The following is a 55,081-nucleotide window of genomic DNA, read 5'->3' as shown; positions in this document are numbered from 1 at the left end:
CCCCGCCGACCGTCCAGCCGGCCGCGGTGAGCTTGGCCAGCAGCTTCTCGAGTTGCCGGCCGCGCCGGTCGTCGTCGATCGCGGTCCGGACCCGGGCCAGCCGCTCCGAGTTCGCGTCGTAGAACCCGGCCGCGACCCGGACGCCGGGCGCCCCGAGCTGGACGTACCAGCCGGTCGCCGGAGCGACGTCGATGAACGCGCCCTGATGCGTCTTGTACGGCGTCTTGTCCTTCGCGAACCGGACGTCCCGGTACGGCCGGAACAGCTTCGCCGGACCGAAGTCCGGTTCGAGCTCCGCGAGCAATGCTGCCATCGGGGCCTTCACCGACTCCTCGTAGACGTGCTTGTGCGCCGTCCAGAAGCTCTTGGTGTTGTCCATCTCGAGGTCGTCGTAGAAGTCCAGCGCCGCCGCCGGAAACCCGGTGAAGCTCATCCACGTCCTCGCTTCGCTCCGGGCGCGGATGAGGCACGAACCACGCTGTGTTTGATGGTGAACTCGCTTCGCTCCTTCACACGGCCACGATAGTTCCGCGCATAGGCCTCGCCCCAGCGGGTACAGGAGTCCCTTCCGGACAGGTGCGTCGGCCAGGACCAGGCGCAGGCCGGCGCACCACCTGGCTCAGGACTCCGTGGTCCGCAGGGCCGCGAAGAACGCACGGATATCGGTGACGAGCACGTCCGGTTGTTCGAGTGCGGCGAAGTGGCCGCCGTCCGGGTGGCTGGTCCAGCGGACGATGTTGTCGGTCCGATCGACCTTGTGCCGGAGCGGGATGAAGTTGTCGTGGGCCAGGTCGAGCAGGGCGGTCGGCGTCGTCGACGGCTCGGCCGGCTGTCCCCAGTACGACGCGTGCGCGCGCTCGTAGTAGATCGCGCCGGACGATCCCCCGGTGCGCGTGAGCCAGAAGAGCATCACGTTGGTGAGGAGATGGTCGCGGTCGATCGCGGACGCGGGATCGGACCAGGTCGCGAACTTCTCGGCGATCCAGGCCAGCTGCCCGACCGGTGAGTCGGTGAGGGCGTACGCCAGGGTCTGCGGCCGGGTCGACTGCAGATCGGCGTACCCCTGCTTGTCCTTCAACCACTCCTGGAATCGCCGCCAGGAGGCCCAGGTGCGGTCCCGCTCGGCCTGGTCGAGCGGCTCGAGCTCCGCGGGCGTCGGCTCGGACGTGGCGCCGGAGTTGGGGATGAGATTGAGGTGTACGCCGATCACGTGCTCGGCGTCGATCCGCCCGAGTTCACGGGAGATGCCGCCACCCCAGTCGCCGCCCTGAGCGCCGTACCGGTCGTATCCGAGTCGCGCCATCAGGACGGACCACGCGTTGGCCACCCGCAGGAACTCCCAGCCGCGCTCCAGGGTCGGTCCGGACAGGCCGAAGCCGGGGATGCTCGGGAGGACCAGGTGGAACGCGTTGGCCGGGTCGGCGCCGTACGCGCGGGGATCGGTCAGCGGGCCGACGATCTCGCTGAACTCGACGAACGAGCCCGGCCAGCCGTGGGTGACGATCAGCGGGGTCGCGTCCGGTTCGGGTGAGCGGATGTCGGCGAAGTGCACGTTCGCGCCGTCGATGGTGGTGGTGAACTGCGGCCACTCGTTCAGCCGCGCCTCGGCCGCCCGCCAGTCGTACCCGGTACGCCAGTACTCGACCAGGTCCTGGAGGTACGCCAGCGGCACGCCCCGGGACCAGCCGGCCCCGGGGAGTTCGGCCGGCCAGCGGACGCGGTCGAGCCGCTCGTGCAGGTCCTTCAGGTCCGTCTCCGGCACATCCAGCCGGAACTGTTCGATCGTCACTGCGGCAGCGTCTCGCAGCGGCGGCCGTCCCGCACCTGAATTCAGGCGGTGACCTTGTCCCGAACCACCTTGACGGCGACGGCGGCGATCAGGCAGAGCACACCGGCGCTGATCACGATCGTGACCAGGGTGCCGGCGCTGTTCAGCGCGTTGTCGCACGCCATCGGCGTGATCCCCGCGGCCGGCTGGAACGCCGAACCACAGTCGGTGCCACCGGCCGAGACCGACCGGAAGCCGAGCAGTACCCCGCCGAGCAGCAGAGCCACGCCGGCGATGCCGAGAATCTTGTTCAGCGTCGTCACGGCGAGACCGGCTCCGCTGAGGGTGGGCATGCCGACGGCATACCCCGTGAGCCCCGTTGCACTTCGTTCACTCCTGACGTCGACGGACCACCCGCAACCGAACTTACGGTCCGGCGCCGGATGATCCCCAACCGTGCGGGCCGTCAGGACTGATTCTTCACACAGTCCTTACTCAGGACATGACCCGCTGTGACCGCGGTCTCAAACGTTAACCGGGTGGGCTCAGCCGAGGCGTTCTTCCAGGTGGACGGTGATCTCGTCGCCGGGCTCCTTGCCGATCAGGTCGCGGAGGTCGCCCTTCACCGGGAGTTTGTGGGTGCCGTCGCCGAGGGCCATGAACGAGCTCTCGAACGGGTGGCCGTCCATGGTGCCGCGGACCTTCACCAGGCCGCGCGTGCCGAAGTACTCGGCGGAGTCCGGCATCTTCACGTAGGTCCAGCCGCCCTTGGCGTCGCTCTTCAGCAGTGGTGCGGTGAACGTCTTGTCCAGCTTTCCGGTCTTGCTGCTCACGGTGAGCTCCTCTCTACACCCCTAGGTAGAGACTGGCGGACGGGTTTCGACACTCCCGGCCAAACTATTCTGGGGACGTGCAGATCAACATCCGCCGCGCGGGGCGGGACGACGTACCGGCGGTGCTGGCACTGCTCGACGGGGCGACCGAGTGGCTGGTCGCGCGCGGGCAGACCGATCAGTGGGGCACCGAGCCGCACTCGACCAACCCGCGACGGGTCGAGCAGATCACCTCGTTCGCTGACGACGGGCTGTGGGTGGCCGAAGCCGGCGGCCGGGTCGTGGGTGCGCTCGCGGTCGGGGACGCGATGCCATACGTGCCGGCGGCCACCGAACCGGAGCTGTACGTACGGTTGCTGGTCACCGAGCGCGGATCCGCGGGCCACAACCTCGGCGGCGAGCTGCTCGATCACGCCCGCGAGCTGGCTCGTGCGGCGGGAGTCGGGGTGCTTCGGGTGGACTGCTTCGCGGGCGGCGACGGTGCGCTGGTCCGCTACTACGAGAAACAAGGATTCACCCGGGACGTGGAGTTCGCCGTACCTCGGGTCAATGGTTCGGACTGGCCGGGTCAGGTGCTCGTGCAGCGGCTGTGATCGAGCGATGCACGGTGCCGTGGGCGTCGCTGCAGTGGGCCGCGGGGTCGTCGCCGGTGGCGTGGTCGACCTGGAGGGTGGAGTGCGTCAGCTGATGCCGGTCCGCGAGTAGCGCCTCGATCTTGATCCGGATCTGATGGCAGTCGAGTCCCTCGGCGACCAGGATGTGCGCGGACGCGGCCGACTCGCCGGAGGTGATCTCCCAGACGTGCAGGTCGTGCACCTCGACCACACCCTCGACCGCGCACAGCTCGGCGCCGAGCGCCTGCGGGTCGATCCCGGTCGGCGCCGCCTCGAGGAAGATCCGGCCGGAGTCGCGGACCAGCGAGATACCGGCCTTGAGCATCAGCGCCGCGACCACCAGCGCGGCGATCGCATCGGCCCGGGCGAAGCCGGTGAGGAGTATGACGAGACCGGCGATCGCGGTCGCGATGAACGCGAAGAGGTCGTTCAGGATGTGCTGGAACGCGCCCTCGACATTGAGACTCGAGCGATTCGCCTTGCTGATCAGCCAGGTGGCGAGCAGGTTCACCACGATGCCGACCAGACCGGTGATCAGGACCAGCCCGCCCTTCACGTCGGGCGGGTGGATCATCCGGTTGATCGCCTCGAAGACGAAGTACGCCGCGAGCAGCAGGAGCGTGATGCCGTTGGCCTGCGCGGACAGGATCTCGACGCGCTTGAAGCCGTAGGTGTAGCCGCCGGCCGGCGGGCGGGCGGCGAGCCGGATCGCGATCAGGGCGAGCAGGATCGCGATCGCGTCGGTGAGCATGTGCGCGGCGTCGGTGATCAGGGCCAGCGATCCGGCCGCGATGCCGACGATGATCTCCGCCGCCATGAAGCCGACGATCAGGGCGAGCGCACCGCTCAGCAGCTTCCGATCCGCCTCGGAGCTCACACCGTGCCCGTGACCGTGTCCCTCGCCCATTACGACTCCGACCTCTCCGGGTGGATGGCGTCGGTGTGTTCGGTGTGGGCGACCGCGAGATCTACGAGCATGCGGACGTGGGCGTCGTCCAGGCGGTAGTACGCCATCCGGCCGTCCCGCCGTACGGCGACTACGCGGTGCGCGCGCAGCAGCCGGAGCGCGTGCGAGGTCGCAGACTCGCTCAGCCCGGTGACCGCGGCGAGATCGCAGACGCACAGCTCACCGTCGAGCAGCGCGACCAGCAGCTTGAGCCGCCGCGGGTCGCCGAGCAGGCCGAACACGTCGGCCGTGTCGACGATGTCGTCCGCGCCAGGCATCCTGGCGTTGACGCTCGCCACCCGCTCCGGATCCACCAGCCGGACCGAGCACGCGTCGACCTGCACATCTGCAGAACTCTTCATATGTCCACGGTAGTGCATCCCGCGGCCGAACGCGACGGTCGCGCGCGGAGAGCGACTGGATGCCCTCCAGATGTGTGCCGCCGCTCAGGTGAGGCCGAGGCGGTAGGCGTAGGCGACGGCTTGGGCTCGGTCGCGGAGGTTGGCTTTGGCGAAGAGGTGGTTGATGTGGGTCTTGACCGTGGCTTCGCTGACGACCAGGTGGCGGGCGATCTCGGTGTTGGACAGGCCGTCGGCGATAAGGCGCAGTACCTCGATCTCGCGTGGGGTGAGGCCGGTGTCCGCGGGGTCGGCGGGTTTGGGAGCGGCGGCGCCTTCGATCAGCCTGCGCTGGACGTCGGCGTCGACGATCGACTGACCGGCTGCCGCGGCCTGCAGCGCGCGGCCGATGGACTCGGCGTCGGCGTCCTTCGTCAGGAAGCCGCGCGCGCCGGCCCGCAGCGCGGACAGGACCGAGTCGTCGTCGCTGTAGGTCGTGAGTACGACGACCTCCGTGCCGGGGTGGTCCGTACGGACCCGGCGAGTCGCCTCCACGCCGTCGCACTTCGGCATCCGCAGATCCACCAGCAGCACATCCGGGTTGTGCTCGGCAACCAACCGCACGGCCTCGTCCCCGTCCGACGCGGCCGCAACCACATCGATCCCCGGCAACAACTTCAGCAACGTCACCAGCCCGTCCCGCACGACCGTCTGATCGTCCGCAACCACCACCCGCACCGCACTCATACCGGCACCCTCAGTTCCACGCGCCAGCCGTCGGAGGTCGGACCGGCGTCCAGTGAGCCGCCGATGAGGTCGGCTCGTTCTCGCATTCCGAGGAGACCATAGCCTCCGGGCGCGGGCCGGCTCGGGCGCCGTCCCGGGCGGTCCTCGATCGCCAGGCGGACGTCGGCGGCGTAGGACAGCTTCACGTCGACCGGGGCGCCGGGCGCGTGCTTGCGGGTGTTCGCCAGCGCCTCCTGCAGCGTGCGATACAGCGTGCTCATCACCTCCGCCGGGAGCATCCGCACCTCACCCTCCACCTCGAAGTCCGCCGTCGCCCCACTCTCCAGCCGGTACGCCGTGACCAGATCGCCCAGCGCCCGTACGTCGGGAACGGCATCCTCACGCAAGGCCGCAACCGCTCGCCGAGCCTCGGCCAGCCCTTCGGCCGCCAGTCCCTGCGCTCGCGTCACCTGCTCGATCGCCTCCGGCGACGCACCGTCCCGAACCAGCATCAGCCGCGCCCCTTGCAGACTCAACGACAGTCCGGCCAAGGAGTGCGCGAGTACGTCGTGGACGTCGCGAGCGATCCGGGCTCGCTCGGCCAGCGCGGCGGCGCGACTGTGTTCCTCGATGGCGGCCTGCTTCCGGGCGAGCGAGACCTCCATCCCTTCGATCTGCTCCTCACGTCGCTGCCGGTTGACCGATGCCAGGACCAGCGCGGTGACACCCAACGCCGTTCCGAGGGCCCCGGGCAGGGAGCGCGTGCTGATGTAGACCGGCACGCTCGCGCCGAGCACGCCCAGTGCCACCACGACAACCTCGGTCCGACCGGCCTGGTGATAGCGCACCGCGACCCTCGCGGCCCAGAACGGCAGCACGATCAGGGCGCTCTCCGGGAGCGCGTACCAGAGGAGCGATCCGGCAGTGACGAAGACCAGCAACGCGATCGACGTCCGCCGCGCCAGGGGTTCGCCGTACCGGGGCGAGAGCAGGAACACGTTGCTCAGGACAACCACCGCGCCGAGGGCCACGACGACCGGCACCGGGAGGCGATGCCGGTGGCTGGAAACTGTCAGCACCGAGAAGATCACCAGCAGGCCCGGCAGGGTGCCCAGCAGCAGACCCGGGACCGGCGATCCCTTCACCAGGTCCCAGGTCGTCCGGCTCATACCGTCATCATGCCCGGTCGACGGCGAACGGGATGTCCAGGCTCAGTGCCCGGCGGTAGATCATCGCGTTCTGGGCGGCGATGGTAAGCCCGATGGTCAGCGCCAGCGCCGCGTGGCCGAGTTTGCCGTCCGGCCAGATCGCGGCCGATCCGAACGCGGCACCGACGCGGAACGCGATGGTCAGCACCCATAGTCCGAGCGTAGCGGCGGTCCCCTTCTGGAACAGGCCGTCGTCGCGACGGTCCAGCCGGATGCTGGCGCCGCGGGCGAACCCGAGCCCGATCAGTACGACGCAGTCCAGCCCGAGGAACGCGATCTCCCCGGCGGAGGCACCGTGGATCGTCGACGAGAGCGAGAGCACGCCGAGGACCACCAGGATCGCCGGCATCAGCATCAACTGCCGCTGGGTGACCAGCGATCCGGTGATCTGCCGGCCGACGACGCGCAGCAGCACCCACAGTCCGACCAAGATCCCTACGACGAGTTGCGCGGACATCTCTGGTTGTCCTTTCCGAGGAGTTTCGTTGTCGGTGACAACACTCCCCGGAAACGGCGGCGGGAACGTCAGCCCGCAGTTCGCATCCGGGTGGAACCCGGACCTCAACCCGTGGGTTGAGGCCCGGGATCACGCCAGCGAGACCAGGTCCAGGTAGTCGCCGGACCAGAGGTCCTCGGTGGCGTCCGGGAGGATCAGCACGCGGTCGGGGCGGAGCGCCTCGATGGCACCCTCGTCGTGGGTCACCATGACGATCGCGCCCGGGTAGCTGCCGACCGCGCCGAGGACCTCACCGCGGGAGGCCGGGTCCAGGTTGTTGGTCGGCTCGTCCAGGAGCAGCACGTTGGCGCCGGAATGCACCAGTCCAGCCAGCGCCAGGCGGGTCTTCTCCCCACCCGACAGCACGTGGGCCGGCTTGTCCGCGTCGTCACCGCTGAACAGGAACGACCCGAGCACGTTCCGGACCTCGCCGTCGGTCAGACCGGGCGCGACGGACGCCAGGTTCTGCCGGACGGTGCCGGCCAGATCCAGCGTGTCGTGCTCCTGGGCGAAGTACCCGAGCCGCAGCCCGTGACCGGCGACGACCTCGCCGGCATCCGGTTCCTCACGACCGGCGAGCAGCCGGAGCAGGGTGGTCTTGCCCGCGCCGTTCAGCCCGAGGATGACGACCCGGCTGCCCCGGTCGACGGCCAGGTCGACCCCGTCCAGCACCTGGAGTCCGCCGTACGCCTTCTTGAGTCCGTAGGTGGACAGCGGGGTCTTCCCGGACGGCGCCGGCTCGGGCAGGCGGATCCGGGCCACCCGGGCGGCCCGGCGTACCGGCTCGAGGTCGGAGAGCATCTTGTCCGCTCGCCGCGCCATGTTCTTGGCGGCGACGGCCGTGTTGGCGCCGGCCTGCATCTTCGCCGCCTGGGCGTGCAGGACCGCCGCCTTCCGCTCGGCCGTATGACGCTCCCGGGTCCGGCGGCGCTCGTCGGTCTCCAGCTGTTCGAGGTACTTCGTCCAGCCGGTGTTGTGGATTTCGATCGTGGTGCGCTGCGGGTCCAGGTGGAAGACCCGGTTGACCGTTGCCTTGAGCAACTCACGGTCGTGGCTGATCACGATCAGGCCGCCGGGGTACCCGAGCAGGAAGGACCGCAGCCAGAGCACCGAGTCGGCGTCGAGGTGGTTGGTCGGCTCGTCGAGCAGCAGCGTGTCGTGCTGCGCGAACAGGATCCGGGCCAGCTCGACCCGGCGACGCTGGCCGCCGGACAGCTCGCCGACAGGCTGCTCGAGCGCTCGGTTGGGCAGGCCGACACCGGCCGCCAGCCGGGCCGCCTCCGCCTCGGCGGCGTACCCACCGCCGGCCTGGAACTGCGCTTCGGCCTTCGCGTACGCCGCCATCGCCTTGTCCTGCGCATTACCGGTGGCGGTGCTCATCGCAGCCTCCGCCTGACGGAGCTTGCGTACGGCGACATCGAGACCGCGCGCGGACAGGATGCGGGCCGTGACGGTGACGGCCGGGTCGGCGGCGCGAGGGTCCTGCGGCAGGTAGCCGACGGAACCCGAGACGGTGATGGCACCCGCGGCCGGGCGCTCTTCGCCGGCCAGGGTCTTCATCAGGGTGGTCTTGCCGGCGCCGTTACGGCCGACGAGCCCGACGCGGTCGCCCGGGCTGACGTGGAACGACAGGTCGGACAGCAGTAGGTGGGCGCCGACGCGAATATCTACACCGCGAACGGTGATCATGGTTACTCTCCGTGGTAGCTAAAGGACACACTTCTGGCGCGGAAGCGGGTCCACAGCTAGACACAGAGGCAAGTAGCCATGCCTCCACGGTAGCCGGAGGCTCAAGAACCGTCAGCTGATTTTCGCGGGGAGCTCGACGGTGAAGCGGGCGCCGCCGCCGGGGCGCTCAGTGACCTGGATGGTGCCGGCGTGCCATTGGACGTGGCGGGCGACGATGGCCAGGCCCAGGCCTACGCCGCGGCCGCGGCCGGAGGTTTCGCCGCGGCCGAAGCGTTCGAAGATCCGAGTGCGGTCCTCGACCGCGATCCCGGGGCCGGCATCGTCGACGGTGATGATGACGCCGAGACCACCGGCCTCCACGCCGACGCCCTTGCAACCACCCGCGTGGTCCTCGGCGTTCTCGACCAGGTTCGCGATCACGCGCTCGAGCCGGCGCTTGTCGGCCTGCAGCGTGAGCCCCTCGGCCTCGGGCTCGACCGTGGTCACCTCACGGCCGGCGGTGCCGTCGGCGGCGGCCCGGACCAGGTCCGCGATCCGGACGATCTCCCGGCTGCCCTGATCGCCGCCGTCGTCGCGGGAGATCTCCAGCAGGTCGATCACCAGCCGCCGGAAGCGATCCAGGTCGTACCCGAGCAACTCGACCGGTTCCCGCACCGCCTCGGGCAGTTCGGCGCGATGGTTCTGGATCAGCTGCATCGAGTTCAGCATCGTCATCAGCGGCGTACGCAACTCATGGCTGACGTCCCCGGCGAACCGCGCATCCACGGCCACCCGCCGTTCCAGGTCAGCCGCGGTCTGGTTGAACGAGCGCGCCAGCCCACCCAGGTCCCGGTCGTTCTCGGCCTGCAGCCGCGCGTCCAGCTTCCCGCGCGCCACCGCGTCCGCCACCCGGGTCAGCTCGGCCAGCGGCCGCAGCGCCAGCGTGCTCGCAAGCCGGCCGACTGCCAGGCCGATCATCGCGGTCACGAGCGCCGCCGCCACCAGCGTGATCTTCAGGGTCCGCAGCGTGCTGTCCAGGTTGTCCAGTGGATGCCACTCGAAGAACGCCTCCCCCGGCCGCGTCATCGGTACGCCGACGGCGAGCACCTGTTGCCCGTTCACGCTGATCCGGCGGTGCTGGGTGCTGCCGGCCCGGACATTCGCGATCAGGTCGGACGGGAGATCTTCCGGCTTCCCGGTCAGGGAGTACCACTGATCGTTGTAGAACACCATTGAGGCCGCGGAGTCCGTGGACGGCAACGTGTTCAACAGATCCATCACACTGACGTTCGGGTTCGGCGTCGGGCTGCCGCACTCGGCGCGTTCGCGGGCCGGGTGGCAGGGCTGGGGTGCGCCGAACAGCCCGTAGTGCAAGGCGGCCGCGTTGTCGGCGGTCTCCACGATCGCGGACGACTCACGCTGCTGGGTCAGGTAGTCCGAGACGACGCTCCAGGTGACGAGCGCCAGCGCCGAGGAGAGTCCGAGCGCAAGCAGGCCGTACGCCAGCATGACGCGGCCGCGCAGGGAAAACCGTCCCAGCAAGGTCAGCTCACCAATCGGTAGCCCAGACCGCGGGCGGTGACGAGGTGCTTCGGGCTGGCCGGGTCATGCTCGATCTTCAGCCGGAGGCGGCGGACGTGGACGTCGACGATCCGGCTGTCGCCGAAGTAGCCGTAGCCCCACACCTTCGACAGCAACTGCTCCCGGCTGAGCACCTTGCCCTCGGCGCCGGCCAGCTCGGCGAGCAGCTTGAACTCCGTCCGGGTCAGCGGCAGGACGGCGCCGTCGCGGGTCACCTCGGCGCCCGGGACGTCGATCCGCAGGTCACCGACCATCAGCAGGTCCGACTGCCGCGCGTTGGTCGGCTCGACCCGCCGCAGCAGCGCCCGGATCCGGGCCGACAGCTCCTTGGCCACCAGCGGCTTGGTCACGTAGTCGTCCGCGCCCGCCTCCAGCCCGGCGACCACGTCGTGGCTGTCGGTCCGCGCGGTCACCATGATGACCGGCACGTCGCTGGTACGGCGGATCTCGCGGCAGACCGTGAATCCGTCCCGGTCCGGCAGCATCAGGTCCAGCAGCACCACGTCCGGTGTTTCCCGGCGCAGGGCGGCCAGAGCGTCGTACCCGTTGGCCGCCTCGGCGACCTGGTACCCCTCGTCCTCCAGGGCGAGCCGCAGCACCCGCCGGATGCGCGGCTCGTCGTCGACCAACAGCAGGCTGTGTGCCACGCACCCAGTGTCGCTCACCGCCGGCTCGGGCAGCGATTACGGCTGTCATGAATCCGACATGTTCGTGCGGCCGGCGGTTGACAACCTCTTGACGCTTCTGTGACCGCGGTCAGCGGCGGGCCGCCGGGTCCTAACTTCGGCGCTATCGAGTCCCGGAGGAGGACCAATGGCCAGAAGACGGCTGGCGGCAGTATCCCTTGCCGCCGTGGCGAGCCTCGCGCTCGCCGCTTGCAGCAATGGCGGCGGATCGGTGTCCGGATCCGGAGGCACCGCGGCCACGCCGGTATCCGGCGGCACCCTGAACATGCTCGGGGCCGGCGATGTCGACTACATGGATCCGAACATCAGCTACTACTCGGTCGGCTACCTGAACCTGCGGATGTGGAGCAGGCAGCTGTTCACCTACCCGGCGGATCCCGGCAGCGACAACACCAAGCCGGTGGCGGATCTGGCCACCGACATCCCGACCGCCGCCAACGGCGGAGTCAGCGCCGACGGCAAGACCTACACGATCAAGATCCGGCCCGGCGCCCAATGGAACACCACGCCCGCCCGCCAGGTGACCGCCGAGGACATGGTCCGCGGCCTGAAGCGGACCGCGAACCCGGTCCAGCCGTTCGGCGGCATCCCCGACTTCGCCAACCTCATCGTCGGGTACAAGACGTTCGCGGACGGTTTCGCCAAGGTGGCGAAGACCCCGGCCGCGATCCAGGCGTACATCGACAAGACGCCGCTGCCCGGGGTGGTGGCCAAGGACCCGACCACGGTCGAGTTCCACCTGACCCAGCCGGCCACGTACTTCGTCGACATGCTGACGCTGCCGGCCTTCTCGCCGGCCCCGGTCGAGGCGCTCAAGTACCTGCCGGCCAGCACCGAACTGGGCAACAACTACCCGTCCGACGGCCCGTACAAGGTCGACAAGTGGGTGCCGACCAAGTCGATCGCGTACTCGCGCAACCCGGCCTGGAACGCGTCCACCGACCCGGTCCGGAAGGCGTACGTCGACAAGATCCTGGTGAACGAGACGATCAGCCAGGACTCGGTCCAGCAGCAACTGCAGACTGGTACGCCGACCGCCGACCTCGAGTTCGACGTCCAGCCGCCACCGTCACAGCTGCCGGCCCTGATCGCCAAGAAGGACCCGAACCTGAACCTCGGCATGACCGCGTCCAGCAACCCGTACGTCGTCTACAACACCGCGTCGCCGAACAACAACAAGGCGCTGACGAACGTCAAGGTGCGGCAGGCGCTCAGCTACGCGATCAACCGCGACCACATCCTGCAGGTCCTCGGCGGACCGACGATCAACCCGCCGTTGACCCACGTGCTGCCGAGCAACATCGTCGGCTCGAAGCAGATCGACCCGTATCCGTACAACCCGGACAAGGCCAAGCAGATGCTGACCGAGGCCGGCTTCCCGCACCTGACGCTCAAGTTCCTGTACCGGAACGCGTCCGAGGGCAGCAGCAAGGCCTTCCAGACGGTCCAGCAGGATCTGTCCAAGGCCGGCGTCACGGTGGTCGGCGTACCGTCGCCGAACGCGGACTTCTACGTGAAGTACCTGCAGGTGCCGACCGTCGCACAGCGCGGCGTCTGGGACCTGTCGCTGGCCGGCTGGGGTGCTGACTGGTACGGCAACGCGGCCCTGTCGTTCTTCAACCCGCTGTTCTCCGGCGAGCCGTCGTTCCCGCCGATCGGCAGCAACTTCGGGCTGTACAACAGCCCTGCGACGAACTCGCTGATCGACCAGGCCGCGAAGGCGAAGACCGAGGACGAGGCGGCGAACCTGTGGGCCAAGGCCGACGCGCAGGTGATGGCCGACGCGGCGTTCTTCCCGCTCACCAACCCGAAGAACGCCAACTACCACGCGGCGCAGGCGCACAACGCGATCTACGTGCCGTCGTTGCAGATGTTCGATCCGACGAACGTCTGGCTCGACAAGGACAAGCAGGGCTGAACCTCATGGCCCTGCTTGAGGTAAGGGACCTCCGGGTCTCCTTCGACACCCCGGACGGCACCGTCCGTGCCGTCCGGGGCCTGTCGTTCGACGTGGAGGCCGGTCAGACCCTGGCGATCGTCGGCGAGTCCGGCTCCGGCAAGAGCGTCTCCACCCAGACCATCGTCGGGCTGACCCGCGGCGCGACCGTGTCCGGTACGGCGTTCTTCGACGGAACGGACCTGATCACCGCCGACCAGTCGACCCTGCGGCGGTTGCGTGGGGCCCAGATCGGGATGATCTTCCAGGATCCGCTGTCCAGCCTGCACCCGCAGTACCGGATCGGGTGGCAGATCGTCGAGATGATCCGCGCTCACGACAAGGTGATCAGCAAGCAGGCGGCCCGGAAGCGGGCCGCCGAGCTGCTCACCCTGGTCGGCATCCCGCGGGCGGCGGAGCGGATCGACGACTACCCGCACCAGTTCTCCGGCGGGATGCGGCAGCGGGTGATGATCGCGATGGCGATGGCCCTCGACCCGGCGCTGCTGATCGCGGACGAGCCGACCACGGCCCTGGACGTGACCGTGCAGGCGCAGGTGCTGAACGTGATGCGCCGGCTGCAGGAGCAGTTCGGTACGGCGATCGTCCTGATCACCCACGACCTGGGGGTGGTGGCCGAGATGGCCGACGAGGTGGTGGTGATGTACGCGGGCGCGGTGATGGAACGGGCGCCGCGCCGCGACATCTTCTATCGCAATCATCACCCTTATACGCAAGGGCTGCTGGCCTCGCTGCCGGCGCGCAGCGGCGACCGACTGACGCCGATCCCGGGGACGCCGCCGAGCCTGATCAGCCTGCCGGCCGGGTGCCCGTTCGCCACCCGCTGCCCGCACGTGTTCGACAAGTGCCGCACCGAGGCGCCGCCGTTGCTCGACGTCGCCCGCGATCCCCGGCACCAGTCGGCCTGCTGGCTTCCGCACGAGCAGAACGAGGCGATGGCTTCATGAACGATGTACTTCTGAAAGTGGAGAACGTCCGCAAGGAGTTCCCCACGCACTCCCGGGAGGTGGTCCGGGCGGTCGACGGGGTCTCCCTGGACGTGAAGAAGGGCGAGACGCTCGGCCTGGTCGGCGAGACCGGCTGCGGCAAGTCGACCCTGGCCCGCTGCATGGCCCACCTGTACGACGTGACGTCGGGGTCGGTGTGGTTCGAGGGCAACGAGATCAGCGGGCTGTCGCGCCGGGCGATGCGTCCGCTCCGGCGCGAGGTCCAGGTGATCTTCCAGGACCCGTACGGCTCGCTGAACCCGCGCCGCCGGGTTGGCTCGATCATCGGCGACCCGTTCGCGATCCACAACATCGCGTCAGGGGCGGAGCGGAAGAAGAAGGTCCAGGAACTGATGGAGCTGGTCGGGCTGAACCCCGAGCACTACAACCGGTTCCCGGCCGAGTTCTCCGGTGGCCAACGGCAACGGATCGGGGTGGCCAGGGCACTGGCGTTGCGGCCGAAGCTGGTCATCTGTGACGAGCCGGTGTCGGCGCTGGACGTGTCGATCCAGGCCCAGATCATCAACCTGCTGGCCGATCTGCAGCACGAGTTCGATCTGACCTACGTGTTCATCTCGCACGACCTGTCCGTGGTCCGGCACGTGAGTGACCGGATCGCGGTGATGTACCTGGGCAAGATCGTCGAGCTCGCGCCGACCAGCGAGTTGTTCGGCCAGACCCGGCATCCCTACACCCGGGCGTTGCTGTCGGCGTTGCCGGTGGCGGACCCGGACACGGCCGACAGCCGTGAGCAGATCATCCTCGGTGGCGACATCCCGTCCGCGACGAACCCACCGGAGGGGTGCAGGTTCCACACGCGGTGCCCGAAGGCGCGGTCCGACTGTGCCAAGGGCGAGCCGCCGCTGATCGCCGTACTCGATGACGCCGCGGAGCACCAGACCGCGTGCTTCTACCCGTTGACGCTGGGCGAGGACCTGTCCACCGCCGTACCCGATCTGAAGGCATCATGACGATGCTTTTGGCCGGGCCTTCGGCGCCGGCAGGGTCCTGGGGCCTCGGCTCCCGGCCTTCCCTCGTCGCTCCAGTCGCTGCGCTCCAGTCGCTGCGCTCCCTGCGCTCCTCAGTCCAGGCCGGGAGGCCCCATGACCACCGCGATCAACCTGGTTGATGTCATCGACGAGCCGAAGGCCATCGAGGGCCGGAGTCCGTTCATCCTGGCCCTGCGGCGGTTGCGGCGGGACAAGGTGGCGATGATCTCTTTGGTCGTCATCGTGCTGATCGTGCTGATGGCGATCTTCGCGCCGGTCTTCGCGGCGATCACCGGGCATCCGCCGAACGAGCAGTACCGCGACATCGGGCTGACACCGGACGGCCTGCCGCGCGGCCCGAACGGCACCTTCTGGCTGGGCACCGACGACCTCGGCCGGGACATCCTGGTGCGGATCGCGTACGGCGCTCGCGTGTCGCTGCTCGTGGGTGTCATCGCGACCGCCATCACCGTGGCGATCGGAGTCGTGCTGGGGCTCGCTGCGGGGTTCCTCGGGGGGATCACCGACACGGTCCTGGCACGGCTGATCGACGTCGTCCTGTCCGTGCCGTTCCTGCTGGTGGCGATCGCGCTGGTGTCGGTCACCGGGCCGAGTCTGACCGTGACCGTGCTGGTGATCGGGTTCTTCAGCTGGGCGTCGGTGGCCCGCATCGTGCGCGGGCAGGTGCTGTCGCTGCGCGAGCGGGAGTTCGTCGAGGCGGCGCGCTCGCTGGGGGCGGGCGACGGCCGGATCATGTTCGTCGACGTGCTGCCGAACGTGCTGGCGCCGGTGATCGTCTACACCACGCTGCTGATCCCGGTGGTGATCGTGACCCAGGCGACGTTGTCGTTCCTCGGGCTCGGGCTTCCGCCGCCAACTGCCGACTGGGGCGGGATGATCAGCGCGTCGCAGAACTACTACACGACCGCGTGGTGGTTCATCCTCTTCCCCGGTCTGGCCCTGCTGATCACGACGCTCGCGTTCAACCTGTTCGGCGACGGCGTCCGGGACGCGTTCGACCCACGAGCGGATCGGAGCTAGTCATGGTCTGGTTCGGCTGGGGCAGCTACTGGCTCGAGAACGCTGGGAGATCGCGATGGCTCTTTTTCTGATCCGCCGGATCGGGCACGGCCTGCTCGTGCTGTGGCTGATCACCGTGGCGGTGTTCGGTCTGTTCTTCGTTGCTCCGAGCAATGTCGCACAGACCCTGGCGGGCCGGCAGGCGACGCCGGAGACGATTGCCCTGATCAAGCACCGGCTCGGGCTCGACCTGCCGGTCTGGAAGCAGTACCTGCACTTCATGGAGAACGCGGTCCGGGGCAACCTCGGGTACGACTACTACCACCAGGTGCCGGTGACGACGATCATCGGGCAGGCGCTGCCGATCACGGTGTCGCTGGCGCTCGGGGCCGCCGTACTGTGGCTGGCGCTGGGAATCTTCAACGGCGTGATCTCGGCGATTCACCCGCGGTCGCTGGCCGACCGTGGGCTGACGTTGTTCGCGTTGACCTTCTACTCGTTCCCGTCGTTCCTGCTCGGCCTGCTGCTGCTGTACTTCCTGTACTTCCGGCTCACGCTGGCCGGCTACCACTGGTTCCCGGCGGGCGGCTACTCGCCGCTGACCAGCGGGGTCGGTCCGTGGTTCCAGCATCTGTTCCTGCCCTGGATCGCGCTGGCTTTGTTGCTGGCGGCAACCTATACCCGGCTGACCCGCGGTTCGATGCTGGACGTGCTCGGTGAGGACTACATCAGGACGGCGCGGTCGAAGGGCATCCGGGAGAGCCGGGTGATCGTCCGGCACGGCCTGCGCAGCGCGCTGACGCCGGTGGTGACCCAGTTCGGTATCGACCTGGGCCAGCTGATCGGCGGCGTGGTGGTCATCGAGACCGTGTTCAGTCTGCCCGGCCTCGGCCAGACCGCCGTGGTCGCGATCAACCAGCAGGACCTGCCGGTGATCATCGGCATCGTGCTGTTCGCCTCGGCGGCGGTCGTGGTCGCGAACATCCTGGTCGACATCGCGTACGCCGTCCTGGATCCGCGGGTGCGGTTGCATTAGGACCCAACCGATCGGGACCTTCAGCGGTGGCAAAGAGTCCTTGGTCTCTGCCCGGCGATTCGTCGGGGACGGACGGTGGTGATGAGTGAAACCGGAGTTCCTGCACAGCCGAATGCGGGACTGGTCACCTGGAGCTGGGAAAGCGCTCCCGAACTGGAGGCTCATCATGGGTGCGGTTATCGCGATTCCGCTGATCACCATCGTCCTGATCGCAGTTGGCTACGTCCTCTGGACTCTGTACGTCGTCGTCCTCGATACGATCACCATCGTCAAGCCGAGACGAAACCACGGCTCGGGTGAGACCGCGGCGCACTACGACTCTATGGACCATCAACACGTCTCCACCACGCCCCCTCAGGGGTACGGTCAACCGCGCTGACCGATCCCTGCCCGCCGGTTCTTCGGTACGGTGTCCGAGGTGAAGATCGTCGTGTACGGCGCGGGTGGGATCGGGTGCTATGTCGGCGGGCGGCTCGCGGCGACCGGGGCTCCGGTGACGTTCGTCGGTCGGCAGCGGATGGCCGACGTACTGGCCGAGCACGGGCTGCGGCTGACCGATTACCTCGGTGCGGATCTGCGGGTCGACACCGTCAGGTACGAGACGTCACCGGCCGCGGCCGCGGAGGCGGATCTCGTGCTCGTGACGGTGAAGTCCGCCGCGACCGAGGGTGCGGCCGGCGAGTTGGCCGGCGTACTCAAGCCGGGTGCGATGGTGGTCAGCTTCCAGAACGGCGTGCGCAACGGGGAGGTGCTGCGGGAGCGTTTGACGGATCAGGTGGTGGTGACGGGGATGGTCCCGTTCAACGTGCTGAACCGTGGGGGCGGCCTGTTCCACCAGGGCACGGAGGGTGCTCTCGACATCCAGCGTCATCCGGGGCTGGCGCCGTACCTGGATGCGTTCGCGCGAGCCGGGCTGCCGCTCCAGCAGCACGACGACATCCTGCCGGTGCAGTGGGCGAAACTCCTGCTGAACCTGAACAACCCGATCAACGCGCTGTCGAACCTGCCGCTACGAGACGAGCTGTCCCAGCGCGCGTACCGCCGCTGCCTGGCCGCGGCCCAGGCCGAGTCGCTGGGATTGCTGGACGCCGAAGGCATCGAACCGGCCAAGCTCCTGCCGGTCCCGATGCACCGCTTTCCCGCGATCCTCCGGCTGCCCGACTTCCTGTTCCGCCGCGTCGCCGCGAAGATGCTCGCGATCGATCCGCTCGCCCGCACGTCGATGTGGGAAGACCTCGAGGCCGGCCGCCCGACCGAGATCGACTACCTGAACGGCGAAGTCGTCCGCCTCGCCGACTCCCTCGGCCGCCCGGCGCCCGTCAACAGCAAGCTCGTCGAGCTGATCCGCGCGGCCGAGACCGACCGGCGCGCGTGGTCAGGCCCCGACCTCCTCCGCGAGCTTCAGCGGTAGCGGCGCCCGCAGGTTGATGCTCACGGCGCCGTAGCTGAAGCCCAGGTGCTCGTTGAGCCGGCGCATGTTCTCGTTGCCTTGCTGGGTCCAGGTGTAGACCTCAGTGATCCCGTGCTGCGCCGCCCACGCCATGCTCGTCCGCTTGAGGGTTGAGGCAACCGCCTTCCCGCGCCACTCCCGCCGTACGGCGGTGTAGGCGACCTCGGCCCGCTCCGGCCGATCGGTGTCGAGCAGCAGACCGGCCACACCGATCACGTCATCGCCGGCGATCGCGAGGAACATCGCCGCCGGGTCGTTGATCCACTCGGTCGCCCACTCCTCCGCCGAGACCTCGACCGGCGTCGGCGTATCCATGTCCGGGAGCGTCGGCAGCGCCACGTGCTCGTACGCCGTGGCCCACAGCTCCGGCCGCTCGGCGACGGTCACGATCTCGTACGCCGTTGGCGGGTCCGGCCAGGGCTCGTCGCCGATCGGGCGGACCTGCTCGACCTGCCGACCGGTCTCCACGAATCCGAACCGCTGCCCGAACGCCAGCGATCCTTCGTCCTCCACGCCTGCGCCGACGACCGTGTACCCCTGGGCTGTGGCGTGGTCGGCCAGCGCGCTCAGCATCTGCGTGCCGACGCCCTGCCGCCGCGCTTCCGGACGCACTCGCGGCGCCACGAACCCACGACCGGCCTCGTTGGACCGATCCGACAATCCGTTGGCGACGACCGTGCCGTCGCGTTCAGCCAGGAGCAGCAGCCGGTGCGGGGTCTCCAACTCCCGCAACTCGGCAACACTCGGACACCGCTCGTGCGGCAGCACCGCGATCCGCACCTGACGCCACGCCTCGTAGTCCGCGTCGGTCTCGACCGCCCGGATCTCCATCCCACCCATCCCTCCAGAGTGCCCCAGCCGAGGCCTACCTGCACCAGGTTTTCTGTCTCAATATCTGAGCTGATTCTTCTCGTATAATGATCACATGAAGACCTACGACGTAGCAGTCATCGGTGGCAGCGTGGCCGGCCTCCAGGCCGCACTGACGCTGGGCCGGGCGCGGCGACGAGTCCTGCTCTTCGATGACGGCGACCCCCGCAACCGCACCGCCGACCACGTCCACAACTACCTCGGCGCCGAGAACCCGTCCCCTACCGACCTCCTCGCGACCGGCCACCACCAACTCGAGCAGTACGACGTCGAGGTCCGGGACACACGGGTCGACGAGGTGGCTGTGGACGGGGATGGATTTGCGGTCGGCTCGGACCGGGTGCGGGCGGTCGTGCTCGCGACTGGGTTGCGAGACGAGTTGCCGGATGTGCCTGGCGTCGCGAAGTCCTGGGGGCGGTTGGTGGTCGCGTGTCCGCACTGTCACGGGTGGGAGGTGCGCGACCAACCCCTTGTACAGCTCGGGATGCGGGGTCTGCCGGACCGATCCGTCGCCCGCGCGCTTCTGCTCAGCCGATGGAGCAGCGACGTGATCCTGTGCACCGACGGCGACGAGCTGACCGACGAGCAGTTGACCAAGCTCGGCAAGGCCGGTGTGCAAGTCCGCACCGAGCGAGTCGAGGCCGTGCACCCCGGCGACGACCAGGTCCGCGTACTGCTGACGACCGGCGAGGCACTACTCCCCCGCGCCCTGTTCGTCGTCGTCCGCCAGCACCAGCAGAGCGACCTCGCCGAGCGGCTCGGCTGCGAGATCGTGGACGGCGCGGTCTCGGTCGACGGCGGCGGCCGCACGACTGTCCCCGGTGTGTACGCGGTCGGCACGACAGCTGTGCCAGCCCTCTTCGCGATCGGAGCCGCCGGCCACGCAAGTACAACAGCCGTAGCGCTGCACGCCGACCTGCTGGAACAGGAGCTATAGACGGGCAGCGGGTGGGAGGAGCCTGGCGTCTGCGAGGGGCCAGGTGGTGGGGGTCGGGCCTAGGCGGTCCAGTTCGTTCAGTTGGAGGAGGCACCACGGGGAGAGGTCGGGAACGGCGCGCACGGTGGCCCAGTCGGCCCAGCGGTAGGACGCGACTTCCGCGGGATCTGGCGTGGGGTCGCCGGTCCACCAGACCCGGTAGACGGGGCACAGTTCGTTCTCGACCACGCCGGTCGGCATCTCGGCGCGGTAGCGGAACTCGGGCAGCACCAGCTCGATCGCGTCCGTGACGATCCCGAGCTCGTCCGCCAGCCGCCGTCGTACCGCGTCCGGGACCGGCTCGCCCGGAAGTGGGTGCCCACAGCAACTGTTGGTCCACACCCCCGGCCAGGTCGGCTTGTCCACCGCCCGTTGGGTCAGCAACACCCGCCCGTCCGCGTCGACCACGTAACTGGAGAACGCCAGATGCAACGGCGTCGCCGCGTGATGAACCGTCGCCTTCGCCTCGGTCCCGATCGCCCGGCCACCCTCGTCCACCAGCACAACCCGCTCCGTCACACCCAGGAGCCTAGTCCGAAGAGGCAATTCCGACCGACATGTGAAGGACGTCACCAATCAGAGAACCACCGCCTGAACCACTATGGGGTCAACTCGACAGGAGGTATCGGTCCGAAGGTGGCCATGGGGCGGCCGGTCAGGCGTGCAACCGATAGGCCAGGCCGTAATCGAGCCAATACCTCCTGTCGACCTGCACCACACCCACGCGAACCTACACCCGCGAGGCAACGGACTCGTCGCGATCGACAGGTTCCCCAACGGAATGGTTGCCGCAGGCGACGATCTCGGCCTGCTGCTCATCACGGCCTGTTCAGGCACCGGTCGGAATCAACTCGATTCCTGCTCCTGCTCACGGCTGCTAACCTGACACCGTGATCAAGCGACGCGTGACCTATCGACCGGCTCTGGGAGGGGCCGGCATGCGGTAGTCCCCACAACTCGCTCCACCCAGAGCCTCCGAGACAGGAACCAGTTCCTGTCTCTTTTTTGTTGCCGGAGGCGCTGTCGGTTCGAGGGTGCCTCGTCTCGAGAGGAACTCCCATGAGCACAGTGCTGGACCGGTTACGTCGTACCACCGACTCCATCGTCGGCGAGGCCGACCTGAGCGGACGGCTCGCGTCCGGGCGGTCGCTGCGGATCAAGTACGGCGTCGACTGCACCGCGCCCGACCTCCATCTCGGCCACGCGGTCAACCTGTGGATGATGCGGCAACTGCAGGACCTCGGCCATCAGGTCGTCTTCCTGCTCGGCGACCTGACCACGCGGGTCGGCGACCCGACCGGCCGCTCGGAGACCCGGCCGGTGCTGACGCCGGAGGAGATCGAGGCGAACGCGCTGTCGTTCCTCGAGCAGGTGTCACTCGTGCTGCGGACGGATCCCGCGGTGTTCGAGGTACGCCGGAACTCCGAGTGGTACGACGCGATGCCGGTGGCGGAGCTGTTGAGTCTGTTCGCCCAGGTCACGCACGCACAGCTGATGAGCCGGGACATGTTCCGGGACCGGGTCGCGGCCGGGCGGGAGATCGCCGTCCACGAGCTGATCTACCCGGTGTTGCAGGGATACGACAGCTTCGCGATGCGCAGCGATCTCACCATCGTGGGCTCGGATCAGTTGTTCAACGAACAGCTCGGGCGGCATTTCCAGCAGCGGCTCGGCGCCGCGCCGCAGGTGGTGATCACGACGACGATCACGCCCGGCATCGACGGTCGCGCCAAACAGTCGAAGTCGCTGAACAACTACATCGGCCTGACCGACAGCCCACGGGACAAGTTCGGCAAGCTGATGAGCATCCCGGACTCGCTGGTCGAGCCGTACGCCCGCGTCTACACCGAGCTGCCGCTGGAGACGGTCGCCGCGCTCGTGGCCGCCGCCCAGCACGGCGGTCCGCAGGCCCGCGACGCGAAGCTCCGGCTGGCCGCCGCGGTGGTGACGCGTTACCACGGCGCGGGCACGGCGAAGGCCGAGCTGGACGCGTTCCAGCGAACGTTCTCCGGCCGCACCCAACCCGAGGACATCCCGGAGATCGTCGTCACCGACACTGTCGCGACCACCTTGGACCTGCTGCTCGCAGCCCGGCCTACCGACAGCAAGTCCGAGCTCCGCCGCCTCATCCGCCAGGGCGCCGTCACCATCAACGGCATCCGCGCGGACGACCCGCTGGGAACCGTCGATCTGACTGCTGACGTAGTGCTCAAGTCAGGTGCCCGCACCTGGCACCGAATCAGACGACACTGAGCAGGTGGAGATGAAGACGATCGAGGCTATGCGGGCTTGCGGCTGGTGACCAACCAGGCAGCCGACGGGAAGCTGACACCTCCCGGCGTGAAGTGCTTGACGAGGGTCCTCCGCAGGTTGGTGATGGCCCGGGTGCGGGTGTCGGCGTCCGCATCGGCAAGCATCCAGCCGAGGACGCCGAGAACGAAGGCTTCAGCGGTACGGACGTCCGGACCCCAGTACATGGACTCCTTCACGGGCTCGCATTCCGGGTCGGCGAAGCCTGCTGCGATCAGGATGTCGGCCACTCGTGCCGGGTCGGCGAAAGCGAACGGGCTCGGTGCGCCAGAGGGCGGCGTCGGGGCGAACCGGCCGGCCGCGAGCGCGGTGGTGAGCTCGGTGAACCACGGGTTCTGACTGGGCGCCTGCCACACCAGGAGGGCGACCTGCCCGCCCGGCCGCACCGCCCGTGCCAGGTTGGTGAAGGCCGCGAGCGGATCCGCGAAGAACGTGCATCCGGTGCGGCTCAGCAGCACGTCGTACGCCGTCGGTTCGAAGGAGTGCACCTGGGCATCGGCCTGCAGGTACGTCGCGTTCCCGACACCTGTGTCCCGGGCCCGGCGGGCAGCGGCCATGAGCATCGGAGACGAGAGGTCTACGCCGAGCGCCGTACCCGATCCGGCCAGCCAGGCCGCGGCGCGGGTCGTACTGCCAGTGCCGCAGCCCACGTCGAGCACATGATCACCGTCACGGATCCCGGCCGCCCGCAGCAGCCAGTCGTCGTAGCGTTGCAGACTGTGCTCGAACAGATCCGCCTGGTCCGCCCAGAAGACGCCTTCCGCGGTGTCCCAAGCCCTCAACTGGTCCTCGTTCGCGGGGGCGACCCACGCAGTGCCGGTGCTGGTCATCCTTGATTCCCCTTCCGTTGCCTGCTCTACGGATCAGCGACGGATCCGGTTCAGCGCACCTGGAATATGGGACGCTGTCCGCGCTGATCCGAGGAGGGGCGAGATGACGATCCTGGTTACCGGAGCGACCGGCAACGCGGGCGGAGCGGTGGTGCAATCGCTGGCAGCCGAGCAGCTCGCGGGACGCGCACTGGTCCGCAAGGAGACGCCGCTACCGGACGGCATCGAGCCGGTGTACGGCGATCTCAACCAGCCGGACACGTTCGCCGACGCGCTCGACGGCGTCACGGGGATCTTCCTGCTCAGTGGTTACGACCGGGTCGAGGAACTGCTGGCCAACGCGGTGCGGGCCGGTGTCCGGAAGGTCGTGCTGTTGTCGAGCAGTTCGCTCGACGGCGCCGATCTGTCGAACGCGGTCGCCGCCTATCACCACGCGGCCGAGGAGGCGGTGAAGGCGTCGGGGCTGGAGTGGACATTCCTGCGACCCAACTCCTTCATGTCCAACACACTGCGGTGGCTCGACCAACTGCACGCGGGTGACGTCGTCCGGGTCCAGTTCCCCGAGGTGCCGGTCGCCACGATCCATCCGCGCGACATCGCCGACGTAGCTGTCCGCGCGTTGCAGGGTGCGGAGGACGGTTCGGTCCTGCGACTCACCGGGCCGGTCGGGCTCACGCCGATCGAGCAGGTGGAGATCCTCGGCCAAGGCATCGGCCGTCCGCTGACGGCGTACCCGATGAGCCGTTCGGAGACGCACGACGCGCTGTTCGCGTCGATGCCGGCGCCGTACGCGAGCGCGATCGAAGGCTTCTTCGGCGACGGCACCATCGACGAGACGTCGGTCAACGACACCGTCGCGAGGGTCTCCGGGCACGCGCCGCGGACACTGCAGCAGTGGGTCCGGGAGAACGCGGGCCTGTTCGCCTAGACCTCGTTCGTCAGGCTGTCAGCTCAGGGTGGCCGCTTTGCGCAGCAGCACTGAGCGTTCGCGCTGGTTGGCGCACAGCCGGGCCGCCAGCTCCAGCTCGGCGCGCGCTTCCGGTCGCCGTCCGAGCCGGGTCAGCAGCTCACCGCGGACGGTCGGGACCAGATGCGAGCCGGGGAGCCGGTCCGAGGCGATCAGCTCGTCCACGATGGCGAGGGCCTGCGCCGGGCCTGAGGCCATGGCCACGGCAACGGCCCGGTTGAGCTCGACCACCGGCGAGGGCGCGACCCGGCCGAGTGCCTCGTAGAGCACGACGATCCGGTCCCAGTCGGTCGCCTCGACCGAGGGCGCCGACGCGTGGGTGGCGGCGATCGCGGCCTGCAGGCCGTAGGGGCCGAGGCCGCGAGTCGATGCCTTGGCCAGCGCGGCCAGCCCACGGCGGATCGCCGAGATGTTCCACCGCCGCCGGTCCTGGTCCTCGAGCAGGACCGGCGAGCCGTCCGGGCCGGTCCGGGCCGGGAAGCGCGCGGCCGTCAGCTCGCACAACGCCAGCAGGCCGTGCACCTCCGGCTCGTCCGGCTGCAGCGCGGCCAGCGTGCGGGCCAGCCGGATCGCCTCGTACGCGACGTCGGGGCGCAGCAGCCGTTCGCCCGACGTCGCCGTCGATCCCTCGGTGAAGATCACGTAGATGACGCTGAGCACGCCGCCCAGCCGCTCCCGGCGCTCGCCGGCCGGCGGCAGCTCGAACGGCACCCCGGCCGCCGCGATCGTCTTCTTCGCCCGGGTGATGCGGGCCTGCACGGTCGGCACGGGGACGAGGAACGCGCGGGCGATCTCCTCGCTGGACAGGCCGGCGACCACCCGCAGGGTCAGCGCCACCCGGGCCTCGGGGGAGAGCACCGGGTGGCAGCTGACGAACATCAGCGCCAGCACGTCGTCGTCGATCCTGTCGGGATCGATTTCTTCGTCAACTGCCGAGTCGACCGCCGAGTCTGCCGCCAGCAGGGCGTAGCGGTCCTTCAGCGCGGCCCGGCGGCGGATCGCGTCGATCGCCCGCCGCCGGGCCGTGGCCATCAGCCAGCCGGACGGACTGGCCGGAGCGGCGAGCGGCCACGAGACCAGTGCCTCGGCCACCGCCTCCTGGGCCGCGTCCTCGGCCAGTCCGAAATCGCCGGTGAACCGGGTCAGCGCAGCAACGATCCGCGCCGACTCGATCCGCCAGACGGCCTCGACGTCGGCCGTATCCATCAGACCTGGCCGCTGCTCTCGCGCGAGGCGCCTTCCTTGACGAACTCCCCGCTCTGCTCCGGAACCTCGTCCTCGCCGGGCACCCGCCGGATCTCGATCTTGGACCCGGGGGCCGCCGGAACCCGCTTGGCCCACTCGACCGCCTCCTGCTTCGAGGCGACATCGAGCAGGAAGAAGCCCCCGAACAGTTCCTTGGTCTCCCCGTACGGCCCGTCCGTGACCACCGGGGCCTCGCCGTCGAAGTGCACCACGACGCCCTTGCCCGGATCGTCCAGCCCTTCGGCCCCGACGTACACGCCGGCCTTGGCCATGTCCTCGATGAACACGCGGGTCGCGGTCATCATCTCGTCGATGTTGGCCATCATGGCCGCGTTCGACTCGTCGGTGCCGCGCATGATCAGCATGTACTGCGCCATCGCGTTCTCCTCATCCCACGGAGCCGCCTCTCGGCCCTCGCATCCCCAGGTCGAACGAGCGGCCCGCGGATCGACACGGCCCCGGAGATTTTATCGTCGCAGATGTTGTGAGCGAGTAGCGTCGCCCGTGAGGAGGTTTCGCGGTGAGACGGTTGGTGGAGCGGGTGCGCCTGGTGTGGATGTCCCTACATCCGCGGACACGCGCGCTGACGGTGCTCGCGCCGTTCATCGCGCAGTACCACGCCATGACCGGCCAGGACCTGACCAACCGGGTCCTCGGCGACAGCGTCATGCTCGGCCTCGCCGCGATGTACGGCGCCCTGCCACGCGCCGCCGAACAGAGCGCGGAACGCTGGCTGGCCGAATGCTCCGCCGCGGTGGATCGGGCGCAGAGCACCAACTGGCAGCTCAACCAGCACGCCAACGACCTCCTCCGTGAGGTCTCCGAGGCGATCTGGCGCCGCCTCCACTATCTCGATTCAGGAGGCGGACGCGCTTAGCGCGGCGATGTACTCCGTCCCGCTGCAGAGGCTGCCGAAGCGCGGGAAGACGTAGGACAACGCGAAGTCGTGGGCGTCCTGATCCAGACCGGTCATCGCGTCGGTGATGTACACGGTCTCGTAGCCGAGGTCGTCCGCGCCGCGCCCGGTGGACTCCACACCGAAGTTCGTCGCGATCCCGGCCAGCGCCACGGTCCCGATGTCCCGTCGCCGGAGCTGCTCGTCGAGACCGGTCCGCCCGAACGCGCCGACCGTCCCCTTGACGATCTCCACGTCGCCCGGCTGTGGGGCGACCTCCGGTGCGAACCCGCTCCCGTCGGGCTGGCGGCCGACGCCCGGTCGCTCGACCCGGACGTTCACCACCAGCCCACCGACCGATCGCGTCGCCTTCGCCAGCGCGACGCACCGCTCCAGCACCTCGGGCCCACTCAGCGGCGCCGTCTCCAGCGCCACGATCCGCGGCATCAGGTCGATCAGGACGAGCGCCGTACGACGAGGATCCAAACTGAGCGTGGTCACACCGCCGAGCCTAGGCGGTCATACAGGCGCTCTGGCGCTCGCCCTCGGGCCGACTTTCCTGTCCGCAGGCCGGGCCCGCTGATCGTGACCGTTGCGCGGAGGGCCAGACTGGGTCCCGGCACACAACTTGAGACTGCGGGAGATTCGATGAGTTCTGCCAACGCCCAGATCGCCGTCACCGGCCTCGCGGTGATGGGCCGCAACCTGGCCCGGAACCTGGCGCGCAACGGGTTCCGTGTCGCCGTCCACAACCGGTCGCAGAGCCGGACGGACGCCCTGATCGAGGAGTTCGGCCACGAGGGCGAGTTCGTCCCCGCCACCGACCTGCCGGCGCTGGTCGAGTCGCTCGAGCAGCCGCGGAAGATCATCATCATGGTCAAGGCAGGCGAACCCACCGACGCGGTCATCGACGAGCTGGTCCCCCTGCTCGACGAGGGCGACATCGTCGTCGACGCCGGCAACGCGCACTTCCTCGACACCCGGCGCCGGGAGACCGCACTGCGCGAGAAGGGCCTGCACTTCGTCGGCAGCGGCGTGTCCGGCGGCGAGGAGGGCGCGCTGAACGGCCCGAGCATCATGCCGGGCGGATCACCCGAGTCGTACGCGGCGCTCGAGCCGATGCTGACCAAGATCTCCGCGCACGTGAACGGCGAGCCCTGCTGCGTGCACGTCGGTCCGGACGGCGCCGGCCACTTCGTGAAGATGCTGCACAACGGCATCGAGTACGCCGACATGCAGTTGATCGCGGAGGCCTACGACCTGCTCCGGCACGTGCTGGGGCTGTCCCCGGCCGAACTGGCGGACGTGTTCCTCGAGTGGAACAGTGGCGACCTGGAGTCGTTCCTGATCGAGATCACCGCCGAGGTGCTCAGCCAGGTGGACCCGACGACCGGCGGCCCGTTCGTGGACGTCGTACTGGACCAGGCCGAGCAGAAGGGCACCGGGCGGTGGACCGTCCAGTCCGCACTCGACCTCGGCATCCCGGTCAGCGGCATGGCCGAGGCCGTCTTCGCCCGGTCCCTGTCGGGCGACGTCGTACGGCGATCCGCTGCGGCCGGCGTACTGCCGGGGCCGGCCACGCCGAAGGTGGATGTGGACCGGGACGCGTTCGTCGACGACGTACGGCACGCGCTGTACTCGTCGAAGCTGGTCGCGTATGCCCAGGGCTTCGACGCGATCCGGGCCGCCAGTGAGCAGTACGACTGGAACATCGACCTGGGTGCGATGGCCACCATCTGGCGCGGCGGCTGCATCATCCGGGCCCGCTTCCTGGACCGCATCAAGGAGGCGTACGACCGGAACCCGGATCTGCCCTCGCTGCTCGTCGACGACTACTTCAAGGAAGCAGTCGCCAACGGGCAAGAGGCTTGGCGCCGGGTGGTCGCGACCGCGGCGGCGGTCGGCGTACCGGCACCAGGCTTCTCAGCGTCACTGTCGTACTACGACGGACTGCGGGCGGAGCGGTTGCCGGCAGCGCTGATCCAGGGTCTCCGGGACCTCTTCGGCGCGCACACCTACCGGCGTACCGATCGTGAAGGCACCTTCCACCTGGAGTGGTCGGGCGACCGCTCCGAAAGCACCCAGTAGACCGCGAGCGCTGCGACGCACAGGAATCCAGCCGCACCGAGGCTGGCCACGTTGAATCCGTGGACAGCCCCGGAGTGCGCGGCCACGGTCCCGGCGACCGTGCTGAGCAGCGCCGTACCGAGTGATGCACCAACCTGCTGTGACGTCATCACCATGGCGCCGGCCACCGCACTGTCGGGGCCGGCGCCGAGGGTGGCGGTGCTGTTCGCTGTGACCAGCACCCATCCGGTCCCCAGACCGACCAGCAAGAACACCGGCAGGACGTTGAACCAGTAGCTGCTGTCTGCTCTCAGAAGGCCCAGCAGCGCTAGTCCTGCGGCGATCGTCAGCAGTCCTGGGCAGATGAGCGATCGCACTGGTGCTTTGGCCAGTAGTGGGCTCACCGCGCGCACTCCTGCCATGAGACCGACGGTCAGCGGCAGGAAGCCCACGCCGGCTCGCACCGGTGAGTAGTGCCGGATGTTCTGCAGATAGAAGGTCAGGAAGAACAGGGCGGCGAACATGCCGATGGCGAGGCTGAACACCGCCAGATAGGAGCCGCCGCGACGGCGATCCAAGACGACTCTCAGCGGCAGGAGCGGCGTTCTCACCCGCGTCTGGGTGCTGATGAATGCAACGAGCAGGACGACTCCAGCTATGACTGACCCGAACGTTGTGGGCGCACCCCAACCATCCGGCTCTGCTCTCGCGAACCCGTAGGTGAGAGCCATGAGGCCGACCGTCCCCAGAACAGCGCCCACGACATCGATCCGCACACCTGGCACCCGCGGCACGGGGCGTACGGCGTATCCGACGCCGGCGGCGGCCAGGGCGGCGACCGGCAGGTTGACGAACATGCACCAGCGCCAGTCGAGGTACTCGGTGAGGACTCCACCCACCAGCACACCAAGACCCGAGGCACTGCCCATCGCGGTGCCGTAGATGCCGAATGCCTTGCCACGCTCGGCCGGCAGCGGGAAGGACGCCGCGAGCGTCGCCAGCACCGCGGGGGTCAGCAATGCGCCTGCCGCACCTTGTAGGGCGCGACCAGTGAGCAGCATCGCCGGACCGGTCGCCGCACCACCCAGCGCCGACGCAGCGGCGAAGCCGGTCAGTCCGATCAGCAGTGCGCGCCTGCGGCCGATCAGGTCGGTCATCCGGCCGCCGACCAACAGCAGACCGCCGTACCCGAGGGCGAAGAGCGTGATCACCCACTGACGCGTGGGGTCGGACATCTGGAGCGACCGCTGCACGGACGGCAGGGCGATGTTCATGATCGTCAGGTCGATGCCGATCATCAGCTGGGCGGTCGCCACGGCGGCCAGCGCCCACCACCGCCGTACGTCCACCGGCACCTCTGTGGTGGTCACTAGAACATCCCGTTCTGGTTGGCGGCGGTGTCCGGGACGGGCTGCATCACGTCCCAGTGCTCGACGATCTTCCCGTCCGCGTCGAGCCGGAAGATGTCGACGATCGCCGTACCTGGCTGGCCTGGCACGCGGACGCCGTACACGTGGGCGACGACGTACTCGCCGTCGGCGAAGATCCGCTTGACCTCGGCCCGGAGGTCGGGGAAGTCCTGGCGGAGGGTCGCGAGGAACGCCTCGAAGCCGTCGATGCCGTCGGCGATCCGGGGGTTGTGCTGCACATATCGGCTGCCGATGAGGGTTGCCGCCTGGTCGAAGTCCTTCTGGTTGAGGCCGATCTCGTAGAAGTCGAGGACGGTCTGCTTGTTGCGTTCGAGGGTGTGGTCCATGCATCCGTTCCTTAAGTGAACAGGTGTAGTGCTACGACTGTAGGGCAACGTGTGTTGCAATACAATGGGATTCATGGACGCGACCACACCTGCAGCCCGGAGCCGGAATCGCCGGGGACAAGGGGAACTGCTGCGGCGCGACATCATCGATGCCGCCCTGCGGATGCTGAACGAGCTCGGCGACGACGAGGCCCTGTCGTTGCGCGCCGTCGCTCGCGAGGTGGGGATCGCGGCGACCTCGGTATACATCCACTTCGCCGATCGGGACGAGCTCGTCTTCGCCGCGCTCGAGCAGTGCACCGCGGACCTGATCCGCGACCTCGACCAGGCCGAGGCGAGCGGCGGCGACGATCCGGTGGAGCGGCTACGGGCGCGGTTGCTGTTCCTCAGCGCCTGGACGAGCGAGTACGCCGGCCTCTACAAGGTGCTGCACGAGAGCACGCTGAACCGGCGGATGCACCTGATCTTCAAGGCGGAGCTCGCCACCCGCGCGACCGCGGCCGTCCAGCGTTGCATGGACGCCGGCCTCGCGCCGGCCGGCGACGCCGCCGTCGTCGCGTTCGACCTACGCGCCGCCGTGCACGGCGCGGTCTCGATCCGCATCAACGAGCCGGAGGCCGACCTTCCGCCGTTGCGGGATCAGATCGACCGCTTCCTGGTGAAGCTGGTCGGCGTGCGCGGCTGAGCGTATGCGGCTGACTTTGCGCGGCTGGGTTTGCACGAAAGTCGAACGTGTGTTCTAATAAACTCTCAGCGCCAGCCCGCTCACGGCGGGCGATGTTCAGAAGGAGATCGCCGCAACGATGACTGTAGACACTCTGGCAGCAGAAGCGCCGTCCACCGACGCCGACACTCCCGAAGCCTTGGTCCCTTCCCCGGAGAGCACAGCGCCCGACGCTTCCTCTGCCGCTCCCGTCGAGGAGAAGCCCAAGAAGACTCCCGCCAAGAAAGCGGCCGCCAAGAAGACCAAGACCTTGGAGCTGACCCTCACCGTCACCGGTACCGCCGACGGCGAATGGCACGCCGAGCTCAAGCAGGGCACCACCTTCCTCGCCCGCAACCTCGCCGTCGCGGCCGCCGCCGTCTCCCGCGCCGCCAAGGAACTCCACGAAGACCTCTCCACTCCCATCGACGAGGTCATCGAAGAAGCCCGCGCCCAGCAAGCAGCCAAGGTCGCCGCCCTGGAAGCCGAACTAGAAGCCGCCCGCAAAGCCCTGGCCGACCTCGACTAAACCCGCTGGCCGGCCCCTCGCGCACCCCAACCCGCGGTGCGCACGCCACCACCGGCCCCGCGTGCCCCGCCCCACCGGCGCACCCCCGACCACCCGCGCCCTAAGCCGATCACGCGGACCAGCCACCACGGGCCTGGACCCCAGCACTCCGCGCAAACCCGCCCCAGGGCCCCGGACCCGATCACCCGCTCCACACCGGACCACGGCGCACAGACCCGACCAACCCGCGCTCACCGCATCACGGCGCGAACCCCGACCACTCCCAGGCTCACCGCACCACGAGCCCGAACCTCAATCACCCCGCGCTCCCCAAACGACGCACGGGCCCGACCAGCGACCCGCTCGTCTGGATCAACCCGCTCGCCCGGGTCCGATCCGCTCGGACGCGCGGGATTCCCAGCGGCTTGGCCGGTGGCCGTCCACCTTCCCTGGACGACCACCGGCCAAGCCCATCATTGCCCAAGGCAACGCTCAGCGTCCCGACACCCGACTGACAGTAGTGCCGTGCGGTGACGTCTCAGACCCGGCCGCCAGCCGACCGGTAACCGTGGCAGTAAGAAGCGTCGTAGTAGCGAGGGCCGCCACCAACGTCCAACGAGCTGCAGTGTTGCTCATGCCCAAATCGTCCCGCCCCCACCCACCCCACCGGAACACCCGGCCACCGCTTTCAGGGCCCACTCCGGGCCCCTCTCCGGCAAACTCCTGACCCCACCCCGCACCTCACCCTGCCCAACCCGCACCCCACGGCCAGCAACCTCTCAACCACCTGCATCCCTCGGACCCGCGAGCGTCTGAACCATTCCCACTGCCCCCCGAGCCCTGGCCGGGGGGCGGCGACCAACCCGCAGCCCGCGTCGGGGACGGTGCCGAGCACCTGCACTCGGGCTCGGAACGCATCTCGGCCAACCTCCAGGCGCTGGCTCGGGCAACTCGCGGGGCTCGGGCGGAATCGCGTCGGTGAGCCGGAGTCCGCGGGTGGGGTTGTTGTGGGGCGGTTGACCAGCGCCTGCTCAAGCACACGTTTGGGGGAAGGGGAAGTGAACTAGGTGTGACGGAAACGGCACGCCGCAGGTGTGGGCGGGGGTGGTGGATTGGCTTTACCGTAGGTGCCTGGGCCGGTCCGCAGGGCCCTGACCGCTCCGCGTCGAGAAGGGGTCAGATGAGCACCTTTGAGGACTTGGGTTCGCTGCTGATGGTGCGCGGCGCCGACGAGCTCGATCACGCGGGCGGAAGCCTCTACGTGCATCTCCATCGGGTCGCCAAGCGCCTGACCACCCTGGGCGCATCTGACACCCTCGTCCTGGCCGGCCTCGCCCACGCTGCGTACGGAACCGATGGCTTCCCCACCCACCTGTTCGACTGGCAGACGGAGCGCCCAGTCCTGGAGTCTGTCATCGGCCCGGAGGCGGAGCTGATCGTCTACCGCTACGGCTCCTGCGAACGCGAGACCACCTGGCGTGACCTCGCCGAACATCACACCGTCACCGACCGCCTCACCGGTACGTCGGAGGAGCTCAGCACCCCCGACCTCCGCGACTTCGTCGATCTCACCATCGTCAACGAACTCGACGTCCTCGACCACGCGCCGGCCCTGGCCCCGAAGCTCCGCCCGTTCCTCCAAGAGCAAATCCCCCGCTGGCAGTCCCTGGCCTCCCCTGCCGTCCTCGCCGAATCCCAGCGCCTCCTCCCTCTGTAGCCGTCACCGGCCCGCTGCTCGCCGACGAGATCGCGGAGCAGTCCGCCTCGGGGCATCGCCATACCCACAGACGCCCCGCTTGAGGCGGCGGCGAGACTTGGGCTGTGAAACGGTTCCTGCGCCGGGCATTGTTGGCCATCCTCGGCCTCTGGCTGATCGTCACAGCAGCATCGCTCGGCTACAACGCCTTGACCGGCGGAACCGCCGCCCCACCACCCGGACTCAAGTTCGTCGAGGCAGGTGACGTCAACACCCGCTACGACACTTGGGGTACGACGGGCACGCCGGTGGTGCTCGTCCACGGCGCGGCCGAGTCAGTCGACACCTGGTCCCGGCTCGTACCGGTGCTGGCGACCAATCACCGGGTCTACGCGTACGACATCACCGGATACGGCTACAGCGAGCGCAGAGCGCCGTACACGATCGAGCATCTCGCCAGTCAGCTCCTGGGCTTCCTGGACGCAATGCACCTCGGCGGCCCCGGGCAGCCGAGGCCGATCCTCGTCGGCCACTCCCTCGGCGCCGGCGTCGTCGCCGAGGCCACGCTGGAGGCACCGACTCGCGTCGGCGGAATCATGTTCCTCGACGGCGACGGTCTGCCTCTCCCCGGTGGCGGTCCCGGGCTGCGGCGCGTGATCGTGCCGCCGTACCGCACCACTCTGCTTCGTCTCGTCCTAGGCTCCGACTCGCTGATCCGCAAGATCTACAACAGCGCCTGCGCCCCCGACTGCCCAGCGCCGGATGTCGACCAGTGGACCCGCCCCTTCCGCCAGCCCGGAGCCGAAAAGGCGGTCTGGCAAATGACAGCCCACGGCATCCCAGCAGTCTCCGCCGACCGCCTGGCCCACCTCCGCGATCTCCCGATCCCCAAATCAGTAGTCTTCGGCGCCCTCGACACCGACGGCGGCAACCCCACCGAAACCGCCACCCGCATAGGCGCCCCCGCCCCCACCCTCATCCCCCACGCCAACCACCTAACCCTCATCTCCAGCCCCACCCAGGTAGCCACCGCCATCAACGCACTCCACTGACCACCCCCAGACGGGCGGGCGGATCTGAACGGCCCATGGCAGCCGGAGTACGACGGGGAGCCAACCCGCGGCATCTCGCAGCGGATCGGCCAGCCCGGGCCACCAGCGACCACTCGTGAGCCCTCCCTACCGCAGTTGGTGTGTCTGAGCAGGACGCCGATGCCGACCCGGGACGAGATGCCCGCGAGCCTGGTGCACGGCCGAGTGGAAGCGCCTGCCTGGATGGGCCGGATTGTGGGTTTCTGGAAAACGGGTGGGTGGGGGCGGATGATCGGGGTATGGCCCTGTATGAAGTAATTGCTCGCGCTCAGACCGATCGACGGCTGTCCGACTCCGACTATCTCGAGCTCGCCTTCAACTCGTGCACCCTCGACAAGGGCATGCGGTTCCAGCGGGTCGAGCATCTGCCCGACGGCACGATTGCTGTCGTGCTGCAGCAGAAGCTCTCGCCGCGGAAGCACGACACCGCGTGTGAAATGGCGAACCGCAGCCTTGCCCAGCTCGGCATCCCTGCCAGCCAGGTCCAGCAGATCGACCTCCTCCGTATGACGCGCAAGGGCGGCCGCGACTTGGTCCGCTCCTGGGTCGGCCCGAACAACCCGCCTGGCCCGGACACCTCGGGCGACCGCGAGCCCCGGCGCCCGAAGCCCGCACCTCCACACCTGCAGGCATCACTCGAACTCCCCCGCGACTGACGGGGCGTCGACAAATATCCGATGACTCGTGGGCGACGGTTGTTCGCCTCGGTTAAAGGGTGAAGACCTCGAAACGGGTGGCGTACTTGGTGCCTAGGCGGGTGCCCGCGGGGCGGGAGGTGCCTTCCAGGAATTCTTCCGGGTCGAAGTGCGGCCAGTTGAGGCCGTCGATGTAGGCCTTGTGGGCTTTGAGGGATTTGACGCCGATGTCGAAGGTGTCGGTGGTGTCCGCGGCGTGGCGAGCTTGTGGGGAGCCGGTGGCCCAGACCTGGCGTACGCCGCTCCAGCGGTCGCCCGCTTCGGGGAAGATCCAGCGGTTGGCGGCGTCGCGGACAGCGTCGAGGGTGGCGTGGCCGGTGTTGATGTGGTCGGCCTGGTTGAGGACTACGTCGCCGTCCCAGGTCCCGCGGAAGTTGTTGGTGATCACGATCTCGGGCTGGTGCCGGCGGATCACGTCGGTGATGACGCGGCGGAGCGCGACGCCGTACTCGATGGTGCCGTCGGGCTGACCGAGGAACTCGACCGTCGAGACGCCGACGATCCGGGCGGACTCGATCTGCTCACCTTCTCGCAGCGGACCGCATTCGGCGGGCGCGATGCCGTCGATGCCCGCCTCGCCGGACGTGAGCAGGCAGTACACGATCTCCTTCCCCTGCCCGGTCCACCGCGCGATCGCCGCCGCCGACCCGAACTCCAGGTCGTCCGGATGCGCGACCACAGCCAACGCCTTCTGCCAGTCCTCGACTACAGGCTCGAGCCCCTCCACAGAGTTCATGTCCGCAGGCTAGCTCCCGCCGCACCACCTCGTGAACAACCTTGCCCGAACAGGAAGCCGCCGAGGTAGGCTCGGCGGTTGGGTTTATCCGAAGACTTGGCGGGTGTAAGGGTTCTCGAAGATGTGTTGGGGGTCTAGGCGGGTGCGGACCGCTAGGTAGTCGTCGAAGTGGGGGTAACGAGTGCGGAGATCTTCGGCGGTGAGGGTGTGGAGTTTGCCCCAGTGGGGGCGGGCGTTGTAGTCGGAGACGATGCGTTCGAAGGCTTGGAAGTACGGGTCGTGGGGTAGGCGGTGGTACTGGTGAATGGCTATGTAGGCGGTGTCGCGGCCGTACGCCGTGGAGAGCCAGATGTCGTCGGGGGCGGCAACGCGGACCTCGATCGGGAACGGGATGCGGGTGCCTGACGTGTCGATCCAGTCGCGGAGGCGGCGGATGACGTCGACCACGTTCTCCCGGGGTACGGCGTACTCGGACTCGCGGAAGACCACGTTGCGTTCGGAACAGAAGACCTTGTACGACGCGTCGACGTACTCGCGGGCCGAGAGGGCGTGGGACGCGATGCGGTTGATCCGGGGAACCAGGCCGGGTCGTCGGACCGCCAGTCGGTTGGTCAGCTCGAAGACCTTGTTGGACAGGAGCTCGTCGTCGACCCAGCCGCGGACACGGCCGACCGGGGACGGGCCGACGCCGGGCCCGACGCGGTTGTTGCGCTTGGTCAGCGCGATGTCGGTGTGCGGGAACCAGTAGAACTCGAAGTGATCGTTGCTGCCGGCAAATTCATCGAAACCGTCGAGGACATCGCCCAGCGGGAGCGGCATCTCCTGGGCGTGAAGAAGGAAGGCCGGCACGCACTGGAGGGTGAGGGCACTGATCACGCCGAGGGCGCCGACCGAGACGCGGCCGGCGGCGAAGACATCCGGGTGCTCCTCGGCTGAACAATGCAGGATCGAGCCGTCGGCGGTGACCAGGTCGAGGGCTACGACCTGAGTCGCGAGGCCGCCGAGACGGGCGCCCGTGCCGTGGGTGCCGGTGGAGATCGCGCCGGAGATGGTTTGTTTGTCGATGTCGCCGAGGTTCGCCATCGCGAGGTCGAAGGCGGCCAGGCCGGCGTTGAGCTTGCGCAGGCCGGTGCCGGCGCCGACGGTGACGCGGCCGGAATCCTTGTCCGCATGGATGATCGAGGACAGGCCGTCCATCCGGACCATCACCTGCTCGGGCACGGAGCAGCCGGTGAACGAATGCCCGGAGCCGACGGCCTTGAGCTTCTTGCCTTGCTCGGCAGCGGACTTCACCGCTGCGGCGAGCTCGTCGGTCGACGACGGTCGGAGGATCTCGACACCCGTGGCCGACTCGGTGCCGGCCCAGTTCCGCCAGGTGCTCATCCGAAGTTCTTCCCCTCGCCTCGGTAGGTGGTGAGGTCGGTCAGCTCGTCGCCGTCGATCGCGTGTAGGACATCGAATCTCTCCAGCATTTCGCCCGCCTTTGCATAGCGCATCCAAACTCTGTCTCCAAGATGCAACGCATCGGCGGAACTCCCAAGGACCGGAGTCTGCACTTCTCCGGCACCTTCTGTGCCCAACAACTTCAATCCGGACGGCCAGGCCGGCGACGGCAGGCGTGATTTCTTGGCCGGGCCGGACGCGACGTAGCCGCCGCCGAAGAGTGTGGCGATCCGTGGGGCAGGACGCCGTACGACGTCCAGCGCGTAGGCGACCGCGTGTTCCGGCTGGAAGACGTCGTACTTGTCGAAGAGGGCCGGGCCGTAGAGGCCGGAGCCGGCGGTGACTTCGGTGACTACCGGGTCGGCGCTGCTGACCTCGAGACTGCCGGTGCCGCCGCTGTTGACGAGCCGCAGCGGCGCATACTGCTTGACCGCGTCGACGACCGCGCCGCGGCGCTCGGCGAGTTCGGCGGCGGAGCGGCGCTTCACCCAGCGGACGGCGGGTGAGGTGTCGGGGAGGCCGGCGATCTGGGCCTCGTAGAACATCACTCCGGCCAGTTCGAAGGCGTCGTCAGCGGCAACCGTACGGGCGAGTCCGGCGACGTCTGCTGGGGTTCGGAGGGGTGAGCGGCGTACGCCGAGGTGCTGGCCGAGGATGCGCAGGGACGCGTCGACGTCGAGGCAGACCTGGATGCGCGCGCCGCCGGTGGTGACCGACTTGATGAACGCCAGGTGGTCGGGTGAATCGATCATGAGGGTGATGCGGGCGGCCGCTTCGGGGTCTTTGGCGAGAGCGCGCAGAGCGGCGCGGTGGGTGGTCGGGTAGCCGAGGAGGATGTCGTCGACGCCGTTGTGGGCGAGCCAAAGGGCTTCCGGGAGGGCGTAGCTCATCACACCGTGGAAGCCGGGGCGCTCGAGTGCGGCGCTGATCAGGGCGCGGCAGCGGACCGACTTCGACGCGATGCGGATCGGCGTACCGGCGGCGCGGCGGACCAGGTCGTCGGCGTTACGGCGGAAGGCGGCGAGGTCGATCACCGCGTACGGCGCGTCGAGGTCCGCGGTCAAGCGGGCATACCGGTCGAAGTCACCCATAACCGGAGTGTAGGACAAACAATACTGAAAGGTAATACAGCTTCTCGCTCGAGTTGAAGAGCATGACGCCTCCGGCGCCGAGAGCGGGAGCGGGAGCCGAGGCTGATTATTGAGTGTCGATAGTGGATTTGAGAGTGGGGATTACGGATTGGGCCCAGGGGGATTGGGATTCGGGGTGGGGGGAGGTGGTGGCGAGGAGCGCGACGGTGGCGCCTTGGAGGGTGGAGATGTCCACGTAGGACTCGGCGCCGGCGTAGGTGCGGGTGGCGGCGGTTGCGGTGTCGTCGGACCAGAGCTGCTTGACGGAGAGGTCGCCGCCGGTGCCGCAGGCAGTCATGCGGGCGTGGTAGCCGTCGTAGTACGCCTTGGCGTTGGTGGAGTTGGCAAAGCGGAGCAGCAGCGCCGTGGCGGGGAGGGCGTCGGCGGTGCGGTAGGTGCCGGCCAGCGCGTGCTGCGGGACTGGGAGGGAGCCGGTCACCGGAGCGCCGGAGCAGCCGGAAGGCAAGGCTTCGAAGGCGGCCTGGTGGGGGTCGCGTTTGCGGGTCCAGGTGTTGTTGCCCAGGAACCCGGCCTCGGCGCCACCCGGGTCGGCGTACGTCTTCCAGCCGGCGCCGAGCTTCTCGGGCGCCGGGAGGTTGCGAGCGCTCAGCGGTCCGGCAGTGGCCGGCGGTGGCGCGGTTGCCTGCTCTGGAAGCTCAGGCGGCACCGCTGCGTCGGTGGGCTTCACAGTGCTCAACGTGTTGGTGGGCAGTGGCACCGTGCCGCCCACAGTGCTGGGAATCGGGGTTGCTGCTGTCGGAGCAGCCTGAGGCACCGACTGTGACCCAGAGCTGCAGCCCGCCAGCAACAGCGCCGACAGTCCAGCAACTACGACAGTCTTCACTTCGGCTCGAAGTGCTGGTAGTCGGGCTTGGCCCAGCCGGCGCCCCAGAAGTAGCCCTGGGCAACCAGAGCCTTGGTGGCGACACTGCTCGTGAAGAGCATGCCGGGACGCGACACCGAGCGGTTGCGGTACGCGAGCCCGTTCGACGGGTACCAGACCCCGTTCGCGGCCAGGTACGGGTTCTCGACGGTGTTGATGTCGATCGCCCAGCCGTAGGAATGCGGTGAGAGCGAATACGGATCACCGGTGACCCGCCGGCAGTTGAACGCCGACGTGTTGTCGGCCGCCATCGACTTGACGTCACTGCCACCGAACACGTCCACCCGCCGCATCTGCCGGATCGGGAACTTGGATGCGAACGTCGAGGTCCACACCGTGATCATCTTCGACACCGCGGCGTCTCGCAGGATCAGCTCACCACGGTGCACCTTCCCGTCGAAGCCCCAGTAGTTCAGCTGGAGCAACCGCAGTGACGACGGCTTGACCGGGCACCCGGCCCGGTACGTATTCGGCACCATTGTGGCCGAGACGGCGTACACCTTGGGGTTCAGTGCGGCCTTGATCACGATCTTGGCGAGGCCGGAGTACTCCATCGCGGGCTGGCTGACGTAGCGGGTCAGCACGCGCACGGTCCGGGTGGACGGGATGTCGTCCGGGACCCGGAGCCGGAAGTTGCCCGCCGCATCCATCGTGGCGATGCTCAGCAGGCGCCACTTGCCGCTGCCGAGGTAGTCCTGCAGCGCGAGCTCCTTGCCCGGCTCGGCCGGCGTCATCCGGCCGCTGACCGACACACCGGTCAGCGTCGCGTACCAGGCGGCCGGCGTGTTGATCACGATCTTGCGGTCCTGGATCGGGACGGTCCGGTACGCCGAGATCGCGAGTGCCGTCGTGTCCTTCACGCCGATCATGGTCCGGAACGCCCAGGTGCCGGTGGACGCCGATGTGTACGTGAACTTGTAGACCCCACCGGTCGTGGTGCGGGTCGACCCGCGCAGCACCCACGCGCCCGGGACCCGCTGCCACAGCGTGATGTACGAGCCGGTGATCGGCTGGCTGATCTTCCCGGTGAACACCGTCGGCTTGTCCTCCCAGGAGGCAGCCGGCTGGTTCAGCGTGATGGACCACGCCGCCGTTGGTGTTGGTGTGGGCGTTGGCTCCTCAGCCGGAGGAGGCGTCGTCGTCTCAACCTCAGCAGGCGGCGTCGTGGTCGGCTCCACCGCCGGTGTGGTCGGCTCGGCAGCCGGAGTCGTCGCCTCGGCGACTCCCGGCGTCACAGACGGATCATCAGCCGCCTGCGCGGAGCCGACCGGCACCACAACCCCCAGCAGCAGTACCGCAACCACCCCGATGGAACGCGACCTCATATGCATGCCTCCCCCTCCTTGGGTTCACTACCCACATAAGAGGCAGTCACACCAGAAGACGTCACACCCACCGGGGAAGTTCTGTCACTCCTGCAGTCTTTTCACCGCTGCGTCGATGCGCTCGTCGGTGCCGGTGAGGGCAACGCGGATGTGGCGGGCCCCCGCGGTCCCGTAGAAGGCTCCGGGGGCCACGAGGATTCCGAGGTCGGCCAGAGCCCCAACCGAGCCATAGGCGTCGTACGACGGATGCGAGGCCCACAAGTACAGACCGCCGTTGGAGAGGGTGATGTCCCAGCCGGCGCCGGTCAGTGCGTCGCGGAGGACCGAGCGGCGGCGCAGGTAGCGAGCCCGCTGCTCCTCCACATGTACGTCGTCCGCGAAGGCAGCTGCCATGGCGGCCTGGATCGGCGACGGCACCATCAGACCGGCGTGCTTGCGTACGGCGAGCAGCTCGGCAACAACCGTGGTGTCGCCGGCAACAAACCCACCCCGGTACCCAGCGAGGTTGGACCGCTTGGACAGCGAGTGCACCGCGAGCAGGTTGTCGAAGCTGCCGCCGCACACGTCCGGATGCAGCACGGACACCGGCCGCTCGTCCCAGCCGAACTCGGTGTAGCACTCGTCGCTGACAAGCAGTACGTCGTTCGCCCGCGCCCACTCGACCGCACGACGCAGATCGTCGGCAGAGGTGATCTCACCGGACGGGTTGCGCGGGGAGTTCAGGTAGGCCACCCGGACTCGGCCGTCGTACGTCGTCGGGTCCGCAACGGGCACGCTGTGAGCGCGAGCCAGCGCCGCACCGGCCTCGTACGTCGGGTACGCCAGGTCCGGGATGAGGACCGTGTCGCCGGCGCCGATGCCGAGCAGCGTCGGCAGCAGCATGATCAGCTCCTTGGTGCCGATCACGGGCAGTACTCCGGTCTCCGGGTCCACTCCGGTGACGTCGAGACGCCGGGCCATCCAGTCCACGGCCGCCTGCCGGGCGGACGCCGTACCGAGGGTGGTCGGATACGACGGGGCGTCGGCTGCGTCGGCCAGGGCCTTCTTCACCAGGTCCGGGACCGGGTCCACCGGACTGCCGATGGACAGATCGACGATGCCGTCGGGATGCTCGGCCGCCTTCTGCTTGTAGGGGGCGAGCTTGTCCCACGGGAAATCGGGCAACCGGCTGGAGGTCTCGAAGATCACCCCGACATTCTCCCTCGCCCGCCGGCCGCACCGACGCCGGGCGCTCACACCGCGAGAATGGGTCAGAATCGGACCGAAGGCGACCGGGTGGGCACGATGGCCGCACTGCACGATTCGGCGCGCACTGACCACCAGGTGGTGGAAGGCTTGATGCAGGCCCGGTACGACAGCGAGGGGCGCGCGAAGGGGTGAGCGATGACGTACGACGTGGCTGTGGTGGGCGCCGGCGCGATGGGGTCGGCCGCGGCTCGTGCACTGGCGGCGGCCGGGCGTGAGGTCGTCGTACTGGAGCAGTACACGCTCGGGCACGACCGTGGTGGATCACACGGTGGCACGCGCCTCTTCCGCCCTGCCGCGGACAACGCGGAGGTCGCGCGGCTGACCGAGCAGGCGCGACCGCTGTGGCGCGACCTGGAGGCGGACTCGGGCGAGACGCTCTTCGAGGTGACCGGTGGGATCGACCACGGTGTGGACGACGCGACGGTCGAGGCGTTCCGGTCGTTGCATGCGTCAACCGGCGAGGTCCTCACGCCGGCAGCGGCGGCGGAGCGCTGGTCAGGGTTCCGGTTCGAAACACCGGTGCTGTATCAGCCTGGTTCGGGACGGTTGTACGCCGATCGCACCGTCAAGGCGCTGCAGTCGGTGGCGACACGGCTGGGCGCTGAGTTCCGAGTGCAGTCGCCGGTGCGGGCGCTGCGCGTCCACGACGAACTGGTGGAGCTCGACGTACCGGGTGGTGCGGTGCGGGCGCGACAGGTCGTGGTGACGGCTGGGTCGTGGGCTCCGAAGCTGCTGAACGGGCTGGTGCCGTTGCCGGCGTTCACTGTGACGCAGGAGCAGCCGCGGTTCTTCGCACCGGTGTCGGACGACCTGGACTGGCCGAGCTTCGTGCACTCCGGTCCTTTCAGCTACGGGCTGTACGAGCCGGGCTCAGGTGTGAAGGTCGGATTGCACGCCACTGGTCCAGTAGTCGATCCGGACACCCGTGACTTCGCGGTGGAGCCGGAGCGGGATGCCGAGCTGCTGCGGTACGTCGAGGACTGGTTCCCCGGTCTGGATGCGGGGAAGTCCACGGCGATCAGCTGCCTGTACGACAACACACCGTCGGACAACTTCGTCATCGACCGGGCCGGCCCCATCACGGTCGCGGTCGGGTTCTGCGGTCAGGGCTTCAAGTTCGTGCCGCTGATCGGCGCGTTCGTCCGCGATCTGGTGCTCGGCGAGGACACAGTCCCGCCCCGGTTCCGGTTGGCCGGCCATGCTGCTCGCTGACCACCTGGCGAGCCTGCCGTTGGTGGACCACCACGTGCACGGCGTGGCGAAGGGTCCGCTCGACCGGGCGGGTTTCGAGCAGTTGATCACCGAGTCGGACCGTCCGGTCCCGGCGTGGATGTCGACGTTCGATTCCCAACTGGGCTTCGCGATCCGTAAGCACTGTGCTCCCCTGCTCGGACTCGCTCCCCACGCGTCGGCCGACGACTACCTGGCCGCACGGGCACAGCACGACGAGGCCTCACTGAGCCGGCTCTTCCTCAGCGCAGCCGGCGTGAGCGACTACCTGGTCGACACCGGCTACCTCGGCGACGCTGTGACCGGTGTGGACGAACTGGCCAAGCTGAGCGGGGCTCGCGCGCATGAGGTGGTCCGGCTGGAGTCAGAGCTCGAGTACGTCGCCGCACATGAGTCCACCGTGGCCGCCGTACCGGATGCGCTGGCGCGACGGCTGGAAGAGCGGACCGCCGATGCGGTCGGGCTGAAGAGCATCGTGGCCTACCGCCATGGCTTCGACTTTGATCCAGCCGAGCCCACTGCTGCAGAAGTCGCCACCGCTTTGGAGCGCTGGTACGCCGATGGGCCGGCACGAGTCAGCGACCCGGTGCTCCTCCGCTGGCTGCTCTGGACCGGCGCACGCCGCGGTCTGCCGCTACAACTGCACGTCGGCTTCGGTGACCCGGACCTGAACCTGCACAAGACCACTCCGCTGCTCCTGACCGAGTGGCTCCGCCTGGTCGAGCCACTGGGCACACAGGTCGTGTTGCTGCACTGCTATCCGTTCCACCGCCAGGCGGGCTACCTCGCGCACGCCTTCCCGCACGTGAGCTTCGACCTCGGCCTCACCACTATGTACGTCGGAGCGCGCGCAGCCGCCGTACTCGCGGAGGGTCTGGAGCTGGCGCCGTACGCCAAGCTGCTCTATTCCTCCGACGCGTGGGGTCCGGCCGAGCTGCACTTCCTCGGAGCCACGCTGTGGCGGCGCGCGGTGGCGTCTGTGCTCGGCGGCTTCGTCGACCAAGGCGACTGGTCCGCCGAGGACGCCGTACGGGTTGCCGCGCTGTGGGGCCGGGACAACGCCCGGCGGCTCTACCAGCTGGACTAGAGGTAAAGGCCGGTCTGGCCGTCCTCGAGGCGGCCGGCCGCGACGGCGTGCAGGTCACGCTCGCGGAGCAGGATGTAGTCGTCGCCGCGGACCTCGACCTCGGCCCGGTCCTCCGGGTCGAACAGGACCCGGTCGTCGACCTCGACGGTACGAACGTTGGCACCGATCGCGACCACCTTCGCCCAGGCGAGCCGGCGGCCCATCTGCGCGGTGGCCGGGATCAGGATGCCGGCCGACGACTTGCGCTCACCTTCGGCCTCGAGCGAGACCAGCACCCGGTCGTGCAGCATCCGGATCGGCAGCTTGTCGTCGGAGAGCCGCTTGCGAGAAGTCACCGGCGACCCACCAGCCGGCGGATCAGCAGCAGGACGGCGAGCACGCCGACCGCGGCGCCGCCGACCGCGACGATCTTCTGGGTGCGCAGCCGGCCGCTCTCGTCGAACACCTGGGCCTTGGCCTGCTCGACCTGCCGCAGGGCGACATTCTTCGGGTTCGCGCGGTCGACCAGCTCGTCCACGGTCGAGGCCAAGCGCGCCCGGGTGGCGGCGATGTCCGCCTCGATCTGCTCGGCGGTCCGAGCCTTGGTGGCCTTCGTGTCCGACACTTGTCGGCGCTCCCTTCTTTCGTCCGGGCCTGCCCCGGGATGGCCGGGGCTGCCCTGCGTAGTCCCATCCTCGCAGGTCATCCCCGCAAGTCCACGACCACCTTGATGTCGTCCGGCTCACGGACCAGCGCCGACGGCCAGTCCGACAGCGGCACGGTCCGCGTGATCAGCCGCTCGAGCCAGCACCGGTCGGCCGCGACCAGCACGTCCACGGCGTCCGCGTAGTGGCGCTTGGCCGCATTCACCGACCCCACCAGCACCGCGTTGCGAACCACCAGCTGCCGGATGAGCGCATCGAGTTGCACGTCGATCGACGCCGGACCGGGCGCGATCCCGGTCAGGCACATGACCCCGGCCCACCCGAGCAGCTTCGCGCAGTCGAACACGACCCGCCCTGCCCCGGTCGCCTCGATCACCACGTCGGGTACGACGGTCAGGTCGTCCAGGTCGGTCAGATACGTCCCACCGAGTGCCCGCACCAACTCCGGTTTCGGCCCGTCCACGACCCGGTCCAGGACATGTACGTCGTACCCGCGTTGCGTTGCGATCAGTGCGGCCAGCAACCCGATCGATCCGGCGCCCGTGACGAGCACGTGCTTCGGCCCGAACCACGACCGCGCGCCGACCTGGTCCACCTGCTCCCACGCCTTGGTGAGGATGCTGGCCGGCTCCACGAGTACGCCGAGGTGCCCGAGCTCACTGGGGACGGGTACGGCGAAGTACGGGTCCACGCGCCAGCGTTCAGCGCCGTACCCGTCCATCTCCTTGATGCCGCGCTCGGTGTACAACCCGTTGCGGCAGAAGTCCCACTCGCCGCGCGCACAGGCCGGACAGGGCTCCGGATCGGGCCTGCGGACCACACCGGCGACCAGGTCTCCCGCGTTGAAGCCGGAGCCCTCCGGTGCCTCCAGCACTCGCCCCAGCGACTCGTGGCCGATGACGAGGTGATCGGAGCCCGGCCTACCGCTGCCGAACGCTCCGGACACCAGTTCGATGTCGGTCCCGCAGATGCCGGTGAACAGCCCCTCCACGAGGACCGCTCCATCACCGGCGGGCGGCTCCCCTACTGCTCCTACCCTGGCCGAGTCGGCTTTCCCCGGCGTGACTGTCATGGCCCGCATGCGCTCAGGCTAGCGGGGGCTCCGCACGTACCATTGCGGCAGTTGATCCGATCCCCGTGGAGGGCCTGATGTCCGAACGTCTGTCGGCCGGCGACACCGCACCCGACTTCACCCTTCCCGATGCCGACGGCAACGAGGTGGCGCTGAAGGATCTGCGCGGGAAGAACGTGATCGTCTACTTCTACCCGGCCGCGATGACGCCGGGCTGCACCAAGCAGGCCTGCGACTTCCGCGACTCGCTCGACTCGCTGCAGGCCGCCGGGTACGCCGTCCTCGGGATCTCCCCGGACAAGCCGGCCAAGCTGGCCAAGTTCCGCGAGCGGGACGGCGTCACGTTCCCGCTGCTGAGCGACCCGGACAAGGACGTCCTGACCGCTTACGGCGCCTTCGGCGAGAAGACGATGTACGGCAAGAAGGTCACCGGCGTGATCCGGTCCACCTTCGTCGTGGACCCCGAGGGCAAGATCGCGCTGGCGCAGTACAACGTGAAGGCCACCGGGCACGTCGCCAAGCTCCGCAAGGACCTCGGCCTCTGAGCCAGATCGCGAAAAGACAACCTTGTCAGGACCTGCCGCAGAGGGAAACCTCCGACCGTTTCATGCGGCTGGTCCATGGAACGGGCGTTTGAGAGAAAGTCTTGATGTGATTTGGATCACACCAAGATCTCACCGGATCGGAGTGGAAGAACTACCGTCGGTGATTTTTCCAGCGTTCCTGTGAAAGAGCGGTACTCCCTGGACCACCCGCGTCCAGCGACGGGTGTGTCAAGAACCGTTGCAACCTTCGCCGTGACCAGCAGAAACCGGGTAATCTGCGCGCGCAGTCAGCCTCTGGGAGGGAGGGACCTGCCGCGATGGGAAAACATTCCTCTGCGGTGACGCGAAGTAACAACAACCGCCGTTCGGTGTACATCACCGCGGTCGGGCTACTGGTGCTGTCGTTGGGCGCCGTGTTTGTGGTTCGCTCCTTCGGATCCGAGTCGGGAGCCGACGGTTTCCTCGGCGGCAGCAAGTCGTGTAACGACCCGACGCAGATCCAGTTGAGCACCACGCCCGAGATGCAGTCCTCACTCGAAGCAGCGGCCAAGTCGCTGGCGGGCAAGGGCGGTCAGGACGGTACTCCGTGTCTGCAGTTCACCATCACCGCGGCTCCCTCGGCCAAGGTCGCCCAGGACGTCGCCAAGGGCAGCGACAACCGGCCCGACCTGTGGGTCCCGGACTCGTCGCTGTGGGTCGCCCAGGCCGATGACGGGGACAGCATCCCGAAGATCGTCGTACCGTCGATCGCGACCTCCCCGCTGGTGCTGGTCGGGCGGAACTCGAACTTCGCCGACACCTCGTCCTGGCTGCGCAGCCTCGGCACGGCCGGCGTCGAGCCGGCCCTGCTGGACCCGCTGAACACCTCCACCGGCGCGCTCACGCTGCTCGCGATCCAGTCGGAGCGGCAGAAGACCTCGGCGTCCGACACCGCGGTGAGCGGGCTGATCGTGCCGCTGGCGCAGCGCCTCGGTTCGATGGCCAAGCCGTACACCGACGTCAACTCGCTGTTCGGCCGCGCCGCGGCGGACGGCAGCCAGGTCGTCGTACCGGCGTCGGAGCAGAGCTTCGTGAAGTACCAGGAGGGGCACCCCGACGCGCAACTCAAGGCGGTCGTACCGGCCACCGGCACGCTGTACCTGGACTACCCGATCGCGGTCACGGCGAAGTCCGACACCGACCAGGCCACCTCGGCCGCCAACGCGCTGGCCGGTGAGATGCTCTCCGACGCCTACGGGCAGGCCCGCGACGACGCCGGCTTCCGCGACGGGTCGATGAGCGCGCTCAGCGGCGGCCGTGGCGTCGGCGACGCCAGCCAGCTGAGCAAGCCGACCGCCGAGGCGGTCGACAAGACGCTGCTGAACTGGACCCGGCTCTCCCTGTCCACCCACTCGCTCGCGGTGATCGACATCTCCGGCTCGATGGGCGACAAGGTCGGCGGCAAGACCCGGATGCAGCTGACCATCGAGGCGGCCACCGGCGGCCTGGCCCTGTTCCCGAACAGCGCGTCGCTCGGCCTGTGGACGTTCTCGACCAGGATCGGCACGGACGGCAGCAGCGACTACAAGGAACTGGTCCCGATCGCCCCACTGTCGGACCGGCAGCGGCAGAAGATCGTCGCCCAGCTGAAGATCCAGAAGCCGGTCCCGAACGGCGGCACCGGTCTGTACGACACCGCCATCGCGGCAGTCCGCGCGGTCCGGAACCAGTACGTCTCCACCGCGGTCAACTCGATCCTGCTGTTCACCGACGGCAAGAACGACGACCCGGGCAGCCCGACGCTGCAGGAGACCGTGAAGACGCTCGAAGGCATGAAGGACCCGTCCAAGCCGATCCGCATCATCGCCCTCGGCATGGGCCCCGACGCCAACCCGGACGAGCTCCGCACCCTGGCCGCGGCCACCGGCGGCCAGTCGTATGTCGCCCGCAACCCCAGCGACCTCCGCCAGGTGTTCATCGACGCCCTGCAAAGCCGCTGAACGGCGCCGCCTCCCCTAGGATGTCTGTCCGAGGGGAGGCGGCTCCCCCGGCCAGAGTGGTGGAACGGCAGACACGCCGGCTTTAGGTGCCGGTGCCCCCGGGCGTGCGGGTTCAAATCCCGCCTCTGGCACATACTCCGAGCTCCCACAGTGGGGAAATGAGAGAGGCCCCCGGCACAGGGGGCCTCTCGCTGCAAGCACATGCGCCTACGCCGCTAGAGTCCTCCGCATCGAGGGCTCAGCATTCGCACTGCGGCGTACCAGGTCACGACCGGGATGCTACCTCACCGCACTTGGCCGTTGTCGAAGTAGTTGATCAGGGTGGGGTCGAGCGGCGGGATGTCCATCGGGGTCCCGTTCGAGCGCAGCGACATCGTTGCCGCGTACCCGGCCGCGACCGCGGCCCGGGCGGCGACCGGGGACGTGAGCGTCGTCCCGCCGTCCCGGACGAACCGGACGAACTCGGCCACCAGGTGTGGGTCGGCGCCGCCGTGGTGGTCGGACTCGCCGGAGATCTCGACCACCTGGTCGGCATCCTCGCGGTACCCGGACCGGCGGCTGTTCCAGACCTTCACCACACCGCCGGCGGTGTCGCCGAAGTTCTCCAACCGGCCGTGCGTGCCGATCACGGTGTAGTTGCGCCAGTAGTCCGGCGTGTAGTGGCACTGCTCGTAGGTCATCAGTACGCCGTTGTCCAGCAGGAGATTCGCCGTCGAGAGGTCCTCGACGTCCATCACCGGCGCCAGACCCTTCTGCTCCAGCGGCGGCCAGTTGGACTCGGACACGAAGTCCTTGAACCGCTCCCCCGACCGGTCGAGCCGGTCCTCGATCCCGCCGTACAGGGTGAGCGCGCCCATCGCGTTCACCCGGGTCGTGTAGCCGCCGGCCAGCCAGTGCATCACATCGATGTCATGGGCACCTTTCTGCAGCAGCAGTCCGGTGGTGCGACTGCGATCGGCGTGCCAGTCCTTGAAGTAGAAGTCGCCGCCGTGGCCGACAAAGTGCCGGCACCAGATCGCCTTCACGTCGCCGATCGCGCCGGCCTGGATCAGCTCGCGCATGGTCAGGACGACGGGCATGTGCCGCATGTTGTGCCCGACGTACAGCCGCGCGCCGGAGTCGTACGCCGCCTGCAGCACCCGGTCACACCCGTCCGTGGTGATCGCCAGCGGCTTCTCCACGAAGACCGGGACGCCGGCCCGCAGGAAGTCGATCGCCGGCTGCTCGTGCAGGTCGTCCGGCGTGGTCAGGAAGACCCCGTCGAGCTTCTGGTCGAGCAGTTCGGCGTGGTCGCCGTACGCGGTCGCATCCGGGTAGCGCTCGAGGGCCAGGTCCCGCTGGGCCGCGACCGGGTCGCAGACGGCGACGATCGCGGAGCCCTCGCCGGGCTTGTGGGCGTACTGCGCGAGGCGGCTGCGGGCACCGAGACCCACCAGACCAAACCGAAGATCACTCATCAGCTAGCAACTCCTGCACATAGTTGTTTGTAACAGCCTAACTCCGAGCATTTCTGCCACTCAATGGTGATCTTGCCCTCGAGCCTGGTCCCCAATGCTCGGTTGGTGTTGACATGACGGCAACCTCGGTCTCACCGGGACCTCGCTCCGTGCCGACACCATGGCGGAATGTGAGCCTCCACTACGTGGCACTGGGGGACTCGACCACCGTGGGTGTCGGGGACCCGATGAACGGCAGTACGACCGACCTCTCCGGTGCCGGCGCGCGCCCGGGCGAGGGGTGGCGGGGCTGGGCCTCGCTGCTCGCCGACTCCCTGGCCAGCTCCCACCGTGTGACGTTCTCCAACTTCGCGACCAGCGGCGCCACCGTCCCGGCCGTGGCGACCGACCAACTGCCCGAGGCTGTGTCCACCGGTCCGATCGACATCGCCTCGCTCATCGTCGGGGTCAACGACACCCTGCGATCCACCTTCGACGCGGGCCGGATCCGCGACTGCCTGTACCTGTGCGCCGAGGAACTGACCGCCCGCGGCGCGCTGCTGCTCACCGTCCGGTTCCACGACCACGGCCAGGTGTTCGGCCTGCCGGTGTGGCTGCGCCGGCCACTGTGGCAGCGGATCGAGCAGGTCAACCTCGCGTACGACGACCTGCACGCGAAGTTCGGCGGGATCCGGCTGGACATGGCCGACTACCCGGAGGTGTACCGCCGGGACTTCTGGAGCATCGACCGACTGCACCCGGGCGAACGCGGCCACCGCACACTGGCCCGGGCGTTCGCCGACGAACTCGCCCGGCGTGGGCTGCAGATCGACGTACCCCCGGAGCTGGACTGTGCGTACCGGCCGCCGAGCAGGTGGGCGGACGCGTTGTGGCTGGTCCGGGAAGGCGTCCCGTGGCTCGGTCGGCGCGCCCACGACCTGGTGCCGTGGGCGGCCCGGATGGCCGTGACCCAGTTCCATCCGTCCCCCGGCCCGCTGGCGCTTCCGCCGTCCACCGGTTCGGAGGTGCGGCGCCTGGAGGCATAGGGTCTGCAACATGGCGCGTATCGATGGACGTAGTGCGGATCAGCTCCGGCCCGTGACCCTGACCCGGAAGTGGCTCGACCACGCCGAGGGCTCGGTGCTGGTCGAGTTCGGGCGGACCCGGGTGCTGTGCGCGGCGAGCGTGACCGAGGGTGTGCCGCGGTGGCGGAAGGGCTCCGGGCTCGGCTGGGTCAGCGCGGAGTACGCGATGCTGCCGCGGGCGACCAACACCCGCTCGGATCGCGAGTCGGTGAAGGGCAGGATCGGCGGCCGGACGCACGAGATCTCCCGGCTGATCGGCCGCTCTTTGCGCGCCGTGATCGACTACAAGGCACTTGGCGAGAACACGATCCTGCTCGACTGCGACGTACTGCAGGCCGACGGTGGCACGCGGACCGCGGCGATCACCGGCGCGTACGTCGCCCTCGCGGACGCGGTGTCGTTCCTGCGCGAGCGCAAGCTGCTGAAGAGCGAGCCGCTGACCGGCACGGTGTCCGCGGTCTCGGTCGGCATCATCGACGGCGCCCCGATGCTCGACCTCTGCTACGAGGAGGACGTCCGGGCCGAGACGGACATGAACCTGGTCATCACCGGCGAGGGCAAGTTCATCGAGGTGCAGGGCACGGCCGAGGGCGCGCCGTTCGACCGCGCCGAGCTGGACAGCCTGCTCGAGCTCGGTACGGCGGGATGCGCGGAGCTGGCGAAGCTGCAGCAGGAAGCGCTGTCGTGACCAAGGTCCTGCTCGCCTCGAACAACAAGAAGAAACTCGAGGAACTGCGGCGGATCCTGACCCCGATCGTGCCCGGGATCGAGGTGCTCGGGCTGGGCGACGTCGCGCCGTACGACGAACCCGCCGAGACCGAGCCGACGTTCGAGGGCAACGCTTTGCTGAAGGCGCATGCGGCGCTCGCGGCGACCGGTCTGCCGTCGATCGCCGACGACAGCGGCATCTGTGTCGACGCGCTGAACGGGATGCCCGGCGTACTCTCGGCGCGCTGGTCCGGACCGGCCAAGGACAACCACGCGAACAACCTGCTGCTCCTCGGCCATCTGGAGGACGTGCCGGACGAGCGACGTGGTGCGTCGTTCATCGCCGCGGTCGCGTTCGTCCGGCCCGACAGTTCCGACGAACTGGTGCTCGGCGAGATGCGCGGCTCGGTGATCCGCGAGCTGCGCGGCACCGGCGGTTTCGGGTACGACGTCCTGTTCCAGGCGGAGGGGTACGACCGGACCACCGCGGAGCTGTCGATCGAAGAGAAGGACGCGATCAGCCACCGGGGCAAGGCGCTGCGGGCGCTCGCCCCGATCGTCGCGAAGGCGCTGGGAGGCTAGACGATGTTGTTCGCCGGATCGGATCGCGACGGGGTCGCGAACGGGAAGATCACCGTCGCGTACCGGCGGTGGGCCGAGGCCCGCGTGGTCGAGGGGCGGATCTACCGCACCAACGCCGGCCGGATCGAGATCGACAGCGTCCGCCAGGTGAACCCGGACCTGATTGCCGACACCGACGCCGAGGTCGAGGCCGCGGACCGCCGCAACGCCAAGGACGTCCGGCGCCGCCTCCGTGGCGAGGAGTCGCATCCGACCTTCCTGATCAGGTTCCACCTGGTCGAGGGCCCGGACCCGCGCGAGGAGCTGGCTGCCCAGGCCGACCTCTCCGCCGACGACCTCGCGGAGCTGACCGCCCGCCTGACCCGCTTCGACGAAGGCCACCAGGGCCCCTGGACGACCGAGACCCTCCGCCTGATCCAGTCCAAGCCCGCCACCCGCGCCGCCGACCTCGCCGCCTCCCTCAACCGCGAAACGGCCCCCTTCAAACTCGACGTCCGCAAACTCAAGAACCTAGGCCTCACCTACAGCCTCGAAACCGGCTACGAACTCACACCCCGCGGCACGGCGTACCTCGAAACCCTGACCTCCTGACGGTCAGCTGGATTCCAGGGGGAGGCCGGCGGCTAGGTGGGTGAAGGCTCTGTCGATCGTCGAGAGGTACTCCTGCATCGGCGAGTCGGCGGCTTCTTGGTAGGTGGCCATGACGACGCCGATGACAGCACCGGCCCAGGCTCTGATGGCGAAGTCATCGGGCGAACGGCCGGTGCGTTCGGCGGCGAGTGCGGCCAGGAGGTCGATGCCGGCGTAGAGCTGGTCGAGCATCCGGACGCGGAGCTCGGGGGCGTTCATGACCAGGCGCTGGCGTTCGGATTCCAGCTCCCACTCGTCCTCGGACAGCGTGACCATGCTCTTCCGGATGGCCGCGCGGAGAGCGTCGGTCGGACCCAGCTCCGCCGGCGCGGACCGGAACAGCTCGATCATCAGCGGGTCGAGCCGGTCGAGGACGACCGTGTCCTCCTTGGTCGCGAAGTACCGGAAGAACGTCGCCGGTGACACCTCCGCCGCGGCCGCGATCTCCTGCACGGTCGTCTCTGCGTACCCCTGGTCGCGGAACAGCCGGAGCGCGTGCTCCTGGATGGCCGCCCGGGTCTTGGCCTTCTTGCGTTCGCGCAGCCCGGGCGGCTTTTCCATCGTCATACCCCGATTGTGGCAACTTCCGCCGGCTCCGGCGCCCCAACCCCGGTACGGCGTGGCAGGAAGGCCACAGCGAGCACCAGCCCGAGGGCAGCGACCGCGCAGCACGTCCACAGGGTCGCGTTCATCCCGTGCACGAAGGCCTCCCGGGCCGACGCCGCCAGTGTGGGCGAGTTGGTGTGCGCCGCGATCGCCACTGCACCGGAGGCGCTGTCGCGGGCCGCGTCGGCGACCGCGGGCGGCAGGCCGGTCACATCGAGCCGGTCCCGGTACGCCGAGTTGAGGACGGTACCGAGGATCGCGACACCGATCGTGCCGCCGACCTGACGCAGGGCCTGGATCAACCCTGAACCGGATCCACTCCGCTCCACGGTCAAGGCGCCGAGCGCCAGGTCCATCACTGGCGGCAAGGTGAACCCGATACTCAAGCCGACCAGACTCACCCAGATCGCCGTGTAGCCGTAGCCGGTGCCGACGCCGGTGAACGTGCCCAGCGCCAGACCGGCCAGCATCAGCACGAATCCGGCCGCAACGGTCACCCGAGGCCCGGCCTTCACGTTGAGCCGCTCGGCCACCTTGGCTCCGACCAGCAGCCCACCGATGATCGGCAGCAGCCGCAATCCGGTGTGCAGCGCATCAGCAGCCTGCACGGCCTGGAAGAGCTGCGGCAACACGAACAGCAGCCCCATCAACGCGAACGACGCGAGGGTCGCGAGCACTGTGCCCCACAGGAACGGGCGCGACGCGAACAACCCGAGATCCACCAACGGATCCCGCGTCCGCCGCTGCCAGGCCACGAACACCGCCAGCAGGATCGCACCACCCGCGATGCACCCGAGCGTCACCGCATCACCCCAGCCACGCTCGCCGGCCGCGACGAATCCGTACGTCACCGACACCAGCCCAGCCGCAGACAGCACGATCCCCGGTACGTCGATCCGCCCGGTCCGGTGACCGCGCGTCGCCGGGATCAGCAAAGCGACCGCCACCAGGCCGACGGCGACGAGCGGCACGTTGATCAGGAAGACCGATCCCCACCGGTAGTTGTCCAGCAACCAGCCGCCGAGCACCGGTCCGAGCGGAATGCCGAGCGAGTTCGCCATCACCCAGATCGTCATCGCCCGGGCGCGCTCCCCCGGCGCGAACAGCACGTTGAGCAACGACATCGAGAGCGGGATCAGGAACGCCGCCCCGACACCGAGCAGAGCTCGGAACGCGATCAGCTGTTCCGGCGACGACGCGAACGCACAGGCCGCCGACGCGCCTCCGAACACCACCAGCGCCCCGAGCAGCAACCACTTCTGCCCGAACCGGTCGCCGAGCAGCCCGGCCGGCAGCAGGAGCGCCGCGAGCACGAGGGTGTAGGCGTTCGCGAACCACTGCAACTGACTGGTCGACGCTTGGAGCTCGGTCGCCAGCGTCGGCAGCGCGACGTTCAGCACGGTCAGATCCAGCCCGACGACCAGCAGGCTGACCGACATCGCACCCAGCGCCCACCAACGGCGCGGATCGAGCGTGACTGCGGTCATGACAAACACCTTTCTGAGATCAGCTCTAAATTGAGAGTAGATCTCAGAATTGAGGTTGTCTACCGCAGCGTCGCCCGCAACACCTCCCGGAGCAGCTCGGGCTGCTCTCGCCACGGGGAGTGGCCGGCGGACGGGAGCAGGTGGAAGGTGTGGTGGGGAATGTGCGCGGCCAGGTCTCGTACGGCGGAGACCGGGCGCGGGTCACCGTCACCGTGGATGAAGGTGACGGGAGCGCTGATGGTCGCGGCGAACCCCGCGACATATTCGTCCGGCCAGACGTTCATCTCCCCCGCCAGCGCCCGGTTGGCGTGGAA

General features: G+C 68.8%; 60 protein-coding genes and 1 tRNA gene (2 of these 61 cut by a window edge). 28 read left to right on the top strand and 33 right to left on the bottom strand.

The genetic code is table 11. The features are described from left to right. The 4 genes from OG555_RS23070 to OG555_RS23055 all read right to left on the bottom strand — a co-directional run. On the bottom strand, positions 1-433 hold the 5' portion of the coding sequence (locus OG555_RS23070; protein WP_329474596.1) for a DUF2461 domain-containing protein. 194 nt of this gene lie to the left of the window's left edge; 433 of the gene's 627 nt are visible here — the first part of the coding sequence; the start codon lies at positions 431-433; its stop codon lies beyond the left edge, outside the window. 186 nt (positions 434-619) lie between these two features. Continuing rightward, positions 620-1,789, bottom strand: coding sequence for an epoxide hydrolase family protein (locus tag OG555_RS23065; protein WP_329474595.1), 1,170 nt, complete (start codon positions 1,787-1,789; stop codon positions 620-622). 41 nt (positions 1,790-1,830) lie between these two features. After that, entirely contained in the window at positions 1,831-2,121 is a 291-nt protein-coding gene (locus OG555_RS23060; protein WP_329474594.1) for a hypothetical protein, read from the bottom strand. A 192-nt stretch (positions 2,122-2,313) separates the two neighbouring features. After that, positions 2,314-2,601 (bottom strand): DUF1905 domain-containing protein, encoded by a 288-nt coding sequence (locus OG555_RS23055; RefSeq protein ID WP_329474593.1) that lies wholly within the window; start codon positions 2,599-2,601, stop codon positions 2,314-2,316. A 77-nt stretch (positions 2,602-2,678) separates the two neighbouring features. On the opposite strand from OG555_RS23055, the gene OG555_RS23050 reads away from it, so the two are divergent. Beyond that, positions 2,679-3,194 carry a GNAT family N-acetyltransferase gene (locus OG555_RS23050; RefSeq protein ID WP_329474592.1) on the top strand — a complete coding sequence of 172 codons (516 nt, stop codon included), beginning with the start codon at positions 2,679-2,681 and terminating at the stop codon, positions 3,192-3,194. On the opposite strand, the gene OG555_RS23045 is transcribed toward OG555_RS23050, so the two are convergent. The 8 genes from OG555_RS23045 to OG555_RS23010 form a co-directional block, all read right to left on the bottom strand. Next, a complete protein-coding gene (locus OG555_RS23045) occupies positions 3,148-4,122 on the bottom strand; it encodes a cation diffusion facilitator family transporter (protein WP_329474591.1) in 975 nt (324 codons plus the stop codon). The two genes, OG555_RS23050 and OG555_RS23045, sit on opposite strands and share 47 nt — an antisense overlap. Continuing rightward, on the bottom strand, positions 4,122-4,523 hold the full coding sequence (locus OG555_RS23040) for an ArsR/SmtB family transcription factor (protein WP_329474590.1): 402 nt from the start codon (positions 4,521-4,523) through the stop codon (positions 4,122-4,124). Before OG555_RS23040 ends, OG555_RS23045 begins: the two co-directional genes overlap by 1 nt. 84 nt (positions 4,524-4,607) lie before the next feature. After that, positions 4,608-5,246: a response regulator transcription factor gene (locus OG555_RS23035; protein WP_329474589.1), complete on the bottom strand. Its 639-nt coding sequence runs from the start codon at positions 5,244-5,246 to the stop codon at positions 4,608-4,610. Next, positions 5,243-6,394 (bottom strand): sensor histidine kinase, encoded by a 1,152-nt coding sequence (locus tag OG555_RS23030; RefSeq protein WP_329474588.1) that lies wholly within the window; start codon positions 6,392-6,394, stop codon positions 5,243-5,245. The genes OG555_RS23035 and OG555_RS23030 overlap by 4 nt, the downstream gene beginning before the upstream one ends. A 7-nt stretch (positions 6,395-6,401) precedes the next feature. Further along, positions 6,402-6,890, bottom strand: coding sequence for a hypothetical protein (locus tag OG555_RS23025; RefSeq protein ID WP_329474587.1), 489 nt, complete (start codon positions 6,888-6,890; stop codon positions 6,402-6,404). A gap of 129 nt (positions 6,891-7,019) precedes the next feature. After that, positions 7,020-8,618: an ABC-F family ATP-binding cassette domain-containing protein gene (locus OG555_RS23020; RefSeq protein ID WP_329474586.1), complete on the bottom strand. Its 1,599-nt coding sequence runs from the start codon at positions 8,616-8,618 to the stop codon at positions 7,020-7,022. A gap of 111 nt (positions 8,619-8,729) precedes the next feature. Then, positions 8,730-10,139 carry a HAMP domain-containing sensor histidine kinase gene (locus tag OG555_RS23015; protein ID WP_329474585.1) on the bottom strand — a complete coding sequence of 470 codons (1,410 nt, stop codon included), beginning with the start codon at positions 10,137-10,139 and terminating at the stop codon, positions 8,730-8,732. A 2-nt stretch (positions 10,140-10,141) separates the two neighbouring features. Continuing rightward, positions 10,142-10,825, bottom strand: a complete 684-nt coding sequence (locus tag OG555_RS23010) for a response regulator transcription factor (RefSeq protein WP_329474584.1) — start codon at positions 10,823-10,825, stop codon at positions 10,142-10,144. Positions 10,826-10,991: 166 nt separating this feature from the next. On the opposite strand from OG555_RS23010, the gene OG555_RS23005 reads away from it, so the two are divergent. The 7 genes from OG555_RS23005 to OG555_RS22975 all read left to right on the top strand — a co-directional run bounded on the left by OG555_RS23005 (position 10,992) and on the right by OG555_RS22975 (position 18,263). Further along, positions 10,992-12,782: an ABC transporter substrate-binding protein gene (locus tag OG555_RS23005; RefSeq protein ID WP_329474583.1), complete on the top strand. Its 1,791-nt coding sequence runs from the start codon at positions 10,992-10,994 to the stop codon at positions 12,780-12,782. Positions 12,783-12,787: 5 nt separating this feature from the next. Continuing rightward, positions 12,788-13,768: an ABC transporter ATP-binding protein gene (locus tag OG555_RS23000; protein WP_329474582.1), complete on the top strand. Its 981-nt coding sequence runs from the start codon at positions 12,788-12,790 to the stop codon at positions 13,766-13,768. Next, the gene (locus tag OG555_RS22995; protein ID WP_329474581.1) at positions 13,765-14,778 is read left to right on the top strand and encodes an ABC transporter ATP-binding protein; all 1,014 of its coding nucleotides are present in this window, start codon (positions 13,765-13,767) and stop codon (positions 14,776-14,778) included. The genes OG555_RS23000 and OG555_RS22995 overlap by 4 nt, the downstream gene beginning before the upstream one ends. A gap of 132 nt (positions 14,779-14,910) precedes the next feature. Next, positions 14,911-15,837 carry an ABC transporter permease gene (locus OG555_RS22990; RefSeq protein ID WP_329474580.1) on the top strand — a complete coding sequence of 309 codons (927 nt, stop codon included), beginning with the start codon at positions 14,911-14,913 and terminating at the stop codon, positions 15,835-15,837. Between the two features lie 55 nt (positions 15,838-15,892). Continuing rightward, positions 15,893-16,852: an ABC transporter permease gene (locus tag OG555_RS22985; RefSeq protein WP_329474579.1), complete on the top strand. Its 960-nt coding sequence runs from the start codon at positions 15,893-15,895 to the stop codon at positions 16,850-16,852. 166 nt (positions 16,853-17,018) lie between these two features. After that, entirely contained in the window at positions 17,019-17,231 is a 213-nt protein-coding gene (locus tag OG555_RS22980; protein ID WP_329474578.1) for a hypothetical protein, read from the top strand. A gap of 39 nt (positions 17,232-17,270) precedes the next feature. Next, entirely contained in the window at positions 17,271-18,263 is a 993-nt protein-coding gene (locus OG555_RS22975; protein ID WP_329474577.1) for a 2-dehydropantoate 2-reductase, read from the top strand. Here OG555_RS22975 and OG555_RS22970 read toward each other — a convergent pair. Continuing rightward, positions 18,228-19,142 carry a GNAT family N-acetyltransferase gene (locus OG555_RS22970; protein WP_329474576.1) on the bottom strand — a complete coding sequence of 305 codons (915 nt, stop codon included), beginning with the start codon at positions 19,140-19,142 and terminating at the stop codon, positions 18,228-18,230. The genes OG555_RS22975 and OG555_RS22970 overlap by 36 nt on opposite strands. 85 nt (positions 19,143-19,227) lie before the next feature. Between OG555_RS22970 and OG555_RS22965 the strand changes: the two genes are divergently transcribed. Continuing rightward, positions 19,228-20,109, top strand: a complete 882-nt coding sequence (locus tag OG555_RS22965) for an NAD(P)/FAD-dependent oxidoreductase (RefSeq protein WP_329474575.1) — start codon at positions 19,228-19,230, stop codon at positions 20,107-20,109. Here the strand turns inward: OG555_RS22965 and idi are convergent. Then, a complete protein-coding gene (gene idi, locus OG555_RS22960) occupies positions 20,104-20,667 on the bottom strand; it encodes an isopentenyl-diphosphate Delta-isomerase (protein ID WP_329474574.1) in 564 nt (187 codons plus the stop codon). The genes OG555_RS22965 and idi overlap by 6 nt on opposite strands. A 540-nt stretch (positions 20,668-21,207) precedes the next feature. On the opposite strand from idi, the gene tyrS reads away from it, so the two are divergent. After that, positions 21,208-22,401 carry a tyrosine--tRNA ligase gene (gene tyrS, locus OG555_RS22955; protein ID WP_329474573.1) on the top strand — a complete coding sequence of 398 codons (1,194 nt, stop codon included), beginning with the start codon at positions 21,208-21,210 and terminating at the stop codon, positions 22,399-22,401. Positions 22,402-22,427: 26 nt separating this feature from the next. Here tyrS and OG555_RS22950 read toward each other — a convergent pair whose 3' ends face one another. After that, a complete protein-coding gene (locus OG555_RS22950) occupies positions 22,428-23,288 on the bottom strand; it encodes a class I SAM-dependent methyltransferase (protein WP_329474572.1) in 861 nt (286 codons plus the stop codon). 103 nt (positions 23,289-23,391) lie between these two features. On the opposite strand from OG555_RS22950, the gene OG555_RS22945 reads away from it, so the two are divergent. After that, the gene (locus OG555_RS22945) at positions 23,392-24,216 is read left to right on the top strand and encodes an NAD(P)H-binding protein (RefSeq protein WP_329474571.1); all 825 of its coding nucleotides are present in this window, start codon (positions 23,392-23,394) and stop codon (positions 24,214-24,216) included. A gap of 18 nt (positions 24,217-24,234) precedes the next feature. On the opposite strand, the gene OG555_RS22940 is transcribed toward OG555_RS22945, so the two are convergent. Both OG555_RS22940 and OG555_RS22935 read right to left on the bottom strand, forming a co-directional pair. Next, the gene (locus OG555_RS22940; protein WP_329474570.1) at positions 24,235-25,461 is read right to left on the bottom strand and encodes an RNA polymerase sigma factor; all 1,227 of its coding nucleotides are present in this window, start codon (positions 25,459-25,461) and stop codon (positions 24,235-24,237) included. Beyond that, complete coding sequence (locus OG555_RS22935; RefSeq protein ID WP_329474569.1) at positions 25,461-25,877, bottom strand: YciI family protein; 417 nt, start codon at positions 25,875-25,877, stop codon at positions 25,461-25,463. Before OG555_RS22935 ends, OG555_RS22940 begins: the two co-directional genes overlap by 1 nt. Positions 25,878-26,020: 143 nt before the next feature. Here OG555_RS22935 and OG555_RS22930 point away from each other — a divergent pair, with 143 nt between their 5' ends. Continuing rightward, positions 26,021-26,377, top strand: coding sequence for a hypothetical protein (locus OG555_RS22930; protein ID WP_329474568.1), 357 nt, complete (start codon positions 26,021-26,023; stop codon positions 26,375-26,377). Here OG555_RS22930 and OG555_RS22925 read toward each other — a convergent pair. Beyond that, positions 26,357-26,896: an isochorismatase family protein gene (locus OG555_RS22925; RefSeq protein ID WP_329474567.1), complete on the bottom strand. Its 540-nt coding sequence runs from the start codon at positions 26,894-26,896 to the stop codon at positions 26,357-26,359. The two genes, OG555_RS22930 and OG555_RS22925, sit on opposite strands and share 21 nt — an antisense overlap. A 147-nt stretch (positions 26,897-27,043) precedes the next feature. Here OG555_RS22925 and gndA point away from each other — a divergent pair, with 147 nt between their 5' ends. Beyond that, positions 27,044-28,483 carry an NADP-dependent phosphogluconate dehydrogenase gene (gene gndA, locus OG555_RS22920; RefSeq protein WP_329474566.1) on the top strand — a complete coding sequence of 480 codons (1,440 nt, stop codon included), beginning with the start codon at positions 27,044-27,046 and terminating at the stop codon, positions 28,481-28,483. On the opposite strand, the gene OG555_RS22915 is transcribed toward gndA, so the two are convergent. Together OG555_RS22915 and OG555_RS22910 are read right to left on the bottom strand one after the other, a co-directional pair. Beyond that, on the bottom strand, positions 28,411-29,832 hold the full coding sequence (locus OG555_RS22915) for an MFS transporter (RefSeq protein WP_329474565.1): 1,422 nt from the start codon (positions 29,830-29,832) through the stop codon (positions 28,411-28,413). The two genes, gndA and OG555_RS22915, sit on opposite strands and share 73 nt — an antisense overlap. Continuing rightward, entirely contained in the window at positions 29,832-30,218 is a 387-nt protein-coding gene (locus OG555_RS22910) for a nuclear transport factor 2 family protein (protein WP_329474564.1), read from the bottom strand. The genes OG555_RS22915 and OG555_RS22910 overlap by 1 nt, the downstream gene beginning before the upstream one ends. 73 nt (positions 30,219-30,291) lie before the next feature. Between OG555_RS22910 and OG555_RS22905 the strand changes: the two genes are divergently transcribed. The 5 genes from OG555_RS22905 (at position 30,292) to OG555_RS22885 (ending at position 34,872) form a co-directional block, all read left to right on the top strand. Further along, a complete protein-coding gene (locus OG555_RS22905; RefSeq protein WP_329474563.1) occupies positions 30,292-30,903 on the top strand; it encodes a TetR/AcrR family transcriptional regulator in 612 nt (203 codons plus the stop codon). 118 nt (positions 30,904-31,021) lie between these two features. Then, positions 31,022-31,450 (top strand): DUF6319 family protein, encoded by a 429-nt coding sequence (locus OG555_RS22900; protein WP_329474562.1) that lies wholly within the window; start codon positions 31,022-31,024, stop codon positions 31,448-31,450. A 1,159-nt stretch (positions 31,451-32,609) separates the two neighbouring features. Continuing rightward, positions 32,610-33,146 (top strand): DUF6817 domain-containing protein, encoded by a 537-nt coding sequence (locus OG555_RS22895; protein WP_329474561.1) that lies wholly within the window; start codon positions 32,610-32,612, stop codon positions 33,144-33,146. Between the two features lie 104 nt (positions 33,147-33,250). Next, entirely contained in the window at positions 33,251-34,177 is a 927-nt protein-coding gene (locus OG555_RS22890) for an alpha/beta fold hydrolase (protein WP_329474560.1), read from the top strand. Positions 34,178-34,455: 278 nt separating this feature from the next. Then, entirely contained in the window at positions 34,456-34,872 is a 417-nt protein-coding gene (locus OG555_RS22885; RefSeq protein WP_329474559.1) for a hypothetical protein, read from the top strand. A 52-nt stretch (positions 34,873-34,924) separates the two neighbouring features. On the opposite strand, the gene OG555_RS22880 is transcribed toward OG555_RS22885, so the two are convergent. The 6 genes from OG555_RS22880 to dapC form a co-directional block, all read right to left on the bottom strand. Then, positions 34,925-35,647 (bottom strand): PIG-L deacetylase family protein, encoded by a 723-nt coding sequence (locus OG555_RS22880; RefSeq protein WP_329474558.1) that lies wholly within the window; start codon positions 35,645-35,647, stop codon positions 34,925-34,927. A gap of 84 nt (positions 35,648-35,731) precedes the next feature. Beyond that, a complete protein-coding gene (locus OG555_RS22875) occupies positions 35,732-37,030 on the bottom strand; it encodes a D-arabinono-1,4-lactone oxidase (RefSeq protein ID WP_329474557.1) in 1,299 nt (432 codons plus the stop codon). Next, positions 37,027-38,181, bottom strand: coding sequence for an amino acid deaminase/aldolase (locus OG555_RS22870; protein ID WP_329474556.1), 1,155 nt, complete (start codon positions 38,179-38,181; stop codon positions 37,027-37,029). The genes OG555_RS22875 and OG555_RS22870 overlap by 4 nt, the downstream gene beginning before the upstream one ends. 106 nt (positions 38,182-38,287) lie before the next feature. After that, on the bottom strand, positions 38,288-38,908 hold the full coding sequence (locus tag OG555_RS22865; protein ID WP_329474554.1) for a hypothetical protein: 621 nt from the start codon (positions 38,906-38,908) through the stop codon (positions 38,288-38,290). A gap of 152 nt (positions 38,909-39,060) precedes the next feature. After that, positions 39,061-40,428: a M15 family metallopeptidase gene (locus OG555_RS22860; RefSeq protein ID WP_329474553.1), complete on the bottom strand. Its 1,368-nt coding sequence runs from the start codon at positions 40,426-40,428 to the stop codon at positions 39,061-39,063. An 84-nt stretch (positions 40,429-40,512) separates the two neighbouring features. Next, a complete protein-coding gene (dapC, locus tag OG555_RS22855; RefSeq protein WP_329484858.1) occupies positions 40,513-41,613 on the bottom strand; it encodes a succinyldiaminopimelate transaminase in 1,101 nt (366 codons plus the stop codon). A gap of 60 nt (positions 41,614-41,673) precedes the next feature. Here dapC and OG555_RS22850 point away from each other — a divergent pair, with 60 nt between their 5' ends. From OG555_RS22850 to OG555_RS22840, 3 genes are read left to right on the top strand one after another with little or no spacing between them, the layout of a single operon-like run. Beyond that, entirely contained in the window at positions 41,674-41,808 is a 135-nt protein-coding gene (locus OG555_RS22850; RefSeq protein WP_329474552.1) for a hypothetical protein, read from the top strand. Positions 41,809-41,811: 3 nt separating this feature from the next. Beyond that, on the top strand, positions 41,812-42,888 hold the full coding sequence (locus OG555_RS22845; protein WP_329474551.1) for an FAD-dependent oxidoreductase: 1,077 nt from the start codon (positions 41,812-41,814) through the stop codon (positions 42,886-42,888). Further along, positions 42,875-43,993, top strand: a complete 1,119-nt coding sequence (locus tag OG555_RS22840; RefSeq protein ID WP_329474550.1) for an amidohydrolase family protein — start codon at positions 42,875-42,877, stop codon at positions 43,991-43,993. The genes OG555_RS22845 and OG555_RS22840 overlap by 14 nt, the downstream gene beginning before the upstream one ends. Here the strand turns inward: OG555_RS22840 and OG555_RS22835 are convergent. From OG555_RS22835 to OG555_RS22825, 3 genes are all read right to left on the bottom strand, one after another. Further along, positions 43,990-44,328 (bottom strand): GroES family chaperonin, encoded by a 339-nt coding sequence (locus tag OG555_RS22835; protein ID WP_442914097.1) that lies wholly within the window; start codon positions 44,326-44,328, stop codon positions 43,990-43,992. The two genes, OG555_RS22840 and OG555_RS22835, sit on opposite strands and share 4 nt — an antisense overlap. Beyond that, a complete protein-coding gene (locus OG555_RS22830; protein ID WP_329474549.1) occupies positions 44,325-44,597 on the bottom strand; it encodes a DUF3618 domain-containing protein in 273 nt (90 codons plus the stop codon). The genes OG555_RS22835 and OG555_RS22830 overlap by 4 nt, the downstream gene beginning before the upstream one ends. Positions 44,598-44,674: 77 nt before the next feature. Next, positions 44,675-45,718 carry a glucose 1-dehydrogenase gene (locus tag OG555_RS22825; RefSeq protein WP_329474548.1) on the bottom strand — a complete coding sequence of 348 codons (1,044 nt, stop codon included), beginning with the start codon at positions 45,716-45,718 and terminating at the stop codon, positions 44,675-44,677. 68 nt (positions 45,719-45,786) lie between these two features. On the opposite strand from OG555_RS22825, the gene bcp reads away from it, so the two are divergent. The 3 genes from bcp to OG555_RS22810 all read left to right on the top strand — a co-directional run bounded on the left by bcp (position 45,787) and on the right by OG555_RS22810 (position 48,364). Beyond that, the gene (bcp, locus tag OG555_RS22820; RefSeq protein WP_329474547.1) at positions 45,787-46,254 is read left to right on the top strand and encodes a thioredoxin-dependent thiol peroxidase; all 468 of its coding nucleotides are present in this window, start codon (positions 45,787-45,789) and stop codon (positions 46,252-46,254) included. A gap of 338 nt (positions 46,255-46,592) precedes the next feature. Beyond that, the gene (locus OG555_RS22815; protein ID WP_329474546.1) at positions 46,593-48,233 is read left to right on the top strand and encodes a substrate-binding and VWA domain-containing protein; all 1,641 of its coding nucleotides are present in this window, start codon (positions 46,593-46,595) and stop codon (positions 48,231-48,233) included. A 50-nt stretch (positions 48,234-48,283) separates the two neighbouring features. After that, positions 48,284-48,364, top strand: a tRNA-Leu gene (locus tag OG555_RS22810). Between the two features lie 153 nt (positions 48,365-48,517). On the opposite strand, the gene OG555_RS22805 is transcribed toward OG555_RS22810, so the two are convergent. Next, positions 48,518-49,690, bottom strand: coding sequence for a Gfo/Idh/MocA family protein (locus tag OG555_RS22805; RefSeq protein ID WP_329474545.1), 1,173 nt, complete (start codon positions 49,688-49,690; stop codon positions 48,518-48,520). 185 nt (positions 49,691-49,875) lie between these two features. Here OG555_RS22805 and OG555_RS22800 point away from each other — a divergent pair, with 185 nt between their 5' ends. Genes OG555_RS22800 through OG555_RS22785 form a run of 4 tightly spaced genes read left to right on the top strand, consistent with a single transcriptional unit; the run spans position 49,876 to position 52,635 of the window. Continuing rightward, on the top strand, positions 49,876-50,715 hold the full coding sequence (locus tag OG555_RS22800; protein WP_329474544.1) for an SGNH/GDSL hydrolase family protein: 840 nt from the start codon (positions 49,876-49,878) through the stop codon (positions 50,713-50,715). A 10-nt stretch (positions 50,716-50,725) separates the two neighbouring features. Then, entirely contained in the window at positions 50,726-51,442 is a 717-nt protein-coding gene (rph, locus tag OG555_RS22795; protein WP_329474543.1) for a ribonuclease PH, read from the top strand. Further along, positions 51,439-52,044 carry an RdgB/HAM1 family non-canonical purine NTP pyrophosphatase gene (gene rdgB / locus OG555_RS22790; RefSeq protein WP_329474542.1) on the top strand — a complete coding sequence of 202 codons (606 nt, stop codon included), beginning with the start codon at positions 51,439-51,441 and terminating at the stop codon, positions 52,042-52,044. Before rph ends, rdgB begins: the two co-directional genes overlap by 4 nt. A 3-nt stretch (positions 52,045-52,047) precedes the next feature. Next, positions 52,048-52,635 (top strand): hypothetical protein, encoded by a 588-nt coding sequence (locus OG555_RS22785; RefSeq protein ID WP_329474541.1) that lies wholly within the window; start codon positions 52,048-52,050, stop codon positions 52,633-52,635. A gap of 3 nt (positions 52,636-52,638) precedes the next feature. Here the strand turns inward: OG555_RS22785 and OG555_RS22780 are convergent, their stop codons facing one another. The 3 genes in view from OG555_RS22780 to OG555_RS22770 are tightly spaced (at most 59 nt apart) and all read right to left on the bottom strand, a layout consistent with a single transcriptional unit that may run on beyond the window. Then, complete coding sequence (locus OG555_RS22780; RefSeq protein WP_329474540.1) at positions 52,639-53,241, bottom strand: acyl-CoA-like ligand-binding transcription factor; 603 nt, start codon at positions 53,239-53,241, stop codon at positions 52,639-52,641. Then, positions 53,238-54,767: a DHA2 family efflux MFS transporter permease subunit gene (locus tag OG555_RS22775; RefSeq protein WP_329474539.1), complete on the bottom strand. Its 1,530-nt coding sequence runs from the start codon at positions 54,765-54,767 to the stop codon at positions 53,238-53,240. The genes OG555_RS22780 and OG555_RS22775 overlap by 4 nt, the downstream gene beginning before the upstream one ends. 59 nt (positions 54,768-54,826) lie before the next feature. Further along, positions 54,827-55,081, bottom strand: partial view of an alpha/beta fold hydrolase gene (locus tag OG555_RS22770; RefSeq protein WP_329474538.1) — the end only. The gene runs 576 nt beyond the window's last position; 255 of the gene's 831 nt are visible here — the last part of the coding sequence; its start codon lies beyond the right edge, outside the window — the gene reads right to left on this strand; its stop codon occupies positions 54,827-54,829.

It is taken from the genome of Kribbella sp. NBC_01484 (genome assembly GCF_036227145.1).
GTDB lineage: Bacteria > Actinomycetota > Actinomycetes > Propionibacteriales > Kribbellaceae > Kribbella.
Note: the sequence above shows the minus strand (reverse complement) of the source record. Positions and strands in the feature narration are given on the sequence as shown.

Bases quoted from the DNA above. Each gene is read 5' to 3' on its own strand.
- OG555_RS23060 (WP_329474594.1), bottom strand. From the start codon at position 2,121: ATGCCCACCCTCAGCGGAGCCGGTCTCGCCGTGACGACGCTGAACAAG.
- OG555_RS23045 (WP_329474591.1), bottom strand. From the start codon at position 4,122: ATGGGCGAGGGACACGGTCACGGGCACGGTGTGAGCTCCGAGGCGGAT.
- OG555_RS23040 (WP_329474590.1), bottom strand. From the start codon at position 4,523: ATGAAGAGTTCTGCAGATGTGCAGGTCGACGCGTGCTCGGTCCGGCTG.
- OG555_RS23035 (WP_329474589.1), bottom strand. From the start codon at position 5,246: ATGAGTGCGGTGCGGGTGGTGGTTGCGGACGATCAGACGGTCGTGCGG.
- OG555_RS23030 (WP_329474588.1), bottom strand. From the start codon at position 6,394: ATGAGCCGGACGACCTGGGACCTGGTGAAGGGATCGCCGGTCCCGGGT.
- OG555_RS23025 (WP_329474587.1), bottom strand. From the start codon at position 6,890: ATGTCCGCGCAACTCGTCGTAGGGATCTTGGTCGGACTGTGGGTGCTG.
- OG555_RS23020 (WP_329474586.1), bottom strand. From the start codon at position 8,618: ATGATCACCGTTCGCGGTGTAGATATTCGCGTCGGCGCCCACCTACTG.
- OG555_RS23005 (WP_329474583.1), top strand. From the start codon at position 10,992: ATGGCCAGAAGACGGCTGGCGGCAGTATCCCTTGCCGCCGTGGCGAGC.
- OG555_RS23000 (WP_329474582.1), top strand. From the start codon at position 12,788: ATGGCCCTGCTTGAGGTAAGGGACCTCCGGGTCTCCTTCGACACCCCG.
- OG555_RS22995 (WP_329474581.1), top strand. From the start codon at position 13,765: ATGAACGATGTACTTCTGAAAGTGGAGAACGTCCGCAAGGAGTTCCCC.
- OG555_RS22990 (WP_329474580.1), top strand. From the start codon at position 14,911: ATGACCACCGCGATCAACCTGGTTGATGTCATCGACGAGCCGAAGGCC.
- OG555_RS22985 (WP_329474579.1), top strand. From the start codon at position 15,893: ATGGCTCTTTTTCTGATCCGCCGGATCGGGCACGGCCTGCTCGTGCTG.
- OG555_RS22980 (WP_329474578.1), top strand. From the start codon at position 17,019: ATGGGTGCGGTTATCGCGATTCCGCTGATCACCATCGTCCTGATCGCA.
- OG555_RS22970 (WP_329474576.1), bottom strand. From the start codon at position 19,142: ATGGGTGGGATGGAGATCCGGGCGGTCGAGACCGACGCGGACTACGAG.
- OG555_RS22965 (WP_329474575.1), top strand. From the start codon at position 19,228: ATGAAGACCTACGACGTAGCAGTCATCGGTGGCAGCGTGGCCGGCCTC.
- tyrS (WP_329474573.1), top strand. From the start codon at position 21,208: ATGAGCACAGTGCTGGACCGGTTACGTCGTACCACCGACTCCATCGTC.
- OG555_RS22950 (WP_329474572.1), bottom strand. From the start codon at position 23,288: ATGACCAGCACCGGCACTGCGTGGGTCGCCCCCGCGAACGAGGACCAG.
- OG555_RS22945 (WP_329474571.1), top strand. From the start codon at position 23,392: ATGACGATCCTGGTTACCGGAGCGACCGGCAACGCGGGCGGAGCGGTG.
- OG555_RS22940 (WP_329474570.1), bottom strand. From the start codon at position 25,461: ATGGATACGGCCGACGTCGAGGCCGTCTGGCGGATCGAGTCGGCGCGG.
- OG555_RS22935 (WP_329474569.1), bottom strand. From the start codon at position 25,877: ATGGCGCAGTACATGCTGATCATGCGCGGCACCGACGAGTCGAACGCG.
- gndA (WP_329474566.1), top strand. From the start codon at position 27,044: ATGAGTTCTGCCAACGCCCAGATCGCCGTCACCGGCCTCGCGGTGATG.
- OG555_RS22910 (WP_329474564.1), bottom strand. From the start codon at position 30,218: ATGGACCACACCCTCGAACGCAACAAGCAGACCGTCCTCGACTTCTAC.
- OG555_RS22905 (WP_329474563.1), top strand. From the start codon at position 30,292: ATGGACGCGACCACACCTGCAGCCCGGAGCCGGAATCGCCGGGGACAA.
- OG555_RS22900 (WP_329474562.1), top strand. From the start codon at position 31,022: ATGACTGTAGACACTCTGGCAGCAGAAGCGCCGTCCACCGACGCCGAC.
- OG555_RS22895 (WP_329474561.1), top strand. From the start codon at position 32,610: ATGAGCACCTTTGAGGACTTGGGTTCGCTGCTGATGGTGCGCGGCGCC.
- OG555_RS22885 (WP_329474559.1), top strand. From the start codon at position 34,456: ATGGCCCTGTATGAAGTAATTGCTCGCGCTCAGACCGATCGACGGCTG.
- OG555_RS22880 (WP_329474558.1), bottom strand. From the start codon at position 35,647: ATGAACTCTGTGGAGGGGCTCGAGCCTGTAGTCGAGGACTGGCAGAAG.
- OG555_RS22875 (WP_329474557.1), bottom strand. From the start codon at position 37,030: ATGAGCACCTGGCGGAACTGGGCCGGCACCGAGTCGGCCACGGGTGTC.
- OG555_RS22870 (WP_329474556.1), bottom strand. From the start codon at position 38,181: ATGGGTGACTTCGACCGGTATGCCCGCTTGACCGCGGACCTCGACGCG.
- OG555_RS22860 (WP_329474553.1), bottom strand. From the start codon at position 40,428: ATGAGGTCGCGTTCCATCGGGGTGGTTGCGGTACTGCTGCTGGGGGTT.
- OG555_RS22850 (WP_329474552.1), top strand. From the start codon at position 41,674: ATGGGTCAGAATCGGACCGAAGGCGACCGGGTGGGCACGATGGCCGCA.
- OG555_RS22845 (WP_329474551.1), top strand. From the start codon at position 41,812: ATGACGTACGACGTGGCTGTGGTGGGCGCCGGCGCGATGGGGTCGGCC.
- OG555_RS22840 (WP_329474550.1), top strand. From the start codon at position 42,875: ATGCTGCTCGCTGACCACCTGGCGAGCCTGCCGTTGGTGGACCACCAC.
- OG555_RS22825 (WP_329474548.1), bottom strand. From the start codon at position 45,718: ATGCGGGCCATGACAGTCACGCCGGGGAAAGCCGACTCGGCCAGGGTA.
- bcp (WP_329474547.1), top strand. From the start codon at position 45,787: ATGTCCGAACGTCTGTCGGCCGGCGACACCGCACCCGACTTCACCCTT.
- OG555_RS22805 (WP_329474545.1), bottom strand. From the start codon at position 49,690: ATGAGTGATCTTCGGTTTGGTCTGGTGGGTCTCGGTGCCCGCAGCCGC.
- rph (WP_329474543.1), top strand. From the start codon at position 50,726: ATGGCGCGTATCGATGGACGTAGTGCGGATCAGCTCCGGCCCGTGACC.
- OG555_RS22785 (WP_329474541.1), top strand. From the start codon at position 52,048: ATGTTGTTCGCCGGATCGGATCGCGACGGGGTCGCGAACGGGAAGATC.
- OG555_RS22780 (WP_329474540.1), bottom strand. From the start codon at position 53,241: ATGACGATGGAAAAGCCGCCCGGGCTGCGCGAACGCAAGAAGGCCAAG.
- OG555_RS22775 (WP_329474539.1), bottom strand. From the start codon at position 54,767: ATGACCGCAGTCACGCTCGATCCGCGCCGTTGGTGGGCGCTGGGTGCG.